This window comes from Anaeromyxobacter sp. SG17 (genome assembly GCF_022690695.1).
GTDB lineage: Bacteria > Myxococcota > Myxococcia > Myxococcales > Anaeromyxobacteraceae > Anaeromyxobacter > Anaeromyxobacter soli.
This window is the reverse complement of record NZ_JALCYX010000004.1, coordinates 118,668-173,718: the sequence shown is the minus strand read 5'-3', so window position 1 is coordinate 173,718 and position 55,051 is coordinate 118,668. Positions and strand designations below refer to the sequence as shown.

General features: G+C 74.2%; 53 protein-coding genes (1 of these 53 running past the window's edge). 16 read left to right on the top strand and 37 right to left on the bottom strand.

The features are described from left to right. Both MNY60_RS03655 and MNY60_RS03650 read left to right on the top strand, forming a co-directional pair. Positions 1-186: the 3' portion of a hypothetical protein gene (locus MNY60_RS03655; protein ID WP_242340791.1), read on the top strand. The gene continues 18 nt to the left of window position 1, outside the view; the window shows 186 of its 204 coding nt (coding positions 19-204); its start codon lies off the left edge, out of view; its stop codon occupies positions 184-186. Positions 187-191: 5 nt separating this feature from the next. Then, the gene (locus tag MNY60_RS03650) at positions 192-2,024 is read left to right on the top strand and encodes a ThiF family adenylyltransferase (RefSeq protein WP_242355909.1); all 1,833 of its coding nucleotides are present in this window, start codon (positions 192-194) and stop codon (positions 2,022-2,024) included. A gap of 17 nt (positions 2,025-2,041) precedes the next feature. On the opposite strand, the gene MNY60_RS03645 is transcribed toward MNY60_RS03650, so the two are convergent. The 8 genes from MNY60_RS03645 to MNY60_RS03610 all read right to left on the bottom strand — a co-directional run bounded on the left by MNY60_RS03645 (position 2,042) and on the right by MNY60_RS03610 (position 11,209). Further along, positions 2,042-2,692 (bottom strand): NADPH-dependent FMN reductase, encoded by a 651-nt coding sequence (locus MNY60_RS03645; RefSeq protein WP_242355911.1) that lies wholly within the window; start codon positions 2,690-2,692, stop codon positions 2,042-2,044. A 59-nt stretch (positions 2,693-2,751) separates the two neighbouring features. Then, entirely contained in the window at positions 2,752-4,239 is a 1,488-nt protein-coding gene (locus MNY60_RS03640) for a CoA-acylating methylmalonate-semialdehyde dehydrogenase (protein ID WP_242360042.1), read from the bottom strand. A gap of 21 nt (positions 4,240-4,260) precedes the next feature. Next, on the bottom strand, positions 4,261-5,106 hold the full coding sequence (locus MNY60_RS03635; protein WP_242340787.1) for a carbohydrate ABC transporter permease: 846 nt from the start codon (positions 5,104-5,106) through the stop codon (positions 4,261-4,263). Positions 5,107-5,108: 2 nt separating this feature from the next. Next, positions 5,109-6,041: a carbohydrate ABC transporter permease gene (locus MNY60_RS03630; protein ID WP_242355915.1), complete on the bottom strand. Its 933-nt coding sequence runs from the start codon at positions 6,039-6,041 to the stop codon at positions 5,109-5,111. Continuing rightward, positions 6,032-7,075: an ABC transporter ATP-binding protein gene (locus tag MNY60_RS03625; protein WP_308197066.1), complete on the bottom strand. Its 1,044-nt coding sequence runs from the start codon at positions 7,073-7,075 to the stop codon at positions 6,032-6,034. The genes MNY60_RS03630 and MNY60_RS03625 overlap by 10 nt, the downstream gene beginning before the upstream one ends. A 273-nt stretch (positions 7,076-7,348) precedes the next feature. After that, complete coding sequence (locus tag MNY60_RS03620; protein ID WP_242355917.1) at positions 7,349-8,680, bottom strand: ABC transporter substrate-binding protein; 1,332 nt, start codon at positions 8,678-8,680, stop codon at positions 7,349-7,351. Between the two features lie 137 nt (positions 8,681-8,817). After that, positions 8,818-9,300 (bottom strand): adenosine-specific kinase, encoded by a 483-nt coding sequence (locus MNY60_RS03615; protein ID WP_242355919.1) that lies wholly within the window; start codon positions 9,298-9,300, stop codon positions 8,818-8,820. Between the two features lie 139 nt (positions 9,301-9,439). Further along, entirely contained in the window at positions 9,440-11,209 is a 1,770-nt protein-coding gene (locus MNY60_RS03610) for a hypothetical protein (protein ID WP_242355921.1), read from the bottom strand. Between the two features lie 197 nt (positions 11,210-11,406). Between MNY60_RS03610 and MNY60_RS03605 the strand changes: the two genes are divergently transcribed. After that, on the top strand, positions 11,407-11,799 hold the full coding sequence (locus tag MNY60_RS03605; RefSeq protein WP_242355923.1) for a hypothetical protein: 393 nt from the start codon (positions 11,407-11,409) through the stop codon (positions 11,797-11,799). 17 nt (positions 11,800-11,816) lie between these two features. On the opposite strand, the gene cydB is transcribed toward MNY60_RS03605, so the two are convergent. The 4 genes from cydB to MNY60_RS03585 form a co-directional block, all read right to left on the bottom strand. After that, on the bottom strand, positions 11,817-12,845 hold the full coding sequence (gene cydB, locus MNY60_RS03600) for a cytochrome d ubiquinol oxidase subunit II (RefSeq protein ID WP_242355924.1): 1,029 nt from the start codon (positions 12,843-12,845) through the stop codon (positions 11,817-11,819). Further along, positions 12,845-14,263, bottom strand: coding sequence for a cytochrome ubiquinol oxidase subunit I (locus MNY60_RS03595; RefSeq protein WP_242333472.1), 1,419 nt, complete (start codon positions 14,261-14,263; stop codon positions 12,845-12,847). Before MNY60_RS03595 ends, cydB begins: the two co-directional genes overlap by 1 nt. Positions 14,264-14,425: 162 nt before the next feature. Then, positions 14,426-15,115 carry an alpha-ketoglutarate-dependent dioxygenase AlkB gene (locus tag MNY60_RS03590; RefSeq protein WP_242360041.1) on the bottom strand — a complete coding sequence of 230 codons (690 nt, stop codon included), beginning with the start codon at positions 15,113-15,115 and terminating at the stop codon, positions 14,426-14,428. Between the two features lie 42 nt (positions 15,116-15,157). Further along, positions 15,158-16,111, bottom strand: coding sequence for a zinc-dependent alcohol dehydrogenase family protein (locus MNY60_RS03585; protein WP_242333477.1), 954 nt, complete (start codon positions 16,109-16,111; stop codon positions 15,158-15,160). A 115-nt stretch (positions 16,112-16,226) separates the two neighbouring features. Here MNY60_RS03585 and MNY60_RS24150 point away from each other — a divergent pair, with 115 nt between their 5' ends. The 3 genes from MNY60_RS24150 (at position 16,227) to MNY60_RS03570 (ending at position 18,566) form a co-directional block, all read left to right on the top strand. Next, a complete protein-coding gene (locus MNY60_RS24150; protein ID WP_242333479.1) occupies positions 16,227-16,730 on the top strand; it encodes a GreA/GreB family elongation factor in 504 nt (167 codons plus the stop codon). 173 nt (positions 16,731-16,903) lie between these two features. Beyond that, positions 16,904-17,671 carry an SGNH/GDSL hydrolase family protein gene (locus MNY60_RS03575; RefSeq protein ID WP_242360040.1) on the top strand — a complete coding sequence of 256 codons (768 nt, stop codon included), beginning with the start codon at positions 16,904-16,906 and terminating at the stop codon, positions 17,669-17,671. Between the two features lie 214 nt (positions 17,672-17,885). Next, positions 17,886-18,566 carry a YsnF/AvaK domain-containing protein gene (locus MNY60_RS03570; protein WP_242360039.1) on the top strand — a complete coding sequence of 227 codons (681 nt, stop codon included), beginning with the start codon at positions 17,886-17,888 and terminating at the stop codon, positions 18,564-18,566. A 91-nt stretch (positions 18,567-18,657) separates the two neighbouring features. On the opposite strand, the gene MNY60_RS03565 is transcribed toward MNY60_RS03570, so the two are convergent. The 3 genes from MNY60_RS03565 to MNY60_RS03555 form a co-directional block, all read right to left on the bottom strand. Then, positions 18,658-19,857, bottom strand: a complete 1,200-nt coding sequence (locus MNY60_RS03565) for a hypothetical protein (RefSeq protein ID WP_242360038.1) — start codon at positions 19,855-19,857, stop codon at positions 18,658-18,660. A gap of 92 nt (positions 19,858-19,949) precedes the next feature. Beyond that, entirely contained in the window at positions 19,950-21,653 is a 1,704-nt protein-coding gene (locus MNY60_RS03560) for a class I adenylate-forming enzyme family protein (protein ID WP_242360037.1), read from the bottom strand. Positions 21,654-21,774: 121 nt separating this feature from the next. Beyond that, positions 21,775-22,326 carry a YceI family protein gene (locus MNY60_RS03555; protein ID WP_242333486.1) on the bottom strand — a complete coding sequence of 184 codons (552 nt, stop codon included), beginning with the start codon at positions 22,324-22,326 and terminating at the stop codon, positions 21,775-21,777. A gap of 119 nt (positions 22,327-22,445) precedes the next feature. On the opposite strand from MNY60_RS03555, the gene MNY60_RS03550 reads away from it, so the two are divergent. Further along, positions 22,446-23,348 carry a LysR family transcriptional regulator gene (locus MNY60_RS03550; RefSeq protein WP_242333488.1) on the top strand — a complete coding sequence of 301 codons (903 nt, stop codon included), beginning with the start codon at positions 22,446-22,448 and terminating at the stop codon, positions 23,346-23,348. Between the two features lie 52 nt (positions 23,349-23,400). Here the strand turns inward: MNY60_RS03550 and MNY60_RS03545 are convergent, their stop codons facing one another. Both MNY60_RS03545 and MNY60_RS03540 read right to left on the bottom strand, forming a co-directional pair. Further along, entirely contained in the window at positions 23,401-23,913 is a 513-nt protein-coding gene (locus MNY60_RS03545) for a hemerythrin domain-containing protein (RefSeq protein WP_242333490.1), read from the bottom strand. Next, entirely contained in the window at positions 23,913-24,374 is a 462-nt protein-coding gene (locus tag MNY60_RS03540) for a hypothetical protein (RefSeq protein WP_242333492.1), read from the bottom strand. Before MNY60_RS03540 ends, MNY60_RS03545 begins: the two co-directional genes overlap by 1 nt. Before the next feature lie 233 nt (positions 24,375-24,607). Here MNY60_RS03540 and MNY60_RS03535 point away from each other — a divergent pair, with 233 nt between their 5' ends. The 4 genes from MNY60_RS03535 (at position 24,608) to MNY60_RS03520 (ending at position 28,610) form a co-directional block, all read left to right on the top strand. Then, a complete protein-coding gene (locus MNY60_RS03535) occupies positions 24,608-25,588 on the top strand; it encodes an NADP-dependent phosphogluconate dehydrogenase (RefSeq protein WP_242333494.1) in 981 nt (326 codons plus the stop codon). Between the two features lie 230 nt (positions 25,589-25,818). Then, a complete protein-coding gene (locus MNY60_RS03530; protein ID WP_242333496.1) occupies positions 25,819-27,189 on the top strand; it encodes a metallophosphoesterase in 1,371 nt (456 codons plus the stop codon). 54 nt (positions 27,190-27,243) lie between these two features. Next, a complete protein-coding gene (locus tag MNY60_RS03525; RefSeq protein WP_242333498.1) occupies positions 27,244-27,855 on the top strand; it encodes a YitT family protein in 612 nt (203 codons plus the stop codon). Positions 27,856-28,199: 344 nt separating this feature from the next. Beyond that, entirely contained in the window at positions 28,200-28,610 is a 411-nt protein-coding gene (locus MNY60_RS03520; RefSeq protein WP_242333500.1) for a cupin domain-containing protein, read from the top strand. A 52-nt stretch (positions 28,611-28,662) separates the two neighbouring features. Here MNY60_RS03520 and MNY60_RS03515 read toward each other — a convergent pair whose 3' ends face one another. The 6 genes from MNY60_RS03515 to MNY60_RS03490 form a co-directional block, all read right to left on the bottom strand. Further along, positions 28,663-29,166: an SRPBCC family protein gene (locus MNY60_RS03515; RefSeq protein ID WP_242333502.1), complete on the bottom strand. Its 504-nt coding sequence runs from the start codon at positions 29,164-29,166 to the stop codon at positions 28,663-28,665. A gap of 143 nt (positions 29,167-29,309) precedes the next feature. Beyond that, positions 29,310-30,566, bottom strand: a complete 1,257-nt coding sequence (locus MNY60_RS03510; protein ID WP_242333504.1) for an MFS transporter — start codon at positions 30,564-30,566, stop codon at positions 29,310-29,312. After that, the gene (locus MNY60_RS03505; protein WP_242333506.1) at positions 30,563-30,967 is read right to left on the bottom strand and encodes a DUF3037 domain-containing protein; all 405 of its coding nucleotides are present in this window, start codon (positions 30,965-30,967) and stop codon (positions 30,563-30,565) included. The genes MNY60_RS03510 and MNY60_RS03505 overlap by 4 nt, the downstream gene beginning before the upstream one ends. Beyond that, a complete protein-coding gene (locus MNY60_RS03500; RefSeq protein ID WP_242333508.1) occupies positions 30,945-31,724 on the bottom strand; it encodes a phosphatidylinositol 4-kinase in 780 nt (259 codons plus the stop codon). The genes MNY60_RS03505 and MNY60_RS03500 overlap by 23 nt, the downstream gene beginning before the upstream one ends. A 117-nt stretch (positions 31,725-31,841) precedes the next feature. Further along, positions 31,842-33,479, bottom strand: coding sequence for an ABC-F family ATP-binding cassette domain-containing protein (locus MNY60_RS03495; RefSeq protein WP_242333509.1), 1,638 nt, complete (start codon positions 33,477-33,479; stop codon positions 31,842-31,844). A 58-nt stretch (positions 33,480-33,537) separates the two neighbouring features. Beyond that, on the bottom strand, positions 33,538-34,494 hold the full coding sequence (locus tag MNY60_RS03490; RefSeq protein ID WP_242333511.1) for a YeiH family protein: 957 nt from the start codon (positions 34,492-34,494) through the stop codon (positions 33,538-33,540). 97 nt (positions 34,495-34,591) lie between these two features. On the opposite strand from MNY60_RS03490, the gene MNY60_RS03485 reads away from it, so the two are divergent. Beyond that, complete coding sequence (locus MNY60_RS03485; RefSeq protein ID WP_242333514.1) at positions 34,592-34,972, top strand: DUF309 domain-containing protein; 381 nt, start codon at positions 34,592-34,594, stop codon at positions 34,970-34,972. 34 nt (positions 34,973-35,006) lie between these two features. Here the strand turns inward: MNY60_RS03485 and pabB are convergent, their stop codons facing one another. Next, positions 35,007-36,734 (bottom strand): aminodeoxychorismate synthase component I, encoded by a 1,728-nt coding sequence (gene pabB, locus MNY60_RS03480; RefSeq protein WP_242333517.1) that lies wholly within the window; start codon positions 36,732-36,734, stop codon positions 35,007-35,009. A 177-nt stretch (positions 36,735-36,911) separates the two neighbouring features. On the opposite strand from pabB, the gene MNY60_RS03475 reads away from it, so the two are divergent. Next, entirely contained in the window at positions 36,912-37,754 is an 843-nt protein-coding gene (locus tag MNY60_RS03475) for a hypothetical protein (RefSeq protein ID WP_242360036.1), read from the top strand. Here MNY60_RS03475 and MNY60_RS03470 read toward each other — a convergent pair. From MNY60_RS03470 to MNY60_RS03460, 3 genes are all read right to left on the bottom strand, one after another. Then, the gene (locus MNY60_RS03470; RefSeq protein ID WP_242333523.1) at positions 37,726-39,351 is read right to left on the bottom strand and encodes an SDR family NAD(P)-dependent oxidoreductase; all 1,626 of its coding nucleotides are present in this window, start codon (positions 39,349-39,351) and stop codon (positions 37,726-37,728) included. The two genes, MNY60_RS03475 and MNY60_RS03470, sit on opposite strands and share 29 nt — an antisense overlap. A gap of 98 nt (positions 39,352-39,449) precedes the next feature. Further along, entirely contained in the window at positions 39,450-40,808 is a 1,359-nt protein-coding gene (locus tag MNY60_RS03465; protein WP_242333526.1) for an NAD(P)/FAD-dependent oxidoreductase, read from the bottom strand. 114 nt (positions 40,809-40,922) lie between these two features. Continuing rightward, positions 40,923-41,597, bottom strand: coding sequence for a YceI family protein (locus MNY60_RS03460; protein WP_242360035.1), 675 nt, complete (start codon positions 41,595-41,597; stop codon positions 40,923-40,925). A gap of 161 nt (positions 41,598-41,758) precedes the next feature. On the opposite strand from MNY60_RS03460, the gene MNY60_RS03455 reads away from it, so the two are divergent. Next, positions 41,759-42,478 (top strand): hypothetical protein, encoded by a 720-nt coding sequence (locus MNY60_RS03455; protein ID WP_242333532.1) that lies wholly within the window; start codon positions 41,759-41,761, stop codon positions 42,476-42,478. Positions 42,479-42,490: 12 nt separating this feature from the next. Here the strand turns inward: MNY60_RS03455 and MNY60_RS03450 are convergent, their stop codons facing one another. Continuing rightward, positions 42,491-42,937 (bottom strand): plastocyanin/azurin family copper-binding protein, encoded by a 447-nt coding sequence (locus MNY60_RS03450; protein WP_242333535.1) that lies wholly within the window; start codon positions 42,935-42,937, stop codon positions 42,491-42,493. Between the two features lie 286 nt (positions 42,938-43,223). Here MNY60_RS03450 and MNY60_RS03445 point away from each other — a divergent pair, with 286 nt between their 5' ends. Then, a complete protein-coding gene (locus MNY60_RS03445; RefSeq protein WP_242333538.1) occupies positions 43,224-44,126 on the top strand; it encodes an alpha/beta hydrolase in 903 nt (300 codons plus the stop codon). Here the strand turns inward: MNY60_RS03445 and MNY60_RS03440 are convergent. After that, entirely contained in the window at positions 44,097-45,293 is a 1,197-nt protein-coding gene (locus MNY60_RS03440; protein ID WP_242333541.1) for an acyltransferase, read from the bottom strand. The genes MNY60_RS03445 and MNY60_RS03440 overlap by 30 nt on opposite strands. 234 nt (positions 45,294-45,527) lie before the next feature. On the opposite strand from MNY60_RS03440, the gene MNY60_RS03435 reads away from it, so the two are divergent. Beyond that, the gene (locus MNY60_RS03435) at positions 45,528-46,622 is read left to right on the top strand and encodes a metallophosphoesterase (protein ID WP_242333543.1); all 1,095 of its coding nucleotides are present in this window, start codon (positions 45,528-45,530) and stop codon (positions 46,620-46,622) included. 51 nt (positions 46,623-46,673) lie between these two features. Here the strand turns inward: MNY60_RS03435 and MNY60_RS03430 are convergent, their stop codons facing one another. The 8 genes from MNY60_RS03430 to MNY60_RS03395 all read right to left on the bottom strand — a co-directional run. After that, on the bottom strand, positions 46,674-47,438 hold the full coding sequence (locus MNY60_RS03430) for a transglycosylase SLT domain-containing protein (RefSeq protein WP_242333546.1): 765 nt from the start codon (positions 47,436-47,438) through the stop codon (positions 46,674-46,676). A gap of 71 nt (positions 47,439-47,509) precedes the next feature. Then, positions 47,510-47,656 carry a hypothetical protein gene (locus MNY60_RS03425; RefSeq protein ID WP_242333549.1) on the bottom strand — a complete coding sequence of 49 codons (147 nt, stop codon included), beginning with the start codon at positions 47,654-47,656 and terminating at the stop codon, positions 47,510-47,512. A gap of 233 nt (positions 47,657-47,889) precedes the next feature. After that, complete coding sequence (locus tag MNY60_RS03420; RefSeq protein ID WP_242333552.1) at positions 47,890-49,575, bottom strand: glycoside hydrolase domain-containing protein; 1,686 nt, start codon at positions 49,573-49,575, stop codon at positions 47,890-47,892. Positions 49,576-49,897: 322 nt separating this feature from the next. After that, positions 49,898-50,707 (bottom strand): ABC transporter permease, encoded by an 810-nt coding sequence (locus tag MNY60_RS03415; protein ID WP_242333556.1) that lies wholly within the window; start codon positions 50,705-50,707, stop codon positions 49,898-49,900. Between the two features lie 2 nt (positions 50,708-50,709). Continuing rightward, complete coding sequence (locus MNY60_RS03410; RefSeq protein ID WP_242333914.1) at positions 50,710-51,486, bottom strand: ABC transporter ATP-binding protein; 777 nt, start codon at positions 51,484-51,486, stop codon at positions 50,710-50,712. Then, a complete protein-coding gene (locus MNY60_RS03405) occupies positions 51,486-52,277 on the bottom strand; it encodes a dienelactone hydrolase family protein (protein WP_242333559.1) in 792 nt (263 codons plus the stop codon). The genes MNY60_RS03410 and MNY60_RS03405 overlap by 1 nt, the downstream gene beginning before the upstream one ends. A gap of 115 nt (positions 52,278-52,392) precedes the next feature. Continuing rightward, entirely contained in the window at positions 52,393-53,223 is an 831-nt protein-coding gene (locus MNY60_RS03400) for a 1,4-dihydroxy-6-naphthoate synthase (protein ID WP_242333561.1), read from the bottom strand. A gap of 118 nt (positions 53,224-53,341) precedes the next feature. Further along, a partial coding sequence (locus tag MNY60_RS03395; RefSeq protein ID WP_242360034.1) for a hypothetical protein occupies positions 53,342-55,051 on the bottom strand: 1,710 nt, incomplete at its 5' end.

Sequence of the window (55,051 nt, the reverse complement as noted above, 5' to 3'; positions counted from 1 at the left end):
GCAGACCTACGCGAGCTGTTCCTCGACGATCGCCGCACGGCCGACACGCCGCCGCGCGAGCGGCGACGCAGAGTGTTCGTCGATCCTGCGGGCCGCATCGTGATCGGGGATCGGGTCCCGCGCGGCGACGAGGGCCAGTCGCTCTCCGAGATCCACCCGGCCGTCTTCGCCGCCCCACTGCGCTGATCCACGTGCGCGTCCTCGACGCGGTGCTCCGCGCCATCGGGGAGGAGCTCGCGGTGCACCCCGCGGAGCGCGGCGGGGCGCTCGTCGGCCCCCGAGGCGTGTCCCTCGTCACGCAGCTCGTCCCCGATCCGGAGGGGGCGGCCACCGAGGCGAGCTACCGCCCCTCGCGCGCGCTCGACGCGCGCGTGAAGGCGCTCGAGCGCGAGGACGGGCTCGAGCTGAAGGGCATCGTCCACTCCCACCCTCCCCTCCTCGACGCGCCGTCCGCGCAGGACGCGGCGGAGCTCGCGGAGGGGCTGCGCCGGAACGGGCACCTCGCGACGTACCTCGCCCCGATCGTCACGCGCTGCGATCCCGGAAGTCGCCTGGCGCCCCACGAGCTCGCGCTCTCCCCGCCCGGCAGCAAGGTCTCCTTCTTCGGGGCCTGGCGCGCTGGCGAGGACCACGCTGCCGTCCGCCCGCTGCAGGTGACCGTGGTGCCGCTCCTGCGCGACGCAGAGCGGCTCGCCCGCGCGATCGGGGGGGAGGTGGGCGGCGTCGGGCTGGTGGACGTGGCGGCCGCGGGCGACGCGGCGCTCCCCGCGGCCCGGCTGCTCGCGGGCGGGCTCGAGCTCCTCGTGGTCGTCGGGGACGGCTACCCGGCGCTGCCGCCGCTCGTGCTCGCCACGAACGCTGAGGGCGAGACCGAGCAGCTCGAGCTCGGCTGGTCGCTCGCCCTCGCCGAGGAGGACCGGCTCGCCGCGGCGGTGCGCACGATCCTCCTGCCGCCCGGCCCGTACCGCGCCGCCTTCGGGCCGCGCGGCGGACCGGCGCTCACCGCCGACCGCGAGCGCGCGCGGCTCGCGGGGTGGGGACGGCTCCTCACGCGCGGCGACCCCGCGGAGGGGGCGGCGCGGCTCCGGGACGCGCTCTTCGCGCGCAGCGCGGGGCTCGTCTCGGCGGCGCTGCGCGAGCGGACGGTCCTCGTCGCCGGCTGCGGGTCGGTGGGGTCGTACCTCGCCGAGGCGCTCGCGCGGAGCGGCGTCGGCGCGTTCGCGCTCGTGGATCCCGAGTCGGTGGAGGCGCCGAACCTCTCGCGCACCGGGTACGAGGTCGGCGATCTCGGCCGGGCCAAGGTCGAGGCGCTCGCCCGGCGTCTCCTCGCCGTCCAGCCCGCGGTCGGCCTCTCGCTCCACGCCGCCGCGCTCGACGCGCTCGGGCCTGCCCCGCTCGACGCGCTGGTCCGGGCGGCCGACCTGGTCGTCGCGGCCACCGACGATCCCGCCGGCCAGCGCCTGCTCGACCGGTTCGCATACGCGCGCGGGCGGCCCGCGCTCTTCGTGGGCCTGTACGCGGGGGCGCAGGGCGGCGAGGTGGTGATGACGGTCCCCGGCCGGACACCCTGCTACCTGTGCGCGACGCGCACGCGCGGCGCGCTCGCACGGGAAGGCGGCGGCGCGCGCGAGATCGACTACGGCACGGCGCGGCTCCGCGGCGAGCTCGCGATCGGGCCGGACGTGCACCACGTGGCGAGCGCCGCGGCGAAGCTCGGCCTCTCGCTGCTCCTCGCCGGGAGCGGCGCGCCGCTCGCCGCGCTCGCGGAGACCGCGCTCTCCGACGGGACGCCTTACCTCACGACCTCCACCGTCCCCGGCTACTGGTTCTACCCGCAGGTGTTCGGAGACACCCCGGGGCAGCACGCCTACCAGAGCGTGTGGCTCACCCCGGCGCCGCGGCAGGACTGCCCCGTGTGCGGGGATCCGTCGGGCCGGGTCGACCCGCTCGACGTCCCGCTGCGCGGCCCGCGCGCGGCGTCCTTCGCGGCCGTGCTCCGCGACGGCGAGCCGGCCGGCTCGTAGCGTCGCCCTCGACGCGCTCAGCGCGCCGGCGGCTGGATGTGCGACTCGTCCTCGAGGGCGGGGACGATCTTCTCCTGACGCGCCTTCGTCTCGCGCGTCGCGGCGACGCTGCAGATCGGCGCGAGCGTCTCCGCGAGCCGGACGAACCCCGCGATCTCGCGCTCGAGCCGCCCCGCGAGCCCGGCGTCCCGGAGCCGGCCGTCGGCGTCGAACGCCTCGCCCGCGTGGGCGAGCGCGAACATGTCGGGGAAGACGAGCGCGCCGCACCCCTCGAGCGGGATGCGGGTCTGCCACAGGCCGCGGATCCCGCCCATCGGCGAGGGCGACGCCGAGAGGAGGTACACGCTCCTGCCGCGCCAGGGCATCGGGCGGGCCCGGGACACCCAGTCGATCGCGTTCTTGAGCGGCCCGGCGATCGAGTAGTTGTACTCGGGCGCCGCGATGAGGAGCGCCTGCGCGGCCTCGACCCGGCGCTTCAGCTCGAGCGCCCCCGCGGGGAGGCCGCTCGTCCGGTCGAGATCACCGTCGTAGAGCGGCATCTCGAACTCCGAGAAGCGGGCGAGATCCACGTCCGCCCCCTCGCGCCGCGCGATCTCGCATGCGAGCGCGACGAGCTGGTGGTTCAAGGACTCCTTCCGCAGCGACGCGGCGAACGCGAGCAGCCTCATGGTGACGCCTCCCGGGCGCGCCCCCCTGGGCGCCCGGGGGCTACGCCGCGAACTGTCGTTCAGGCCCAGCGCTCCATCACCACTCGCGTCTCCGTGTAGAAGCGGACCGCGTCCTCGCCGGTCGCGTGCAGGTCACCGAAGAACGAGCTCTTCCATCCGGCGAAGGGGAAGAACGCCATCGGCGCGGCCACGCCCACGTTCACGCCGATCATCCCGGCCTCGACGTTGCGCCGGAAGTACGCCGCCGCCTTGCCGCTCGTGGTGAAGATGCTCGCGGCGTTGCCGTAGCGGGAGCGGTTCGCGAGGGCGACCGCCTCCTCCACGCTCCCGGCCCGCACGGTCGCGAGCAGGGGCCCGAAGATCTCGTCCCGGGCGAGCGTCGAGTCCGCCGCGACGCGATCGAGGATGGTGGGGCCGATGAAGAACCCGTTTCCGCCGGCGGTCGCCTCGCGCCCGTCCACGACGAGCGCGGCCCCCTCGGCGAGCCCGGCCTCGATGTAGCGGCGCACGCGGGCGCGGCTGTCCTCGCGGATCACCGGGCCCATCGCCGAGTCGGAGGCGAAGGGATCGCCGACGCGCGTCGCCCGCGCCTCGGAGGCGAGCCGCTCGAGGAGCGGCTCCGCCGCGCCGCCCACCGGCACGAGCACGCTCCCGGCGAGGCAGCGCTGGCCCGCGGCGCCGAACGCGGAGCCCATCACGGCCGAGACGGTCAGGTCGAGGTCCGCGTCAGGCAGCACGAGGAGGTGGTTCTTCGCTCCCGCCATCGCCTGGACGCGCTTGCCGCTCGCCGCCGCCCGCGCGTAGACGTGGCGAGCGACCCCCTCCGATCCCACGAACGACACCGCCCGCACGAGCGGGTGGTCGAGCAGCGCGTCCACGGCGTCGCGGCCGCCGTGCACGACGTTCATCACGCCGGGCGGGAGCCCCGCCTCCTGGAAGAGCTCGGCCAGCCGGAGCCCGGTCGAGGGCGTCCGCTCCGAAGGCTTCAGGACGAACGTGTTCCCCGCCGCGACGGCGATGGGGAACATCCAGAGCGGGATCATCGCCGGGAAGTTGAAGGGGCAGATCCCCGCCACGACGCCCACCGGGACGCGCCAGGTGTGCGAGTCCATGCCGCGGGCGATCCCCTCCACCGTCCGCCCCTGCGCGAGCGTCGGCATGCCGCAGGCGAAGTCCACGACCTCGATCCCGCGCCGGACCTCGGCGCGGGCGTCCGGGAGGAGCTTGCCGTTCTCCCGCGAGACCGAGGCGGCGAGCGAGTCCTGCTCGCGCTCGAGGAGCGCCTTGTAGCGGAAGAGCACCTGGACGCGGTCCGGGACCGGGATCGTGCGCCAGCCCGGGAACGCGGCCGCCGCGGCGCGCACCGCGGCGTCCACGTCGGCCGGGCCGCAGAGGGGGACCCGCGCGACGGTGCGGCCGGTCGCCGGCTCGAGCACGGGCGCGGTCTCGGTGGCCGCCGCCGGGCGCGCCGCGCCGTCGACGAGGAGCGGGAGCGGAGCGGGCTCGGGGCCCGCGCGGCCGGGAGACGACGAGACGTTCGGGGCCATGACCTTCGACCTCCAGCCTCCTCACTTCACCGCGCCGACGGTGAAGCCGGCGATGAAGCGATCGAGGAACAGGTTGTAGACGACGGCGATCGGCAGGCTCGTGATCAGGCAGGCCGCCATGAGCGAGCCCCAGTAGTAGACGTCGCCGCGCACGAGGTAGATGGGCACGCCCACGCCGACCGTCTGGTGCTCCGCCGAGGAGATGAACGTGAGGGCGTAGACGAACTCCTGGGTCACGAGGGTGAAGGAGAAGATGACCACCGTGAGGATCCCGGACACCGAGATGGGGATGACGAGCTTCACGAACGCGCCGAAGCGCGTGAGCCCGTCCACGAGCGCCGCGTCCTCGAGGTCGCGCGGGATCGCCTTGAAGAAGCCCATGAGCAGCCAGATCGAGAACGGGACGGTGAAGGTCGGGTAGGTGACGATGATCGCCCAGAGCGTGTCCTGCAGCCCGAGCCAGGAGACCACGCGCGACATGGGGATGAAGAGCAGCGTCGGCGGGACGAGGTAGGTGAGGAAGATCCCGATCCCGAGCTGCTGCCCCCACTGGCCGGTGAGCCGCGCGAGCGCCCAGGCGGCGGGGACCGCCAGCACGAGCGTGATCGCCACGACCGCCGCGCCGGCCACGGTGGTGTTCCAGAACCAGCGCAGGAAGAGCGTCTCGCCGAAGAGGAGCCGCAGGTGATCGAGCGTGGGCGCCGCGTTGAAGACGAACGGGTCGTGCTCGACGTTGTACAGGTCGCTCGTCTGCTTGAACGTCGTGATCGCCATCCAGTAGAACGGGAACGCGAGCAGCACCGCGAACCCGATCACGATGAGCCAGCGCCCGAGGCGCGTGAGCGGCGATCTCCGAGGGCCCGCCATCGCTACACCACCTCCGCGCGGTGGGCCACGCGCAGCATGAGCGCGGCGACCGCCACGAGGATGGGGACGAGGAACATCGAGATCGCCGCGCCCTCCGCCAGGTCGGAGCCGAGCACGCCGGTCTGGAACGCGAGCGAGGGCAGGACCTGCGTCGAGTCGTACGGCCCGCCCCGGGTGAGGATGTAGACGACCGTCATGTCGGTGAAGGTGAAGACCACGCCGAAGAGGAGGGCCACGTTGATGATCGGGCGCATCATCGGGAGCGTGATCTCGAAGTGCGTCCGCCAGAAGCCGGCGCCGTCCACGGCCGCCGCCTCCGGGAGCTCCTTCGGGATCGAGGTGAGCCCGGCGAGCAGGATCACCGTCGAGAACGGGATCATCCGCCACGAGTGCACCGCGATGACCGACGCCATCGCCAGCGCCGGCCGACCGAGCCACATCGGCGGGTCGAAGAGGTTCACGAGGTGCATCTTCGCGAGGACCCAGTTCACGACCGAGTAGATCGAGTCCAGGATCCACTTCCAGCCGATGGCGCCCAGGCTGATCGGCGCGACCCAGGGCAGCAGGATGAGGAACCGGACGAGCCCGCGCCCGCGGAACCGCTCCCGCAGCGCGAGGGCGAGCGCGTTCGCGCAGACGATGACGATCACCTGCGAGGCGATCGTGAACACGAACGAGTTCACGAGCGCCCGCCGGAAGCTCGGGCTCTCGACCACGCTCCGGAAGTTCTCGAGGCCGACGAACTCGTAGCCCACCGACCCCACCGTCACGTCGCCGACGCTGTAGAGGAAGGCGAGCACGAGCGGCAGCCCGAGGAGCGCCAGGATGTACACGAGCGCGGGCGAGAAGAGGGCGACGCCGAGCCGGGTCGCGCCGCTCACCCGGCGGCGCCGGCGGGGCGCCTCCCGCTCGAGCGCGGCCCCCGTCACCGCCACGACAGCTCCCGCGGGGCGGCGCGCTTGCCGGTCGCCCGGTCGAAGAACTTCACCTCGCTCGCCGGGACCGCGAAGTCGTGAGCCTCCCCCTCCCCGAGGCCTCCGCTGGCGGCGGTGGCGACGCGCGAGACGACCTTCCGGCCGTCGAAGCGGCCGCCGTCGATGACGCCGTGCAGGACCCGCTCCGAGCCGAGGAACTCGACGAGCCGGATCCGGAGGCGGATCGGCGCGCTGGGGCCGCGGACCATCGCCGCGGGGACGACGCTCTCGGGCCGGAACCCGGCGATGAAGTCGGTGTCCTCGACCAGGTTCATCGGCGGCGAGCCGAGGAACGTCGCGACGAAGGTGTCGGCGGGCTCGTCGTAGACCTCGTGCGGCGTCCCGATCTGCCGGACGATGCCCTTGTTCAGCACCACGATCCGGTCCCCCATCGCCATCGCCTCGACCTGGTCGTGCGTGACGTAGATGGTCGTGGTGCGCACGCGCTTGTGGAAGGAGGTGAGCTCCTCGCGCGCGGACGCGCGCAGCTTCGCGTCGAGGTTCGAGAGCGGCTCGTCGAGCAGGAACACCGTCGGCTCTCGCACGAGCGCGCGCGCGAGCGCCACCCGCTGCCGCTCGCCGCCGGAGAGCTCGCGCGGCTTCCGGCCGAGGAGGTGGCCGATGCCGAGCAGGCCCGCGGCCCACTCGACCCGCTCGCGGCGCTTCGGCTTCGGCACGCCGTGCGCCTTGAGCGGGAAGCCGATGTTCTGCTCGACCGAGAGGTGCGGGTAGAGCGCGTAGCTCTGGAACACCATGGCGATGCCGCGCGCCCGCGGCGGCAGGTCGGTGACCACGTCGCCGCCGATGAGCACGTCGCCGCGCGTGGGCTCCTCGAGCCCGGCGATCATCCGGAGGAGCGTCGACTTGCCCGAGCCGGAGGGGCCGAGGAAGACGAGGAACTCTCCGTCGCGGGTGACGAGGTCGACGTCGTTGACGGCGCCTTCCTCGGCCTTCTTGAACACCTTCGTGAGCCTGCGCGTCTCGACCACCGCCACCGGGCCCTCCGATCTCACGGGGGGGGCCGCCCCCCCCGCCCCCCCCCCCCCCCCCCGGCGGGGCCCCCCCCCCCCCCCCCCGCCCCCCCCCCCCCCCCCGCGGGGGCCCCCCCCCCGGCCCGCGGGGTCCCCGGCCCCCCGGGGGGCGGCTTCGCCGCTTCCGCGGCGCCGCCCCGGCGGGCTCGCTTCGCTCGCCTCATCTCCGGCCGCCGCTAGAGGCGGTCTTCCACGTTCACGACGGGGTGCTACCCGCGCTCGCCGGGTCCCTGCGCCTCAGGCGGTCTTCCACTTGTCCCAGATCCGCTTCAGCTCCTTCTCCGCGGCCTTCGCCGAGTCCTCGGGCGAGAGCTCGTCGCGCGCGACCTTCGCGAACATGGTCGGGAGCACGAAGGTGTTGAACGCCTCGTCCACCGCGGCGGTGGCGTAGCCGGGGTACCCGACGTTCGTCGCCCACTCCAGCACGTTGCCGAGCACGGCGTACTTGTCCGGCGGCGAGCCCTTGGGGTCGTTCGCGATCTGCTGCTTCAGGTCGGGCACTGTCTTCGGGAAGCACGGGAAGTTGTAGAACTCGCTCGCCTTGAAGGCCTCCGCGAACGCGTCGATGTAGTCGACGAGGAACTGCTTCGCGCCCTCCGGGTTCTCGGCGAACCGCCAGATCGCGTAGCAGTCCATCACGTGCTCGGCGGCCATGCGGCGCACCGGCCCCTTGAGCGCGGGGACGATCTGGATCTTCTTCGACATCTCCGGGTTCTCCTTCTCCGCGGTGCGCGTGACGGAGATGGCGTTCGCGACGAAGGAGAGCTTTCCGGCGAGGATGCCGCGGTTGTTGGACGAGGGATCCCAGGTGAAAATCTCGCCCGTCTCGGCCTCCTTGTAGAGCGCGCGCATGTACTTGAGCGCCTCGATGGTCTGGGGGGAGTTGATGACGACGCGCCCCTCGGCGTCCTGCTCGGACGCGCCGAACGACCACATGACCGCACGCACGGCCATGTTGGTGTCGAGCTCCTGCGACAGCCCGATGCCCACCGGGTTCCCGAACTTGTCCTTGATGGCCTTGCCGCCCTTGCGCAGGTCGTCCCAGGTGTCGGGGCCCTTCGGGAACCCGACCTGCGACCAGAGATCCTGGCGGTAGTTGCCCGGGTCGGGGACGTAGCTGTCGGAGAAGGCGAAGTACTTCTTCGTCTTCGGGTTGAAGGTGGACTTGTGGCCGAGGTCGATCGGCTTGCCCCACTTCTTCTCCACCGACTGGTAGATCTCGGTGTGGTCGATGACCTGCTTCTCGTAGGCCGCGGGCGGCGAGAGGAACATGAAGAGGTCGTGGCCGCGCTGCGCCGAGACCTCCGCCGCTGCGCGCGCGTTGATCTCGCCGATGGCGATGTGATCGACCACCACCTGCGTGCCGTGCTTCGCGCCCCACTGCTTGCAGAACACCCCGTCGAACCACTTGTCGTAGCCGGGGACGAAGTGGCTCCACTGCACGATCTTGAGCGTCTTCTGCTGCGCGCGTGCGCGCCGCGGAGCTCCCGCCGCCGCCGCGAGCGCGCCGACGCCCGCCGCCTTGAGGATCTCCCTGCGCGTCAGGCCGCGCCTTCCATCGCTCGCCATGCCCGCCTCCCTCCGTCACACGATGGGTGACGTACGGAGAGGGCCCTAACGGCGGCGCCGGAGGCGGCACGCGCCGGACGGGGCCCCTGCGGCGCGTCAACGGCGGTCCGGCCGAGCGCCGCCTCGGCCGCCGCGCTTCACAGCTTGTAGCCGAACCGCCGGAGGAGCCCCTTGCGCTCGGCGACGTCCGCGTCGCTCTCCACGCCCGCCGGCGCGCCGCCGTCCACCACGCCGAGGATCCCTCGCCCGGCGTCGGTGCCGGCGACCACCACCTCGACCGGGTTCGCCGTCGCGCAGAAGATCGTGCACACCTCCGGCACGAGCTTGACCGCGTTGAGCACGTTCACGGGGAAGCCCTCGCGCAGGAACACCACGAAGGAGTGACCGGCGCCGATCGCCTCCGCGTTCCTCACCGCGAGCGCCACGAGCGCCGGGTCGTTGCCGGAGCGGCGGACGAGGCGCGGCCCGGACGACTCGCAGAACGCGAGCCCGAACTTGAGGTGCGGCGAGGAGCCGGCGAGCACCTCGTGCAGGTCCTCCACCGTCTTGATGAAGTGCGCCTGGCCGACGATCACGTTCACGTCGTCGGGCTTCTCGATTCGGACGGACGAGAGCTCCATCGCTGCCTCCGCGGGCGGACGGCGCGATCATGGCCGCGCCCGCGGCGCGCGGGCGGCGCGAGGTGGGTTGCCTCCCTCGGACGGCGAGCCCGGCGCGCCTGCCGGCGGCCGGGCCCCGTGGAGCGCGCGGGCGAGCCGGTCAGCCGAGCTCGAGCCAGGAGAACCACACCGGGTGGTTCGTCTTGTACCACTCCAGCACCCGGCGGATGGCGGCCTGCTTCTCCCGCGGCATGACCCGCTCGTCCACCCGGTCGAGGTGCACGCGGATCCTCTCGCCGTCGTGCTCGAGCGCCTGGGAGAGCATCGTCTGCAGCTCGTTCCGGATGCGGCCGGAGTCGGAGATCTTCACCGCGCGGCTCGCGGGATCCACGCCGGAGAGGAAGCGCGAGAGGAGCGGGCTGAAGATGAGCCGCGTCTCGTCGAACGACTCCATGAGCCGGAAGGTGAAGGTCATCTTCGCGGAGGCCTGCCGGGTGGCGAGCCGGGTCGTCACCTTGTAGACGCCCTCGCGCACCTGGGTGACGCCGGGCGCGCCGGAGTACGGGTCGTCGCACATGTAGCCGAGGCTCGCGAGGACGCCCCACTTCTTCTCGGGCAGGAAGTCGTCGGCCCGGATGACGCGCTGCTTGAGCGGCATCGCGGCGGCCTCCGCCTCCTCGATGGCCTCGGCGTAGGACTTCACCTCCCCCGCCTCGAGCACCCTCCCGCCGAACAGCTCGCCGAGCCGGCGCGCGAAGTCGGCGGCCCGCGGGTCGAGCTGCATGAGCTTGCCCTCGGCGTCGCAGGGCAGCGTGAACGCCGGCGAGAACGTGGCCATGGTCGTGTCCACGTCGAGCACGGACGAGAGGCTCGCGGCCTGCATGGCCTCGGCGGTGGCGGCGTAGCCGTCGCAGAGGAAGACGTGCGTCGCGCCCGCGCCGTCCGCCCAGCTCCCCACGAGGAAGGTCGGCGCGTAGGTGCCGGAGTCGGTGAAGACCTCGAGGCCGGACGGCGCCTTCCACCCGTCCTCCACGAGGTGGGCGCCGAGCGCCTTCCACTCCTCCCAGAGCTTCCCGAGCCGGCCCACGCGGCTCTTCCCGCGCAGCGTCCAGACGTGGACGTTCTCACGCCGGATGCCGGGGTAGGTCGCCTCGATGGCCTCCATCACCTGCTTGCGGGGCGTGCGGTAGTCGAGCAGGACCGAGTCGCGCTCCGCCGCGGCGGCGACCTTCCGCGGCAGCGTGAGGCAGCCCATGTACGACTCGTACGGCCGCGACACGGTGAGCGGCGAGTCGAACAGGTGGAACACCGCCATCGGGCCGGACGGCTTCCCCTCGGCGAAGCGGGAGGTGTTCTCGAGCGTGTCCACCGCGGCGCCCCACACCGTGATGCCGCGGTCCTGGAGCCAGCCGTAGAACTGCTCGAAGGTGTGACCCGGCTCGTTGAGCAGCCGGCGCACGCGGCGGTCCACGATGCGCGCCACCTCGGGCCGGGCGTAGACGCGGCCGAAGCCGAGCAGCGGGTTCGCGCCCATCTCCGGCGTCTCGCCGGCCTTGGGCATGAGCCCCTCGCCGAGGGAGACCATGATGGCGTGGTTCTCGGGGAGCGTGCGCGTGGTGGTCCAGAGGCCCTCGCTCATCACGTAGGCGCTGATGGCGTCGGCGTTCTTCTTCACCTGGTTGTAGGCCGCCTTGTCCTTGCCCGCGCCGGCGCCGTAGTCGCCGAAGAGCTTCGTGCCGAGCGCGGTCGCCGCCGAGGTCATGGCGAGGCAGCGGGCGATCCCGCGGGGCGTGAAGCTGTGGGCCGACACCGGATCGGCCTGGTAGCGCTCGACCTCGACGTCCTCCAGCCAGAGGTGGAAGCGCAGGAGCACCGGCCGGGTGTCGAAGGCCCACTGGGCGATGAGGTTGCGCTTTTCGATGTCTTGCACGGGGGTCTCCGGTGGGCGCGGTTCGGAAGGCTGGGGCATTTTATGAACTCGCGCCGGACCCGGAGCCACTTTGCGGCCTTCCGACCCCACGCGAGACGGAGCGAAGAAATCCAGGAAGCGACGCGGTCGCGTCAAGCGAAAGCGTTGCGCGCTGCGCCACGGGAGCGGCGCGCTCGCGAGCGCGTTAACCTCGCGCCGTGCACGACCTCCCGCCCCTCGCCGCGCTCCTCGCCCAGGATCCCCTCTGGTCGCCCTCCCCGGCCGACGCCGCCCGCCTCGAGCGGGACGCCGGGGCGAGCCCGCCGCCCGCGCTCGCGGCCGAGCTCCGCTGGTGGCGCGCCCTCGCGGCGGGCCGGGCGCAGCGCTGGGACGAGGTCTCGGTGCTCGCGGAGACGGGCCTCGGTGAGCCGGCCTCGGAGCGCGAGACGGTCCGGCTCGCGTTCCTGCACTGCCTCTCCGGGGACCTCGCCCAGGCCGAGCACCTCGTCGCGCAGGCGGTGCAGACCGGCAGCGACGAGGCCCTGCCACGGCGCTTCGCGGGCTGGTGCGAGCGGGAGGGGCTCTCCGCGGCCGCGGCACGGTTCCGCTGAAGGCGCGTCCGGACGGATCAGTACCCGTGCCCGCCGCGGTGCTCCCCCTCGCGGATCTTCCCGCGGAACACCCAGTAGATGAGGCCGGTGTAGCCGAGCACGAACGGCATCCCCATGGCGGCGATGATCGCCATGTTGCGCAAGGTCGGGCCGGTGGAGGAGCCGTTCCGGATCGTGATCGACAGGGCGGGATCGAGGCTCGAGGTGACGAGGTTCGGCCACTGGGCGAGCCCGAACAGCACCACGAGCCCGGCGACCGTCAGGGCGGAGGAGGCGAACGCCTGGAAGTAGCGGCGCAGGAACACGGCGCGCGGGACGTTCCCCGCCGCGAGGACGTTCAGGACGACGATGCCCCACGCCCACGGCAGGTGGGCGAAGTTCGCCGTCGCGCGCGGGATGGCCACGAGCGTGAAGATCGTCGTGAGCAGGTAGAGCACCGAGAACACGCCGGCGGCGCTCCAGGCCCAGCGGCGCACCTCCTCGTGTAGCTCCCCCTCGGTCTTGATGAGGAGCCACACCGCCCCGTGCAGCGCGAAGAGCGAGAGCGCGAAGACGCCGACGAGGAGCGCGTACGGCGAGAGGAGCCCGGAGAGCGCCACCTGCGCCTCGCCGTCGGCGCGCACCGGCAGCCCCATCATGACGTTACCGACCGCGGCGCCGAACAGGATGGGCGAGAGCGCGCTCGCGGCGAAGAAGGCGACGTCCCAGGTGTTGCGCCAGGCCCGCGACGGGCGGCGGCTGCGGAACTCGATCGCCACGGCCCGGAAGATGAGCGCGAGGATGAGCAGCATGAGCGGCGTGTAGAGCGCGCTGAACGCCGTCGCGTACGCCCGCGGGAACGCGGCGAAGAGCGCGCCGCCGAACGTGACGAGCCAGACCTCGTTCCCGTCCCAGACCGGCCCGATCGCGTTCAGCATCACGCGGCGCTGCTCGTCTCGCCGCGCGAGGAGGTAGAGCGTGCCGACGCCGAGGTCGAACCCGTCGAGCACCGCGTAGCCCGCGAGCAGCACGCCGAGGAGGACGAACCAGAGCACCTGCAGGTCCATCACCGCCTCCCCTCGCCTGCGAGGTGGGAGCGCCCCGGCTCCTCGTAGGTGGCCGCGACGTCCACGAGCTCCTTGCCCCTGGTCGGACCATGGGGCGGGACCGCCGGCGGCGGCCCGGCCTGGATCTTCGCGTTCATGACGTAGACCCAGACGAGGAACAGGCCCGCGTAGACGAGCCCGAACAGCACGAGGGACTGGAGCACCTGGCCGTCCGTCACGGACAGCGAGAACGAGTGCTCGGTGCGGAGCAGGTTCCACACCGTCCAGGGCTGCCGCCCCACCTCCGCGACGATCCAGCCGAGCTGGTTCGAGGCGTACGTCCCGAGCACCGCGAAGACGAAGATCCACAGGAGCCAGCGCGTGCGGAAGAGCGTCCCCCTCCGGCGGAGCCACAGGCCGAGGAGCGTGAGCGCGATGAACGCCGTGCCGAGCGCGACCATCAGGTGGAAGGCGTAGAACGGCACGGCGACCGGCGGGCGCGCGTCGGGCGGCACCGACGCGAGCCCCGGGATGGAGGCGTGGGGGTCGCGGTGCACGAGCAGCGAGAGACCGCCGGGGATGGCTACGCCGAGCGCGACCCGGCCCTCCTCGGGCCTCGGCACGCCGAACACGTGGAGGTCCGCCGGGCCGTCCTCGAAGTGCCCCTCCATGGCGGCGAGCTTCGGCGGCTGGTGCTCGGCGACGATGCGCGCGCTCTGGTCGCCCGTGACGAGGAGGAGCACGGAGAAGATCGCCCCGAACGAGAGGGCGACCGAGAAGCTCCGCCGCGCGAACTCCTCGTGCCTCCCGCGCAGGAGGTAGAAGGCCGAGATGCTGAGCACGAAGAACGCGCCGAGCACGTAGGCGCCGTTGAGGGTGTGCAGGAGCCGGCCTATCGTCGACGGGTTCAGGACCGCGTCCCAGAACCCGGTGATCTCGGCGCGGCGCGCCGCGCCCTCGCCGACGACCCGGAACCCGGCGGGCGTCTGCTGCCAGCTGTTCGCGACGATGATCCAGACCGCCGAGAAGACCGAGCCGAGCGCGACCAGCACCGCCGACACGAAGTGCATCCGCGGCGACACCCGGTCCCAGCCGAAGACCAGCACGGCGAGGAAGCCCGACTCCAGGAAGAACGCGAAGATGCCCTCCGCCGCGAGCGCCGAGCCGAAGATGTCGCCCACGAAGACCGAGTAGCGCGACCAGTTCGTGCCGAACTGGAACTCCATGACGACGCCGGTCGCGACGCCGATGGCGAAGTTCGCCGCGAAGAGCCCGGTCCAGAAGTGGGCGGCCGAGTGATAGACGGGATCCTTGGTCCGCAGGTACTTCCAGAGCAGCACCGCGATCACCGCCGCGAGCCCGATGGTGAGCGGCGGGAACAGATAGTGAAACATGATCGTCAGCGCGAACTGCACGCGCGAGAGCGTGAGGACGTCCATCGGGCGCTCCTTCGCGGGGGGCCCCTCGCCACGGGAGGGGCCGCTAGAATGTGCGCCCCTCGCGCAGGAGCGTGAAGGAGAACCGCGCGTTCCCGGGGGGCCCCGCCGAACGGGCGTGCGCGCGTGCGCGCGCCGCCGGCGCCCCCGGTCGGAGGTGATGCGTCAGCGAGCGGGTCCGCCGGGCTCCCGGTCCGGCGCCTCGCCCTCGCCGTCCTCCACCTCGACCCCGTAGCCGCGCGGATCGAGGCCGTGGCGGAAGGCGATGCTGATCCGCGGCCCCGCCCGCGCGACCTTGGGGACGGAGTGCTGCCACGTCCGCTGCGTCCGGCCGCCGGTGACGAGCAGGTCGCCGCGGCCGAGCGCGAACGCCAGGGGCCGTCCGGCGCCCTTCCGGCGCAGGAGGAACCGGCGCGGCTCCCCGAGCGACACCAGCGCGACGATCGGCTCCGCGACGCGCTTCTCGATCCGGTCGCCGTGCCAGGCCACCCCATCCGCGCCGTCGCGGTAGAGGTTGAACCCGGCGGAGTCGAGCTCGACGCCGTACCGGCGCGAGAGCGCCCGTCGCATCTCGTCCACGATCGCCGGCTCGAGCGGCACTCCGGACGCGGCGCTCCATGGCGCCGTGAGCCGGGGCTCCTCCACCTCGCGGTCGTACAGCCTGCGCTTGCGCCGGCCCCAGCGGCGCGTGCGGAGGAGCTCCTCGAACAGCGCGTCCGAGCCGGAGACCCACCCCGGCGCGACGTCGATCCAGGACTCCGCGTCGAGCTCGATGCGGCGCACGCCGCCGAACGAGCGGTCGAACGACGGCGCGGCCGAGTCGAACAGCGTGGGCTGGAAGCGGACCGACGTCATCCCAGAACCGATAACCGGGCCCGGCGCCGCCGCCACGCCGCGTCACCGTCCGATGGCGAGGACGAGCTTGCCGCGCCCGTGCCCGGACTCGAGCCGGCGGTGGGCCTCGGCCGCCGCCTCGAGCGGGAGCACCGCGTCCACGAGCGGCCGGAGCTTCCCCTGCTCCACGAGACGCGCGAGCTCCTCGAGCCGCCGCCCCTCGCGCGTGAGGAACACGCCGTGGAGCGTCTGGTTCTTGAGATAGAGCGAGGTGAGGTCGCCGTCGCAGCCGAGGATCGTGGCGATCCGGCCGAACGGGCGCGTCGCCTCGGTCGACCCGGGCACCGTGGCGCCTCCCACGGTGGTGAGCACCGCGTCCACCCCCTGCCCCCCCGTCTCGCGGAGCGCGGCCTTCACGACGCTCTCGCCGCGGTAGTCCACGCAGACGTCCGCGCCGAGCGCGCGCAGCGTCTCCTGGTTGTCCGGGCCGGCGGTCGCGATGACGCGCGCCCCGGCCGCCTTGGCGATCTGGACCGCGAACGAGCCTACGCCGCCCGCGCCGCCGTGGATGAGCACGGTCTCGCCGACCTGCACCGCGAGGCGCCGCACGAGCGCCTCGTACGCGGTCCCGCCCGCGAGCGGGATCGCCGCCGCCTCGGCGTGCGTGAGCCGCGCCGGCTTCCGCGCGGCGATCGCCGCCTGCACGACGGCGTACTCGGCGTACGTACCGTGCGGGTTGCCGAAGATCTCCGGGGTGTAGAACACCTCGTCGCCCTCGCGGAAGCGCGTGACACCCGGGCCGACCGCCTCGACCACGCCCGACGCGTCGTAGCCGATCACGGCGGGGACCTCGAGCTGCGCCCAGGTCCCGGAGTGCCGGATCTTCGCGTCGACCGGGTTCGTGCCCGAGGCGATGACGCGGACGAGGAGCTCGCCGGGGCCGGGCGTGGGCCTCGGGACGTCGCGGAGCTCGAGGACGTCGGGACCGCCGAACTTCGGGACCACCATGGCGCGCATGCGGGCGAAGTAGCCGGGCCGCGGCGCCGCCGCGGGCCGTCCTTGGGGCTGCGGCGACGCGCCCCGAGGGCCGTCCTCGCGCGCCGGCGCGCCCGGGAGGACCTAGGATTGACTCGTGTCCAAGGCGTTCACGAGCGAGGAGACGCCCGACCTCGGCCCCGTCGTGCGGGCGCCGCCCCGGGTCGCCCCCGGCGAGGTGAGGTACGTCACGCCGGAGGGGCAGGCGGCGCTGCGCCAGGAGCTCGAGCGGCTGCGCGAGGCCCGGGCGGACGCGGCGGCGCTGCCGGAGCACGCGCGCGCCGCGCGGCATGCCGAGCTCGACAGGCGGGCCGCGCTCGTCGAAGGGACGCTCGCGGCCCTGACGGTGCTCGGTCCCGAGAGCGCGCCCGAGGGCCGGGTCGGGTTCGGGACCTGGGTGCTCGTGGAGGACGAGGAAGGGCGCACTCACTCCTGGCGCATCGTCGGACCGGACGAGGCCGACGCGCGGCGCGGCCTCGTCAGCGTCAGCTCACCGGTGGCGCAAGCCCTCCTCGGTCACGAGGCCGGAGACACCGTGGAGGTGGATCTCCCCGCGGGCGTGCGCGAGTTCACGGTGCTCGAGGTCCGGCGCCGGAGCTGAGGCGGCACCGCTTCGGGGCGTCGCGCGCCCCTCACCCGTGGCGCCCGTCCCACGAACACGGGCCGGGGCCCCCCCTCGCGCCCTCGCTCGCATCCCGCTAGCATCGTTCCACCGTCCGGCGACCTTCCCGCTTCCTCGCGCTCGGGCGGCATCCGCCGGACCGTGGGCGTCACATGAGCGGAGCGAGGACGATCGCCGGCAGGTGGGCGCGGGGAGTGACCGCCGCGGCGGCGCTCCTCGCCGCGTGCATGGCGGGCCACGCCGCGCCTCCGCGAGACGCGGCGGCCACGGACGCGCCTCAGGTGATCTTCTTCGGCTCGAGCACGACCGCGGGCACCGGCGCGTCCCGCCCCGAGCGGCGCTGGACCACGCTCCTCGCGCGCCACGCCGGGTGGAGCGAGGTGAACGAGGGGCTCCCCGGCTCGACGCTCACCGACGTGACCGGCCGTCCCGCGCCGTCGGGAGAGCTCCGCTGGCGGGCGCTCGCGGGGAGCGGCCTCCGCCCCGGCGTGGTGGTCGTGATGTACGGCGCGAACGACGCGATCGCGGGGGTGCCGCTCGGCGAGGCCGATGCGCCGGGGACGTTCCGGCATGCCGCCGCGTCCGTGCTGCGCGGTCTCCGCGCCGCGTTCCCGCGGGCGGTGCTCGTCGTCTGCACGCCGCAGCCCGGGCGGCGGCTCGACCGCGCACGGCGCGCCCCGTACGACGCCGCGCTCGCGGACGAGGCGCGCGCCGTCGGCGCCGTCGTGGTGCGCGGCGACGAGGCGTTCGCGCCGGAGGCGCTGCCGCGCTTCGCGGCGGACACGATCCACCTCAACGACGCCGGACACGCCGCGCTCGCCGCGTACGTGGAGCGCGCGCTCCTCGACGCGCGCGTCATCTCCCGGCCGCACGTCGCGAAGGGCGCCGGCTTCGGCGTCGACGGCGCGATGATGCCCTGAAGGCTCCGCGAAGGCAGCCGTACGGCGAGGAAGCCCCACGCCCGTGCGGAGCTCCGGCGAGACTGAGCGCGCGCCGGGTCCCCGCGCGTGCGGCGGCGCGAGGGTCCGCCGGCGAGGGCGCGTGCCCGTGGCGCTCGCCCGCCGCCCTCTTGCCGCGTGGCCGCGCGCACCCCAACTCAATGGGGACACCGCACATCCAAGGAAGGGGATCCGCATGTTCGAGAAGCAGGCGGTACGGGAAGGGATGAAGGTTCGCGCGCGTGACGGAGAGGATCTCGGGAAGATCGTGAGCGTCTCGTCGACGGGGATCGTGATCGAGAAGGGCTTCTTCTTCCCCCGCGATTACGAGGTGCCGATGCATCTCCTGAGCGACGTCCGCGACGACGAGCTCTGGCTGTCGTGCACGAAGGAGGACCTGAAGGTCGAGGGGGCGCTGACGGGCGGCGCCGCGACGACCTATGAGCTGCGCTCGCCGGAGGCGGGCACGCGCGAGGAGGGGCGCATGCAGCTCTCCGAGGAGGAGCTCGAGGCGCGCAAGCACGTGCGGGACAGGGGTGAGGTCCGCGTGACGAAGGAGGTCGTCACCGAGCACAAGCAGCTCGACGTGCCGGTGATGCACGAGGAGGTCCGGGTGGAGCGCATTCCGGCCTCGGGGACCGAGCACACCGCGACGGGCGCGTTCGAGGAGAAGACGATCTCCGTCCCGGTGCGCGACGAGGAGGTCGAGGTGGTGAAGCGCCCGCGCGTCCGCGAGGAGGTCCGGGTGTCGAAGACCTCGCGGGTCCAGGAGCAGCGCGTCTCGGGCGACGTTCGCCGCGAGGAGGCGCGCATCGAGGGCGAGGGGGACCTCGAGCGCGACCCGCTCAGCCCGCGCCGCGATCCGGACGAGCGCTGACGGCCGGGGCCGGCCGTTGCCCGCGAGAGCGGGGAGCGGCCGGCCGCACCGCGCGAGGCGCGGCCGCCGCGACGGCGGCGGCCCGGCGCGGCTACCGGTGCTCGACCGCGAGCGGAGCGCCCCTCGGCGCCTCGCCGCGGGCGTGCGCCTCCGGCTCTGCGCCCTCCCCGGGCCTCGCCACGATCCACTCTCCGTCCGGACCGGGCCGGAAGATGGCGTGGACCTTGAGCGAGATGCGCGAGGAGCGCGGATCGATCTCGTGGTGCTGCGGCAGATTCAGGTAGTAGAGCCGCGTCGGGGTGCCGAAGCGCAGGCGGCAGACCGGCGCCCCGCCGAAGTCGTCCACCGAGAACTCCTCGTTGCGCACCGGCGCGAGCCGGTGGTGCGGACCGAGGACGACGGACGACACGCCGTGGGTGGCGCCCGGATCGCGCTCGCCCATGACGCTCTCGGCGGAGCAGTTGCCGAACACGGTCACGGTGTCGCGCACGCCGGGGGTGTCCTCGAGGTACTCGCCGTAGAAGCCGGAGAGGACGTCGCGGTAGACGCGGTGCTCGGGCTTGGGGTTGCTCTGCACGACGAAGAGCGCGTCGAGCGTCTGGCGCGACCGGAAGAAGAGCTGGTTCGCGTGGTCGATGATCGCGCGGATGTTGGACTCGTACAGGTTGCGGTACACGTAGTCGAGGCAGACGAGGACCATGAAGTTGAAGGGCGTCGCCTCGTTCCGGAACAGGTAGAAGTGCCGGCCGCGGTACTGGTCCTCGTACTTGTCGAGGAACTCCTCGGCGCGGAACGGGTGGGTCTTCGCCTCGAGGAACACCCGCAGCCGACCCTCCGCGTCCTTCACGGCCACGCACCCGACGTTCACCGGCACGCCGAGCACGTCGCCGGAGTCGATGTCGCGATCGACGAGCGGGATCGCCTCCGCGTTGTCGGCCTTGAAGCGCTCGAGCAGCCCGCGGTAGGTCCTGAGCCGCACGTGCTCGAGGCCGAACATCGTGACGGTGCTCGGGCGGAAGCGCTCCGCGACGAGATCGAGCAGGGCGTCCAGGCGCTCGATCGGAACGCAGCTCTCGGGGAGCATGAGGAAGTGGAGCTTCTTGAGATTCCCCGGGCCCTCGTCCACGAGGTCGAGGACGGAGCGGATGGTTCGCCACTGCCCCTCGGGATCGGCGATCCGCCACCCCTCCTGCGTCCGGCGGAGGTGGTTCGGGATCTGCGCGATGAGGCAGTGCAGGTGATGCCCGAGCGGGTACGCGAGCCTCAGCCGCTTGTCGATGATGCGGACCATCCGCTGACGCTACGGTCCGCCTCATCCCGCCGTGAACCACCCCCGGCGGGCCCGTGGCGGGGTGGGCTCACCGCGCGCGGGCACCGGCCCCGTCACGCGGAAGCTCGCTTGTCCCACTTGCCCTGCCTGCGCAGGCCCTCGACGATCTCCTGCGCCCGTTCGCGCAGCGCGAGGTAGTCGGTCTTCGCGACGCGGTTCAGGGGGAGCGTCCCCGCCTCCACCACCTCGACGTGGCTCGGCCGCGCGTAGGAAGCGATGCCCGCGCAGGCCTGGCTGACCTCCTCGGGCGTCACGTCCTCGCCGGCGGCGCGCTCGACGAACATCACGACGGCCTCCACCCAGACGGCGTGCTCGACGCCGACGCACGCGGCCGCGCTCGCCCTGCCTCCGAGCGCGCCGACGACGTGGTTCTCCACGTCGCCGGGGAACACCTGGAACCCCTTCGGCTTGATGGTCAGCTTGGCGCGCCCGGCGAGCCGGAGCCCCTTCTCCGTGTACGCGCCGAGGTCTCCCGTGTAGCAGACCCCGTCTCGCGAGACGGCCTTCGCGCTCGCCTCCGGATCGTTCAGGTAGCCGAGGAACACCTGCGGGCCGGAGAAGCAGATCTCGCCGATCTCGCCGGGCGCGAGCTCCGGCCCGGCAGCGCCCTCGGCGCTCATGGGGCCGCGGATGGTGAGCGGGCAGAGCGGCGAGTCGAACCCGATGCCCTCCGCGAGGTCGTCGGCGGTCGCCCCGAGCGCGGTGTACGTGCAGAACCCGGAGGTCTCGGTGAGCCCGAGCCCGGTCCCGATCTCGGCCGCCATCTCGCGGAGCCGGTCGAGGAACGCGCGCGGCACGCCCTGCCCGCCGTAGATGGCGGCGCGCAGGCTCGAGAGGTCGACCTCGCGGTAGCGCCGGTGGTTCCACTCGAGGTTGAAGAGTGCCGGGATCTGCCCGACCACGGTGACGCGGTGCTGGGCGATCGCCTCGAGGCTCTTCTCGGCGTCGAAGACGTGCAGGAGCACCGAGGTGAGCCCGGCGTAGATCCCCGTGCCGAGCAGCTCGGTCGTGCAGCCGACGTGCGACGGCGGCAGGTTCACGAGGAGCCGGTCGCCCTCCTTCAGGCCGAAGCCGACCGCGAGCCCGACGTTCTGCACGAGGATGCTCTCGTGGCACAGGAGCGCGGGCTTCGGGGAGCCCGTCGAGCCCGTCGTGAAGATGACGAGGCAGCCGTCGCGCCGGCCGACCTTCCGGCGCGCGCGCCGCACCGTGCCGAGGAGCCGCGCGCGGACGTAGCCCGCCTTGATCCCTTTCGTGAAGTCCTTCACCCAGGTCGCGCCGGGCAGGATCCCGTCCGGCTCCTTCTGGAACTGCACCCAGTGGCGCACGCTCGCGCAGCCGCCGACCACCTCGCGGAGCACGGGCAGGAGCGCCGGCGCGCCGGCGAAGAAGTAACCCTTCGGCTGGAGCTTCTCGAGGCAGGCGCGCAGCTCGCCCGCGCGGAGGCGCAGGTCGAGCGGAGCGGCGACCACGCCGATCCGGTAGCAGGCGAGGACGAGGAAGACGTGCTCCTTGAGGAGCGGCAGGCTCGTCGCGAGGACGTCGCCCTTGCGGAAGCCGCTCGCGAGGAGCTTCGCCGCGAACGCGTCCACCGCGGTGTCGAGGTCCTTCCACGTGACCGTCTCGCCGGTGTTGTGCTCGACGAGGGCGATCGCGCCGGGGGCCCGGCGCGCGTGCAGGGTCACGCAGTCGGCGATGTTGTCGGGAAGCGCGGCGGCGCGAGCGCGGCAGTCGGCGTCCTGGGCGGGCGTCTTCATCGGTCGGCTCCTCGTGCGAGCCGCGCGGCGAGGCGGGGCCCGGTCGAACGACCGGGGTTCTACCCCACCTCCGCCGCACGATGAAGCGCCGCGGCACGATCCCGAGCCTGCCCGGGCTCCCCTACGCCGCGACCGTCGCCCCGGCCGTCTTCCGCACCGCCTCGAGCTCGATCGCGATCTCCACCTTCTCGCCCACGAGCACGCCGCCGGTCTCGAGCGCCGCGTTCCAGACGAGCCCGTAGTCTCGCCGGTCGAGCGACGCCTTCGCCGAGAAGCCCGCGCGCTCGTTGCCCCACGGGTCCTTGCCGGTGCCCGCGAACTCGGCCTCGAGCGTCACCTCGCGCACGACGCCGTGGAGCGAGAGGTCGCCCACGATCCGGAGCGCGCCGCCCGCCTGCTCGACGCGCCTCGAGCGGAAGCTGATCTCCGGGTGCGCTGCGACGTCGAGGAAGTCCGGCGAGCGGAGGTGCGCGTCGCGGTCCGCGACGCCGGTGTCGATCGAGGCGGGGTCGATCGTGACCTCGACCGAGGAGCGGGCGAGGTCCTGCGGGTCGAGCTGCACGGTGCCCGTCCAGCGGCCGAACCGGCCGTGCACCTTGGAGATGACCATGTGGCGCACGGAGAAGTGCACCGCGGAGTGTCCGACGTCGATGTCCCAGGGGGTGGCTGCCATTTTCGGTTCCGTCCTTTCGTGGGGCGCGCCTGCCGCGCCCTTCGTGTCCGCAGTCTTGCTATCGTTCCTCGTCAGGCGCAATCTGGACGCCGGCACATGTCTGTTCCATGGAAGGAACGATGGATCTCAACCTCCTCACCGTCTTCGAGGCCGTGGCGCGGAGCCGCAGCTTCTCCGCCGCCGCGAAGGAGCTCGGACTGCCCAAGTCGTCCGTGAGCCGCGGCGTCGCGCGGCTCGAGGGGGAGCTCGGGGCGCAGCTCCTGCTCCGCACCACCCGCCAGGTGGCGCTCACGACGGCGGGCACCGCGCTCTACGACCGGGCGGCGCCGCTCTTGCGCTCGGTCCAGGCCGCCCTCGGCGAGGTGCCGGCCCAGGAGGAGGAGCCGAGGGGCCTCCTCCGCGTGACGGCACCCGTCGACCTCGGGGTCCTCTTCCTCGCGGAGGTCGTGACCCGCTACACGGCGCGCTATCCGTCGGTGTCGGTGGACCTGCACCTCACCGGACGCGTGGTGGACCTCGTCGCCGAGCGCTTCGACGTCGCGCTGCGGGTCGGCGCCAGGCTCCAGGACTCCACGCTCGTCGTCCGCAAGGTGGCGCCGATCGTGCTGCGGCTCTTCGCGTCGCCGCTGTACGTCGCCCGCCGCGGCTCGCCGCGCGCGGAGGCCGAGCTCGCGGCGCACGACCGCGTCGTGTTCCGCGGCGGGGCGGAGAAGCTGCGCATCGGGGGCGCGCGCGAGCCCGCGGACGCGAGCGGCCGGGCGCGGATCGTCTGCGACGATCTCCTCTTCGCGCGCGACGCCGTCCGCGCCGGCGCGGGGATCGGCCTCCTCCCCTCCTTCGTGGCCGAGCCCGACGTGGTGGCCGGCCGGCTCGTGCGGATCCTCCCGCGCCACGAGCGCCTCGCCGGCGCGCTCCACGTGGTGACGCCCGCGGCGAAGCACGTCCCGCGGAAGGTCAGCGCCTTCCGCGATCTCGTGGTGGAGCTGGCCGGCGCGCCGAGCGGCCTGCTCGGGGCGGGGTGAGCGGGGCGCTGAACGACGCCGGTCGGGGTTCGAGGCCGGAGCGCCGCCCCGATCACCTTCCCCCGTGGCTCAGGGCGGATTGCCGGAGCGCGGCCTCGGCGGTGCGCAGGACGCGCGGCCCGTCGGCGTAGGGGGCGACCCGCACCGGCGGGTAGGCCCGCATGCGCTGGACGAGCTCCTCCGCCTCGGCCGCGAGCAGCGCGTCGCACTGGTCGTACACGCCGCCCGGCTCCTCCTCGCGCGCGTCGTGCGGCACGAGGATGGACCGCAGCTCCGTCACGAGCTCCGCGGTCGGGGTCGGGACGAGCAGCGAGGCGAGCGCGCCGTGCTCGATGCGGAGCTGGCGCGCGGCGGGGAGCGGCTCGCCGCCGCGCGCCCGCCGGGCCGCGGGCAGCAGGATCTTCTCCTCGAGCGCGATGTGGCGGAGCAGCCCGGCGCGGAAGGCGTCGAACGCGGTCCGCTCCAGCGCGCCCGCCGAGCGGACGGCGCGGTCGAGCAGCGCGTCGAGCCGGGCGTGGTCGTCGGTGAGGTGCCGGGCGATCGGCGTGGCGGGGGTGAGCGGCATCAGTCCTCCTCGTCCTCGGCGGCGCCCATGAGCAGCCGGTGCTGGGCCTCGCGCACCATCCGGTCCACCACGCGGAAGACCGCGGCGGAGAGCTCCTCGTCTGGGCGGCCGGCGTCGCCCGCGTGCCCGGCGGCGAAGAGGGCGAGGAGGGTCCAGTCCTCGGCGGAGACGGCGAGGTGCGTGTCGGGGCGGTAGCCGTCCGCCGTGGCGCGGAACGGCTCGAGGTCGCCGTGGACCGGGCGGAGCACGAGGAACCGGCCGCGGCGGCGCTCCCGGTGCGCGTCGACGATCCACTCGCGCCGCGCGGAGTCGCGGGTCCGCGCCGAGCCGAGGAGACCCGCGTCCGAGCGCTGCAGCGCGCGGAAGGCGGCCTGCGCGTCCGGCGCGAGCGCCTTCCCGTTCGGATGGGCGGCGGCGCCGCTCTCGTAGCGCTCGAGGATCTCCGCGGGTTCGTAGGGCATCGGGCGCTCCTCTGGGGCGGCACCGGACCGGGCGAACGTCGTGCACGCCGTGCGAGGGTCTCTAGGCAGGCGGCCGCCCGCAGTCAACGCGAGCCGCGGGGCGGCGGCGGACCACGCGAAGGACGTGTCCGGCCGGGGAGCGACGGACAACGATGGGACGGTGGCCCGGAGCGACGTGAGCGATTTGTCCAGCGCGCGGACCCGTGCGGCCGGCGCGCCGAGGGAGGTCCCGGATGGCTTACGCGGCGGGTGAGCTGGGCGTGGTGGGGCTCGGGAGGATGGGCGGAGGGCTCGCGCTCCAGGCGCGCGAGGTCGGGCTCCGGGTCGTGGGCCTCGACGCGCACGGGCTGCGCGCGGAGCTCCTCGCGGCGGGCGTGGAGGAGGCACGAACGCTCGACGCGCTCGTCGCCGCGCTCGCGCCGCCGCGCGCGGTGTTCCTGTACGTCCCGGCAGGGCCCCCCGTGGACGCGCTCCTCGACGCGCTCGCGCCGCTCCTCGCCCGGGGGGACGTCGTGGTGGACGGCGGAAACTCGTACTGGGGCGACTCCATCCGTCGCCACGACCGGCTCGCGGGCCAGGGGATCGAGCTCGTCGATCTCGGCACGAGCGGCGGGGTCGAGGGCGCGCGGCGCGGCGCCTGCTTCATGGCGGGGGGTGAGGCCGCGGCGGTCGCGCGCGTCGAGCCGCTGCTCCGCGCGCTCGCGGTCGAGGACGGCTACGTCCACGCGGGCCCGCCCGGCGCCGGCCACTTCGTGAAGCTCGTCCACAACGGCATCGAGTTCGGGATGCTGCAGGCGATCGGCGAGGGCGTCGACCTCCTCGAGCGCTACCACGACCGGCTGGACGTCGCCGCCGTCCTCTCCGCGTGGCGGCACGGCTCGGTCATCCGCGGCTGGCTCATGGACCTCATGCACGCCGGGTACGAGTCGGAGGGCGGGCTCGACGCCGTGCCGCCGTACGTGGAGGACACGGGCGAGGTCTCCTGGCTCGTCGCCGACGCGCTGCGGCTCGAGGCGCCGATCCCGGTCATCGCCCAGGCCGTCCTGCAGCTCTTCGCCTCGCGCGACGGCGAGAAGCGCTGGGCGCGCGCCGTCGCGATGATGCGCCACGGGTTCGGCGGCCACCCCTACGGGCCGAGCGCCCCCGTCGCGGAGGAGCGGCGCACCGGCCAGGTGGGCGGGACCTGGCGCGACGAGCACGACCGCCCCCGGTAGAGAGGCGCGTGGCGCCACCTCGACGCGCTCGCAGGAGCCGATCGCTCTGGAGGTGAAGCTCGCGGGGCGATCCCGCGCGCGGCGCGCACCCACAACCGCGCACCCGTCCGCACCTCCGGGCGGCCTCCGGACGGAATGTGGCGCGCGCGCCCGGCTGTTCAACCGGGGTCACCAAGAACCCGTCGTGCCCGCCCCGGCGTCCGCGCATGCGGACGTGGAAGGAGACGTCCGTGCGCCTCACCTCGCGCCTCCCCGCGCTCGCCGCGGCCCTCGCGCTCCCGCAGCTCGCGCTCGCCACGAGCATCGTGCGCGGGCCCTTCCTGCAGCAGACCACGCCCACGTCCACGATCGTGGTCGTCTCGACCGACGCGGCGGCGCACGTCGAGGCGGTCGCGGACCTCCCCGGCGGCGGCACCGCCCAGGCGAAGAGCGACGGCACGCACCACCTGCTGCGCCTCTCCGGCCTCCCGGCCGCGGCGACCATCCCGTTCCACGTGACGCTGGACGGCGCGCCCGCCGGCGACGGCTCCGTGCGGACGCCCGCCGTGCCCGGCACCGAGGCCGCGCGCCACGCGGTGATCGGGGCGACCGCGGACACCGGCTCGGCCGGCCCGAACGCGCGCGCGAACGTCGCGCGCATGGAGCTCCGCGGCGTCGAGGCGGTGCTCACCATGGGTGACAACTCGTACCCCGACGGTGCGGCCGGCGAGTGGGACACGACGTTCTTCGGCGTGTGGAAGGACCTGATGCGGTCCGCGACGATGTGGACGGGCGTCGGCGACCACGAGTACCGGACGCCGTTCGCGCAGCCGTACCTCGACTCGGTCGAGCTGCCGCAGGGACCGCAGGGCGAGCGCTACTACTCGTTCGACTGGGGCGACCTCCACGTCGCCGCGCTCGACACGAACTGCATCGTCCCGATGGACGCGAGCCAGATGGGCTGCGACACGGCGACGATGGTCGCCTGGCTCGAGGCGGACCTCGCGGCGTCGAAGGCGCCCTGGAAGCTCGTCACGATGCATCGGCCCGCGCTCGCCACGGGCAAGTACGGCGTCTTCCCGGAGATCCCGCGGGCGCTCCTCGGCCCGTTCGAGAAGTACGGGGTGGACCTCGTCCTCCAGGCCCATAACCACCTCTACGAGCGCACCTGGCCGGCGCGGCAGGGTGCGGTCGTGAAGAAGGACTACGACCACCCGGGCGCCCCCGTGTACCTGACCGCCGGTGGCGGCAGCGACTACCTGTACGAGTCCGTCCTCCCGGCGGCGGAGTGGACGGCGTTCCGCGCGACGGAGTACCAGCACCTCATCCTTACGCTCGACGGCGGGACGCTCCTCGTGGAGTCGGTCCGGCCGGACGGCTCGCTCCTCGACAAGTTCCAGATCGTGAAGGACGTCCCGCCGCCGAGCGCCGACCCGCTCACGCCGCCGGCTCCCGGCGACACGACGACGCCGCCCCCCGTCCCGGAGCAGTCGGTCGCCGGCCCCAAGGGAGCGGGCGGAGGCGGCGGCTGCGGCTCGGGCCCCGGCGGCGCGCTCGCCCTCGGGATCGTCGGCGCGGTGCTCGCGTGGACGCGCCGCGGCGCCCGCGCCCGCCGGCCGTGAGCGGGCGCTCCCGGCGCGACAGCGCCGGGCCGTTCCGCTAATCTGCCGCGCCTCATGGACACCGTCCTCCCGGCGGAGAGCCACAGCGCGTTCGACGACGCCCAGGCCATCCTGACCGCCTCGGCGCTCGTCGCGCTCGGCTACGGCTTCCTCGCGCAGGCGAAGCTCCTGACGGGCGGCACCGCCGGCGTCGCCCTCCTGCTCGCCCGGGTGACGCCCTTCTCCTTCGGCCAGCTCTTCGTCGCGCTCAACCTGCCGTTCTTCTGGCTCGGCGTCCGGCGGATGGGGTGGCGGTTCACGGTGAAGACGTTCGTCGCGATCGCGCTCGTGTCCCTCGCGACCGATCACCTGCCGGCGGTGCTCCACCTCGACCGGCTGCACCCGCTCTACGGCGCGGTGATGGGCGGGGTCCTCGTGGGCGTGGGGCTCCTCGTGCTCTTCCGCCACCACGCCTGCCTCGGCGGGCTCAACATCCTCTCCATCCACCTGCAGGAGCGGCACGGCGTCCGCGCGGGCGCGTTCCAGATGGTCGTCGACGCCCTGGTCGTGCTCGCGTCGCTGTTCGTCGCGCCGCTCTCCACGATCGCCCTGTCGGTCGTCGGCGCGGTCGCGCTCAACCTGGTCCTGGCGGTGAACCACCGGCCGGGCCGCTACCTCGGGACCTGACCCCTCCCGACGCGGCTCGCAGGGCGCGCCGTACCGTCGGGCAGTTCCTCACCCCGGCCCTAACCCGGGCAGGCGCTCGAGCTCCGGCACGCGCTGGAGGGCCGCGCCTGGCGGCCGGGCGTCGTGCCGGACGGTGAGCCTGTCTCTGCGTCCGCGGAGCTCGCGATCGGACAGCCCCCCGGGCGCTAGAAGGCCGGGCCGGAGCCGCCATGCGCGAGCGGCGTGTCCCGCCCGCTCGGACATTTCGAGCGAACCCGAACGACCGCCGCCGGCCGTTGAATGCGACAAGGTCTCGGAGCACCGTCTCTTCCCCGGCCGCGTCGGCCGGATGGGAGGACATCGCGATGGCGCGCATCTCGATCAAGCGGTTCTCGTCTCCGGACGAGACCCGTCCGTTCAAGGGCAACGGGCACGCGGAGATCCTGAAGTTCGGCGACGGGGTGGTGGGAAGGGGCGTGTTCGAGCCGGGCTGGCGCTGGTCCACGCACGTGAAGCCGCTCGCGGGCACCCGGAGCTGCCAGGCCGCACACTCCGGCTACGTCGTCTCGGGCCGGATGCACCTCGTGATGGACGACGGCGAGGAGGCGGAGATCGGGGCCGGCGACTACGCCGTCATCCCGCCCGGCCACGACGCCTGGACGGTCGGCGACGAGGCGTGCGTCATCATCGACTTCGCCGGCATGGAGCACTACGCGGAAGGCCGGACCACCCGAGCCCAGCCCGGCGCGGAGTCCCAGGCCCCCGCCCATCACTGAGCGCTTCCGCTCGGGCGAGGCGCCGGGAGGCCGGCGCCTCCGCTCGAGCGCGCTAGGCGTGCGGCAACGTCGGCGGCGGCTGCCTCGAGGGCGGAGCCATCTCTGGCGCCCTCGGGGACGCCCCCGCGGACTCGAGCCGCTCCTTCAGGTTCTCGAGCAGCGTCTCGGCCTCGCGCTCGTTGGAATGGCGGAGGAACAGCTCCGCGACGTGCCCGAGCAGCGGCAGCGGGAGCTCGTACTGGATCTTCAGGACCACCTCCGTCCCGGCGTCGCGCTGCTCGAGGGTCCAGGTGAACGTGCTCGGGATCCCCTTCTCGTTCTTCGTCACGAAGCGGCGGGGCCGCACCGCCTCGACGGTCTCCGACCGTCCGTGAAAGCGCAGGCCAGCCATCTTGTAGGTCCAGTCCCAGTCCGCCCCGCCGCCCTCCTTGAGCTGGACGTTCGTGACCTCGACCAGGCTCGGCCAGATCTCGAGCAGGTTCCTCGGATCGTGCAGGTAGTCGAACACCCGCGCTGCCTCCACCTCGACGAGGATCTTCTTCTCGATCCTTTCCATGACACACCCCCACCCAACCCGACTTCGGTCCGGGCGGTGAACGTAGCCACTCCACCCCCCGCTGCTCGCCTTCTCGGCGGGAGCAATCGCGGGTACGGGCGCGCGGGGGAGGCGGCGGCGCGTGAGTCGCGCGCGCGGCCGCGTCAGCGCTCCGCAGACCGCGCGCTCCCTGCGCGCTCCTCGTCCGGCACCACGTTGCGGAAGCTGCGCCACAGCGCGAGGTCGTAGAGGATCTTGAGGCCGCCCGACAGGAAGAACGGAACGGACGAGAGCGCCGCGATCGCGTAGAGCGGTCCGGCGGCGAGCGGCGCGAGGGCCGCGCCGACCGTCCGGGCGATGCCGGTCACCCCGGCCGCCGCCGAGCGCTCGTCGGGGTCGACGACCGCCATCGTGTAGGACTGGCGCGTCGGCACGTCCATCTGCGAGATGGAGAACCGCACGAGGAGCACCGCGATCGCGAGCGGCAGCGTCGGCATGAGCGGGACGAGCACGAGGAGCACGTTCGAGGGCAGGTGCGTCGCCACCATCGTGTTCACGAGCCCCACGCGGCGGGCGATCCACGCGGCCGACAGCGCCGAGATCCCGGCGAGCACGTTCGCGCCGAAGAAGATCGCGCCGAGCCTCGCCGGCCCCACGCCGAAGCGCGCGTGGAACCACCAGGCGACGAAGCTCTGCACCACGAGCCCGCCGGCGAAGGCGTCGACGGAGAACAGCGCGGAGAGGCGGAGGATCGTGCCCCGCGAGCGGTGCAGGCCGAGGCGCGAGCGGCGGGAGGCGGCCGGCGCCGAGGGCGCCTCCACCGCGGGCGACAGCCGCGTGAACACCGCCGCGAGCGCGAGCCCCGCCGCGCCGTAGCCCGCCATCACGGCGCGGTAGCTCGCGAGCGGCGCGACGCCGCGCGACTGGAGCGCGCCGGCGAGGCCGCCGCCGGCGAGCGCGCCGAGGGCCGTCGCCGCGGATCCCGCGAGCTGGTACCAGGCGAACGCGGCGGTCCGCCGCTCCGCGGGGAGCTCCTGCGAGAGCGCCGCCTGCTCGACGGCGAGGAACGGGCCGACCTCGTTCCCCGAGGGGCTGATCACCCCGACGGTGGCCGCGAGGAGGAGGAGCGCGAACGAGGTCGTGGCGGCGAAGGCGGCGCCCGCGAGCGCCATGAGGGCCGCGCCGGCGAGGAGCATGCGCCTCCGCCCCCAGCGGTCGGCGTGGGTGGTGATCACGAGCGAGAGCGCGGTGTCGCCGAGGAGCGTGAGCGTGAGGAGCGCCCCGATCCGCCGCTCGCCGTAGCCCGCCGCGGAGAGGTGGAGCACGAGCACCACCGAGACGAGCCCGTACGCGAAGAGCCTCAGGGCACGCGACGCGAAGAGGACCGGGACGTCGCGGAGGGGCGCGGGCCCGGGCGTCATGGCGCAGGGGCCCGGGGCTGCCGCACCATGCGCTCGAGGAGCTTCTCGAGCGCCCGCGCCGGGTCCTCGCACACGCCGGAGTGCACCGGCCCGACCTGGATGACGGTGCTGCGCGGCGCGACGAGCCAGTGGAAGCGCTCCCGGAGCGAGAGCCGGCCGATGGGCCCGCTCCCCTCCCCGCCCGCCGCGACGCGCGAGAGCGCGGCGAGGTGCTCCTCGACGAGCGGCAGGTCCACCCCGGGGAAGAGCGCGCGGAGGCGCTCCCGATCGAGCTCCACGCGCGCGGCCAGGAAGTCCCGCTCGAGGCAGAAGAGGATGACGCCCGCGTTCAGGAACTCCTCGCGCTCGACGCGCGGGACGACGCGGACGACGGCGTAGTCAAACGAGCAGTGCGCGGGCACGTTCGGCCTCCTCCACGAAGAGCGGCGCCGCCGCGAGGCGGCGCTCGAGGAGCCGCACGTACGCCGCGCGGTGCTCCGCGACCGAGGCGAAGCGCGGCTCGCCCTCGAGCCACGCGTCCGGCACCTCGCCCACCGCGCGCGCGACGGCCCCGCCCTCGAGCCGCGCGGCGAGGCGCGCGCCGGCGGCGGGGAGCTCGGCCGCCCACTGCAGGAGCACGTGGTCCTTCACCGCGCGAAACGGGGTGAGCGCGGGGTCCGGCGCGTCCGGCCAGGCGTGGTGGAAGTAGAGGGACGCGCCGTGGTCGATGAGCCAGAGCCGCCGGTGCCAGCAGAGCAGGTTCGAGTTCCGCGCCGTGCGGTCGACGTTCGTCACGAGCGCGTCGAAGAACACGATCTCCGAGGCCTCCGCGGCGGAGGGCGGCGGCCCGGCCACCGGATCGAAGGTGGCGCTGCCCGGCAGGTAGTCGAGGCCGACGTTCGCCCCGACGCTCGCCTTGAGGAGATCGCGGATCTCCCCGTCCGGCTCGTTGCGCCCGAGCTCCGCGCCGACCTCGAGCCGGACGAGCTCGGGGACCGGCAGGCCCGCCGCGCGGGCGAGCTCGCCGGCGATCACCTCCGCGACGAGCGCCTTCGGCCCCTGCCCCGCGCCCCGGAACTTCGCGACGTACAGGCCGTCGTCGTCGCCCTCGACGATGGCCGGCAGCGAGCCGCCCTCGCGCAGCGCGGTGACGTAGCGGGTCGCGGTGACGGTCCTCATCCGGACAGGTTACCGCGCCGGCGACGCGCCCGCGATCACGCCGCGCCCGCGGCCTCCGGGCAGGACTCCCGCGCCGCGGGCGGCTCGCGCGGGGCGGCCGCGGGGCCCGCGCCTCGACTAGCGCGCCGCCCCGAGGTGCCGGAGCCCCGGCCCCTCGCGGCCGGTGCGCGCCACGTACTCCCCGTAGCCGCCGCCGTAGGCGATCGGGCCCTCGGCCGTGAGCTCCAGGACGCGGTTCGTGAGCGCGGAGAGGAAGCGCCGGTCGTGGGACACGAGCAGCATCGTCCCCTCGTACCCCGCGAGCGCCCGCACCAGCATCTCCTTGGTCGAGACGTCGAGGTGGTTCGTGGGCTCGTCGAGCACGAGGAAGTTCGGCGGATCGTAGAGGAGCTTCGCGAGGACGAGCCGCGCCTTCTCGCCGCCGGAGAGCACCTTGCAGCGCTTCTCGATCTCGTCGCCGGAGAAGCCGAAGCAGCCCGCGAGCGTGCGCAGGGAGCCTATCGAGGCGCGCGGGAAGGCGTCCTGGAGCGTCTCCCAGACCGTCCGGTGGGGGGCGAGCAGCTCCATCGCGTGCTGGGCGAAGTAGCCCATCTTCACGCTCCCGCCCACCGCGACGGTGCCCGCGTCCGGCGCCGTCTCGCCGGCGACCATCTTGAGCAGGGTCGACTTGCCCGCGCCGTTCGCGCCGAGCACGCACCAGCGCTCGCCGCGGCGCACGAGGAAGTCGAGGCCGCCGTGGACGACGCGCGCCCCGTACCGCTTGACGACCCCGGCGAGCTTCGCCACGTCCTCGCCGGAGCGGGGCGCGGCGCGGAACTCGAAGTCGACGGTCTTGCGGACGCGCGGCGGCTCGACCTTCTCGATCTTGTCGAGCTTCTTCACGCGCGACTGCACCTGCGCCGCGTGGGACGCCCGCGCCTTGAACCGCTCGATGAACGCGAGCTCCTTCTTGAGCATCGCCTGCTGGCGGTCGAACTGCGCCTGCTGGTGCGCGTCCGCGATGGCGCGCTCGCGCTCGTAGAGGTCGTAGTTGCCGGAGTACGTGGTGAGCTCGCCGCCGTCGATCTCGACGATCTTGGAGACGACCCGGTTCATGAACTCCCGATCGTGGGAGGTCATGAGGATCGCGCCGTCGTAGGCCTGGAGGAACTCCTCGAGCCAGATGATCGACTCGAGGTCGAGGTGGTTCGAGGGCTCGTCGAGGAGCATCGCGTCGGGCCGCATGAGGAGGATGCGCGCGAGGGCGACGCGCATCTTCCAGCCGCCGGAGAGCGCCCCGACGTCGCCGTCCATCATCTCCGGCGTGAAGCCGAGGCCGCCCAGGATCTCCCGCGCGCGCGCCTCGAGCGCGTAGCCGCCGAGCTCGTCGAAGCGGGCCTGCACGTTCCCGAACCGCTCGACGAGCTCCTCCAGCTCGTCGGCGCGGGCGGGATCGGCGAGGGCGTGCTCGAGCGCGTGCAGCTCGGCCGCGACCGCCGACACCGGGCCGGCGCCGTCCATCGTCTCCTCGACGGCGCTCCGCCCGGACATCTCCCCCACGTCCTGGGAGAAGTGGCCCACGGTGACGCCGCGGTCGATCGAGACGTTGCCCTCGTCCGGCTCCTCCTCGCGGGTCACGAGCCGGAACAGGGTGGACTTCCCGGCGCCGTTCGGCCCGACGAGGCCGATCTTCTCGCCGCGGTGGAGGACGGCCGACGCCTCGACGAAGAGGAGCTGCCGGCCGTGCTGCTTGGAGATGCCGTCGAAGCGGATCACGGGACGGGCGTTTTCGCACGCCGCGGGCCCCGCTTCAACCCGCCCGGGCGCGGGCGCGTCAGGAGATCCAGCCCTCCCGCACGGCGAGGAGCGTGGCGCCTCCCATGGCGAGCCACAGGAGGACCCCGTGCGCGAGCGGGCGCGCCCCGACCTCGCGGAGCGCCTCGCGCGAGAGGTTCGCGCCGACGAGGAAGAGCGTGAGGACGAGCGCCCGCCGGGCGGCGAGCGCCAGGGCGCCCGCCACGGGGGCGGCGGCGGGGACGAACGTCGCGATCGCCGCGGCGACGACGAAGCCCGCGATGAACCCGGGGAAGGAAGCGCGGCCCGCCGCCGCCCGCCCCGCGCGCCGCTCCAGCGCCGCGAGGCCGACCGTGACGGGGAGGATCCAGAGGGCGCGCGCGAGCTTCACCGCCGTGGCCACCTCCAGCGCGCGCGGCCCGTACTGCAGGGCGGCGCCGACCACCGAGCTCGTGTCGTGGATGGCGAGCGCCGCCCAGACGCCGAAGGGCGCCTCGGCGAGCCCCGCGGCGTGCCCGAGCGGCGGCGCGACCACGAGGGCCACCGCGTTCAGGAGGAACACCGTCCCGAGCGCGACCGTGACCTCGCGGTCGTCCGCCTGGATGGCCGGCGCCGCGGCGGCGATCGCGCTGCCGCCGCAGATCGCCGTGCCGACCGTGATGAGGAGGCCGGTCTTGCCGCGCACCCGGAGCGCCCGGACCATGAGCGTGCCGAGCGCGAAGGCGGCGGCGATGGTGACCACGGTGTACCCGAAGCCGCGCGCCCCGGCCCGGGCGACGGCGCCGAGGTCCATCCCGAAGCCGAGCCCGACGACCGCGAGCGGCAGCAGCTTCTTCGAGAGGCGGTGCGTGAGCGCCTGGGCGGGGTTCCCGACCGCGAGCGCGATCGCCGCGCCCGCGAGGAGCGCGCCGGCGGACGAGGCGGCGAGGGCGGCCCACGCGGCGCCGGCGAGGAGGAGCGCGTGCCCGAGCCCCGGGCGACTCGCGTCGTCGGTCATGGCGCGCAGCCATACCTCCGATCCGCACCTGGACGGGAGCGAAAAACCTCGGCGCCACCGCGTCGCGCCGCCGCGAAGCGCGCGCTAGACGAGGAGGATGGCACGGCCTCCGGACACGCTCTCCGCGGACACGCGCGCCGCGCTCGACGCGGGCGTGCGCCTCTTCGACGATGGGCGGTTCTTCGACGCGCACGAGGTGTGGGAGGACGCGTGGCGCGACGAGGCCGGGGCGCCGAGGCTCGCGCTCCAGGGGCTCATCCAGATCGCCGCGGGCTTCCACAAGGGCCTCGTGCAGGGCCGGCCGGCGGGGATGGTGCGGCTCCTCGGCGCCGGGCTCGGGAAGCTCGAGGCGAGCGGCGGGGTGGGCGGGCTCGCGCTCTCCACGTTCGTGGTCGAGGTGGAGCGCTGGCGAGCCGCCGCGAGGCGGTGGGCCGAGGGAGGGGAGCAGCCGCGAATGCGGGTCCCCAGGCTGCGGTGAAGCTCGGTGCCCGGCGCAGGGGCTCGGGACGCCGTCACGGCACGTACCGGATCGGCACCCATCCGCGCACCGAGTTCACGAGCCACAGCCGCGCGGCGCGGGCGAGGTCCTCGGGGCGGAGCACCGCCTCGCGCACCTCGCCGCGCTCGAGGAGCTCGGCGCGCATGGTCCCGGCGAGGAGCCCGGCGTCGACGGGCGGCGTGAGCCGCTCGCCGCCGACCTCGACGACCAGGTTTCCGATGGTGAGCTCGGTCAGCTCGCCCTCCGCGTTCTGCAGGATCACGTCGAACGCCTCCGGCCGCTCGGCGCGGCGGGACGCGTACACCTCGCGCCGGGTCGTCTTGTGGAAGAGGAGCCGATCGGCGCGATCCACCGGGGCGCGCGCCAGCGTCACGGGGAGCGGGGCCTGCGCGGGCGGCGGCAGCGGCGCCGCCTCGGTGCGGGGGCGGCCGTCGAGCCCCACGAGGAGGCGAATTCGTGCCCCCTCCGCCGGCGCGCGCGACGCCTCCGCCTCGAGCGCCGCTCGCACCGCCGCGAGCTCCAGCGGGATGCCGAGGTAGCGCGCCGAGCCCGCGAGCCGGGCGAGGTGCCGCTCGAGGCGCGCGTACGCGCCGCCGAAGAGCCGGAGCGTCTCGAGGAGCTGGAGGTCGTCCGCGGGCTCCGAGAGCACCGCCGCCTTCGCCATCGCCTCGTCCCACTCGCGCTCCGGGTCCGAGCCCCAGGTGATCCCGCCGCCGACGCCGTACGTCGCGGCGCCGGACTCGAGGTCGAGGTCCAGCGTGCGGATGGCGACGTCGAACACCGCGTCGCCGCCCGGCGCGACCACGCCGACGGCGCCGCAGTACGGGCCGCGCGGGCTCCGCTCCAGGTCCGCGATGAGCTTCGTGGCGGCGATCTTGGGCGCGCCGGTCACCGAGCCGCACGGGAACAGCGCGGCGAACAGCTCGGCGAGGCCGGCCGAGGGTCGAAGCCGAGCCTCGACGGTCGAGGTGAGCTGCAGCACGGTGGGGTAGCGCTCGACCGTGAAGAGCTCCCCCACCCGCACCGAGCCGACCCGCGCCACCCGGCCGAGATCGTTCCGGAGCAGATCCACGATCATGACGTTCTCGGCGCGCTCCTTCGGCGAGGCCGCGAGCGCGGCGGCGGCCCGCTCGTCCTCGGCGAGGTCGCGCCCGCGCCGGGCGGTCCCCTTCATCGGCCGGACCTCCACCCGATCCCCCTGCCGATAGAAGAACAGCTCCGGCGAGGCGGAGAGGATCGCCCGCCCGTCCACGACGAGACAGCCAGTGAAGCCGCCTCCCTGGGCGCGGCGGAGGCGCTCGTACAGCGCGAAGGGATCGCCCGTGAACCGGCCCCGCATCCGGAAGGTGAGGTTCACCTGGTAGGCGTCGCCGCGGCCGAGCGCGGCGCGCACGGCCTCCACGTCCGCGACGTGCTGCGCGCGCGTGACCTCCGGCGCGAGGTCATCCACGCGGGCCGCCGCGACCTCCGCCGCGGAAGGAGCCGCTGCGGTCGCGGGCGCGTCGTGGATCCCGAACCAGACGAGGGGGCCGGAGCCGCGGCGCACCGCGATCGCGGGATCGAGGCCGGGCGCCGCCTCGTACGACACGAACCCCGCCGCCCAGCGGCCGCGCCGCGCCTCCGCCTCCACCTCGACGAGCGCGGCGCGGACGCGCCGGACGTCGTCGGTCGCGATCACGCGCGCGGGTTCCCCGAAGTCGAGGCGGCCGAACGGGGCGAGATCGAGGCGGGCGCTACGCACCCCCGCCATCCTAGCGGCGGCGACCTCCGCCGTTCGCAGTTCCTCGCGCCGCCTCGGCGATCGGTGAACATGCCATGACGCGGAGCGGCATCGCCATCGCCCCCGGCGGCGCCGCGCCACTCGGATTGCGGACCCTGCGTCGCGGCCCCAGGTTGGGGATAGGACGAGGGGGGAGCCATGAAAACGTGGAAGAGGTATGCGCTGCCGGGCGCGGCACTCCTGGCAGTGGCGGCGAGCGGGTGCGCGACCGGCCGCCAGGCGAAGGGTGAGAACCCGGCTGCGGAGCGGGTCTCGGAGTCGCAGCGCCAGTCGAAGGAGGCGCTGAGCGCGGCGCAGAAGGCGCAGGAGAAGGCCACCGACCAGCAGAAGCGCGCCGCGACCGCGCAGGCGGACGTGAGGGAAGCGCAGCGCAGGCTGAACGAGGCGCAGCAGCGTGCCCAGCAGGAGACGATGAAGGCCGAGCAGGCGCAGCGGGAGGCGAACCTCGCGATCCAGCAGTCGACGCAGCAGGCGCAGCAGGCGCAGCAGGAGGCCTCACGGCAGCTCTCCCAGCAGCAGCGGCTCGTGAGCCGCGGTGAGCAGATCCTGGGTGGCCAGGTGAAGCAGGCGACCGCCAACCAGGTCGTGGTGCAGCCGCCCGGCGGCGACCCGATGACCTTCCAGATCACGAACCGGACGCGCGTCCAGATCGACGGCCAGCAGGCCTCCGCGGCTCAGATCACCCCGGGTGAAGATGCGCGCGTCGCGTACGAGATGACCGGCACCCAGCCGACCGCCGTGCTCGTGCAGGTCGTGACCGGCAACCCGGCGGCGCCCGGCGCGTCGCCGCCCGCGAGCCAGACGGGCACCGGGGGCACGGGCAGCGGCACGACCCCGCCGGCGCCTCCGGGTTGCGCCGGCGACCCCCGTTGGGCGGGCGGGGGGGGGCGTGCGGCCGCCCCCCGCGCGGACCTCGCCGCTGCGCCGAGCTCGCGTGGGGCATCGTCCCCCGTCACCACGGCGTCGGGCGATAGTCCTTGAAGAACAGGCCGGCCTCGTGCCGGCCGGTGCGGAAGCCGTCGAAGATGGGCGCCACGATCCGGGCCGCCCCGTCGACGATGTCGAGCGGCGGCGAGAAGGCGTGCTCCTCGACCTTGCGCGCGGCGAGGTGGGCGGGGTCCTCGTCCGTCACCCACCCCGTGTCGACCGCGTTGAGGTGGATGCCGTCCCGCGCGTAGTCGCCCGCGCTCGTGCGCACGATCATGTTGAGCGCGGCCTTGGCCATGTTTGTGTGGGGGTGCTTGTCGGTCTTGTGCTCGCGGTAGAACTGCCCCTCCATCGCCGACACGAGCACGACGTGCTTCGCCGGGTCGCCGCTCGTCGCGGTCTCGGGCGGCGCCGCGCGCGCGCGGAGCATGAGGGCCTTCAGCCGCGCGGTCATCACGAACGGCGCGGTCGCGTTCACGAGCAGCACCTCGAGCAGCTCGAGCGTGGGGACCTCGTGCAGCGTGAGCCGCCAGGAGTTGTGGCTGCGGAGATCGACCTGCTGGAGATCCTGGTCGAGGACCCCGCGCGGGAAGAGCTCGAGCGCGCTCTTGCCGGAGAGCAGCGGGCCTTCGTCGCCGGGCGCCTGCGAGAGGAGCGCCGGCCGCGTCACCCCCGCCGCCCGGCGGTGATCCGCGAGCGCCGCCTTGAGCGCCTCGTGCTCGCGCAGCAGCGCGCGCTCGCCCTCGGGCAGCGCCGCGAGCGGGGCCTCCTCGCGCTCGAGGAGGTGCGCATAGAAGCCCGGCGGGCGGCGCACGGTCTGGCAGGCGTTGTGGAGCTGGAAGTCGAGCCGCGGGAGGGTCGCGTCCAGCCGCTGGCAGAGCAGCTCGACGCTCGGGGTGTGGCGGAGGTCGACGCCGTGGATCGTGAGCCGATCCCTCCAGGCCTCGAAGTCCGGCTCGCGCGCGTAGCGCGCGGCGGCGTCCCGCGGGAAGCGCGTGCAGGCGACCACGCTGCAGCCGGCGCGCAGCAGGAGGATGGCGGCCTGGTAGCCGATCTTCACGCGCGCGCCGGTGACGAGGGCGACCCGCCCGCGCAGGTCCACCGTCGCCGTGCGCCGCGCGAGGTTCTCGTCGCCGCAGGCGCGGCACAGCTGGTCGTAGAACGGGTGGAGCCGGTGATACGGCGCCTTGCAGACGTAGCACTTGCGCGGCTCGGAGAGCTCCGGGCCGTCGCCCTCGCCGGCGTCCGCGGGCGCCCCGGCGGCCGGGCGGACCGCCCCCGCCTCCTCGGCGCCCGGGAGCCGCGGCCACCAGCCCGAGGCGTCGGCGCCCGCGGGCGGGAGCTCGGGGAGCGGCGTCTCGAACACCGGCGCTGCCCGCAGCTGCTGGATGCCGGTCCCCCTGCGCAGCGCCTCGTCGCGCGCCCTGCGCTCCACCCGCTCGTTCCGCAGGAGCGCCCGCTGGAGCTTCTTCCGCTGCTTGAGGTCCGGCCGCGCCACCTCGCCCGCGAGCTTCTGCAGCGTCGTCCGGGTCTCGGCGTCGAGCTCCGCGAGCACCGTCCGGTCGGCGGCGACGCGCGCGAGGACCCTCAGCGCGATCGCGAGGTCCTCGCCGGTGAGGGGCCGCCCGCCCTCTTCTCTCCGATCCGACATGGGGCCGGGTTCTAACCCGCGAGGGCCTCCCATCCAAAGCGCTGGGCTCGGGTCGCGGGGCGTGCGGTCGCCAGGCCGCGCGCCGCCACGACGGCCGCCTAGGTGTCCGGCCGTTCCGGATCGCTCTCGTTGGGCGGCCAGGCGTCCACGTCCGGCGGCGCCACCCCCGCGACGGCCCGGAACCGCTCCTCCTCCGGCGTCTCCAGGATGAGGCGCGTGCCGCGCTTGAAGGTCAGGTAGTGCCAGATCCACTGGAACATGACCGCCACCCGGTTCCGGAAGTCGATGAGGAACCAGATGTGGATGAAGAGCCAGGCGAACCAGGCGAGGACCCCGGTCAGGCGGAACCTCCAGAACCCGGCCACGGCGCGCCCGCGCCCGACCGTGGCCATGACGCCCTTGTCGAAGTAGGCGAACGGCCGGCGCGGCTTCCCCGCGAGCGTCGCGCGGAGGTTCCTCGCGGCGTGCTTGCCCTGCTGGATCGCGGCCGGCGCGACGCCGGGGATCGGCGTGCCGTCCTTCTTCCGCGCCGCCGCGAGGTCGCCGACGACGTAGATCTCCTCGTGCCCCGGGACCGTCAGGTCGGGGTTCACGACGACGCGCCCCGCGCCGTCGAGCGGCACCCCCAGCGTTCGCGCCAGCGGTGCACCGGCGACGCCGGCGGCCCAGAGCACGGTGCGGGCGGCCACGCGCTCCTCTCCGATCTGCACGCCGCGCGGGTCCACGCCGGTGACGCGCTTGCCCGTCCAGACGTGCACCCCGAGCCGCTCGAGCTCGCGCTGCGCCGCCGCCGAGAGCTCCGGCGGCAGCGCCGGGAGGATGCGCTCGGTGCCCTCGACCAGGATCACGCGCGCACGCTCGGTGGACACCGTCCGGAAGTCGCGCGGGATCGTGAAGCGGGCGATCTCCGCGAGCGCGCCCGCGAGCTCGACGCCGGTGGGGCCGCCGCCGACGACGACGAAGGTTAGGAGCGCCTCGCGGCGCTGGCGGTCCGGGTCCGCCTCCGCGCGCTCGAAGGCGGTGAGCACGCGGCGGCGGATCTCCTCCGCGTCCTCCAGCGTCTTCAGCCCCGGCGCGAACCGGGCCCACTCGTCGTGGCCGAAGTAGGAGTGCGTCGCGCCGGCCGCCACGACGAGGTAGTCGTAGTCGAGCGCGAGGCCGTTCACGAGCCGCAGCCGCCTCGCGTCCGGCTCGATCGCCGCCGCCTCCGCGAGCAGCACGCGCGCGTTCCGCTGCCGCGACAGGACGTGCCGGATCGGCTCGGCGATGTCGCCGGGGTTCAGGGCCGCGGTCGCCACCTGGTAGAGCAGCGGCTGGAAGAGGTGGTGGTTGCGCCGGTCCACGAGCGTCACCTGCACCGGCGCGCGCGCGAGCCCCCGCGCCGCGTAGATCCCGGCGAAACCGCCCCCGACGATGACGACCCGTGGCGCTCGAGACTCGACCTGCTGCCCTTCCACCGCCGCTCCTCGCCCGGCGCTGCGGCGTTTCGCCGCGCGCCCAGAGCTCGCGAGCCGGCCAATTCGCGGGCCGGCGTGAAGGGGACTGCTTTACTCCACTATCGCGCCTGGGCGCTACGGCTCTCTTGCCGCGGCGCCCGGGCGCGGCTTCGCGGACGCCCCCCGGGGACCGGCCCGGTGCAGCGAGAGGGCGATCTCGACGACGAGCTCGTCCTTGACGCCGACGGTCCCGCCGAACCCGCTGAACGGCTTGATCCCGAACGCCGTCTGCTTCACGTGCGCGTTCCCGCGGACGCTCCAGGCGTCCGCGCCCCGCTCCGCCTCGAAGTCGACGTCGGCGGGCGCGCTCCGGCCGCGGAGCGCGAGCGTGCCGTGCAGCGTGCCGCGGAGGTGCGCCCCGTCGGTCGAGCCGCGCTCGAGCTCGAGGCGCTGCGATCGGAACTCGATCCGCGGGTGATGCTCGGCGTCGAGGACGTCCGGCCCGCTCGCCTGCGCGTCCACCTTCCGGCGGTCGCCCTCGGACAGGCGCGGCTGCCGGTCGTGCAGCGAGCCGGCCGAGAGGATGACCTCGACCGAGGTGGACGCCGGGTCTCCGTCGGGGATGACCGCGCTCGCGCGCCACTCCGTGACCTCGAACGCGTGGTCGTGGGCGAAGCCGGAGAAGAGGCCCTTCTTCTGGACGTGCACGACGATGTAGCCGCTCGGCGGGAGCGCTTCCCACTCCCCCGCCGACGCCGCCGGAGCGACCGCCGCGAGACCGACCGCGAGCGCGAGCGAGAGGAACCTCACGGGCAGCTCCTCGTCACGGGAGGATCCCTTTCAAAGGGTGAGCGCGCGGGCGCACGATCCTTCGACGGGCCGGCGACGGGGCCGCTCCGGGCGAGACCTCGCGACCGGGACCGAACGTGGATACACAGCATGCCGGCAGGTGACGCGGCGAGGAGGACGACATGTTCCACGCGCTGGTGATGTCGGTGGTCTGCGCGACGGCGGGGAGCCTCTCCACGGCCCCCGCTCCCGCTCGGACGGTGCAGGCGGCGCTCCACCTCGAGCTCCTCGCGCCCGCCGGGGTGACCGCGAGCGCACCCGGCGACCTCGCGCTCCACCGTCCCGGGCTCGGCGAAGGCGAGCGAGCGCACCAGGATGCCGGCGAGCTCGCGCCGCCGGACGACGCCCGCGTGAGGAGCCTTCGCCGCTGGGAGCGCGCCCTCAAGTGGAGCACCGCCGGCGCGCTCCTCGCGACGAGCACCCTCGGGACGCTGGCCGCAATCAACCAGCCCACGGCGTTCGGGGACGGGCGCTGCCAGACCGGCCACCCCGTCCTCGGCACGTACGGCTGCGATCGCGGGCTGTCGACCCTCCACGGCACGAGCGGCGTCCTCTCCGCGACGCTCTACACCGCGAACGGCGTGCTCGCGCTCTCGGTCCCCGGCCCGGTGGGCCACGTCAGGCCGGCGGCCCGGCCGTGGCATCGCGCGCTCACCTACGTCCACCTCGGCGGGATCACCCTGCAGCCGATCCTCGGCCTCGTCTCGGCGTTTCCCCAGGTGATCGGGGTGCGCAACACCGCGCCCGGCGATCGGTTCCCGAAGAACACGCGCACCATCCACGTCGGGCTGGGCTACCTCACGGCCGCCGCCTACCTCGCGACGCTCGCGCTCGAGCAGTGACCGGCGGGCCACTCAGTAGCCTCCGCCGCCGCTGCCGCCCGGCGGCGCGGCGGGCTGCGCGGCCGCGTCGACGGTGATCGTGCCGTTCGGCGGCTTCATGGTCGCCGCGTGGACCGTGCAGTAGAAGGGGATCCTCGTCCCGTTGGGCGCGCTCGCGGGGATCGTGAAGGTCTTCTGACCGTCGAAGGTGCCGGTGTCGAACGACACCCCCGCGACCGCGCCGGGAGTGAAGGCGTTCGCGGTCGCCTCGCTCGTCACCGAGTGCGGGACCGCGTCCTTGTTGAGGACCGTCACCGTCCCGCCGGGCGGCACCGACAGGCTCGCCGGGGAGAAGGTCATGTTGGAGATGGTGATGTAGAAGCCGGGCGTGGAGGGCGTGCTCGACGAGCTCGATCCTCCGCAGCCGGCCAGGACGCCCATCGCCACGGCGACGAGCCCGGCCCTCGTTCCAGCCTGCATACGCCCCTCCCTCTCCTCGCGCTTCGGCCCGCGCCTCCGGACCGCGCTCTCAGTGTTCGACGCGCGACGGGCCGGTCCGGTTTCGCGGCCCGGTTGAGGCGAGCCGGTCGTACCCCCCGCGAAGCGAGCGAGCGTGGCACGGCGCGTAGGCGCCCAGGAGGACGTGCCCGGCTGGCGCGGCCTCCCGGGCGCGGGCGGGAGGGAGCTTCGTCCTCGCGGCGGCGACCGGGCATCCGGGCGCTCCCGCGCTGTGGCCGTGACGACGCGCCGTTATCAAACGTCGCTCATGACGGAGCGCGTCGGGAGATCGATCGAGCGGCGGAGCGGCGCGGTGCGCGTCGCGCTCCTCGCGCTCGCCGCGCTGACCGTGCAGTGCGCGGGCGCGGCCGTGCGGCCGCCGCCGAAGGACCTCGACGCCGAGCCCGTCGCGTTCCCCAGCGCCTCCGGCAGCGACATCCACGGCTGGTTCGTGCGCGGCCGGCCCCGGGCCGGAGCGGTGGTGCTCCTGCACGGCATGGGCGCGAACCGGCTGACGATGGTGGACCGGGCGCGGTTCCTCAGCGCCGCCGGCTACTCCGTGCTGCTCATCGACTTCCGCGCGCACGGCGAGAGCCCGGGCGAGGAGTCCACCTACGGCGCGCTCGAGAGCCGCGACGCGCGCGCCGCGGTCGAGTTCGTGCGGAGCGCCCTCCCCGGCGAGCGGGTGGGCGTCATCGGGATCTCGATGGGAGGCGCCGCGGCGCTGCTCGGGGAGACGCCGCTCCCGGTGGAGGCGCTCGTGCTCGAGTCGGTCTACCCCACCATCCGGGACGCCGTGCGCGACCGGCTGCGCGCCTGGCTCGGGCCCATCGGCCCGCCCCTCACCTCGCTCGTGCTGCACTCGATCTTCCCGCGCGACGGCGTGCGGGCCGCGGACCTTCGGCCGATCGACCGGATCGGCGAGCAGACGGCGCCGGTGCTCGTCGCCGCCGGCACCGCCGACCGGTACACGACCCCGAGCGAGTCGCGGGCGCTCTTCGAGCGCGCCCGGTCGCCGAAGGAGCTCTGGGAGGTCGACAGGGCGGCGCACGTCGACCTGCACGCGTTCGCGCCCGCCGAGTACGAGCGACGCGTCGGCGCCTTCCTCGCGCGGCATCTGCGCGAGGCGGGGATGGCCGCGTCACGCCTGGCTGGCGCGCACGGCGGCTGAGCGCCGCTTGAGCCCGAAGATCGGCCGGAGGAGGTCGCTCGAGGCGACGAGCGCGCAGAGGGCGAGCGTGGTCGCGAGCGAGGCCACGAAGATGAACGCGAACGCGGGCAGGATCCCGAGCCCCGCCCGCACGGCGAGGTACGCGAAGCCGACGACGATCGGCTGGTGCAGCACGTAGAACGGGAAGACCAGCTCTCCTGCGCGCAACGCCACCGTACGCCGGACGTCGAGGTGGCGGCGCGCGCCGCCGAGCAGCGCGAGCAGCCAGCAGGCGGCGCCGAACGCGTAGCCGCCCCACAGGAGCGCGCCGGCCGGGGAGCGCGGCGCGGGCAGGCGGTCCAGGAGGTGGCCGGGCCAGGCCCACACCGCGAGCGTCGCGGACGTCGCGAGCGCCAGGACGAGGGCCGCCTGCCAGCACCGGTCCAGCGCGCGCTTGAAGCCGTCCTCTCCCGCCAGCGCGAACCCGAACACGAACCCGGGGAGGAGCAGCGCCCGGTCGGACCAGTCCGCGGAGAGCGGCGGGGTGCCGGGGAAGACGACCTCGATCGCGATCCGGATCGCCACGTACGGCAGGACGAGCCAGATGAGCCCACCCGGCGCGTCGCACGGCGCCGCGACGCGCGCCATCGTGCGCCGGCCGGCGGGCGTGCGCAGCCACTGGAGGAGCGGCAGCGTGGCGAGCGAGAACGCGAGCAGGAAGACGACGAACCACAGGTGGTGCCAGCCGAAGTTCCCCCGCGGATAGAGGCCGTCGAAGAAGTGCGGGTAGAAGTCGAGGAACGACCCGCCGAACTGACCCTTCAGGCGGCGCTCGAGATACACCTGCGGCGGGACGAGCACGAGGAGCCCCGCGGCGAGGGGGAGCGCGAGGCGCAGGAGCCTGTCTTTGACGTACGCGCGGGTCGAGCGGCGCGCGAGCGCGTACCAGGTGCTCTCCCCGGCGAGCATCATGAAGAGGGGCATGATCCAGGGAGCGAAAACCAGGATCACCTCCCCCAGCCACTTCGTCCGCTCCGGGCTCGTGACGTGCCAGCTGTCCCAGGGGTTGAAGGGCTCCGCCGCGTGGATGAGGAACACGAGGAGCGCGCCCGCGACCTTGAGCCACTCCACGTCGGCGCGCCGGCGCGTCACGGTCCGTGCTGCGTCGGGGAGCAGGCGAGCGGGCATCGCTGCGATCGCCACGACGAACACGGTACGCTCAGGACGCTCGAGCGCTCAACGCGGGCGCCGGGGCGTGCGCCACCTCGCCCGGGCCGGGCGCTCGTCCGGGGAGCCCCCAGCGCGAGCGCCGTCCGTCCTCCGGGTTCGGGCGAGACTCGCGCCACGGCGTCCGGGGGCCATGGAGCGGACCCGAGGGAGCGGCCCGCTCGGGCCCCCGAGCCACGCCGAGGGGATCCCACGATGAACGCGGCGCATCTGAGGAGTGGCTCGGTCGCGCTCGTGGCCGCCGCGTTGCTCGCCTGCGTCCACGACGTGTACCGGGCCGAGCCGCTCGGCCCGCGCCCGGCCTCGCGCTCCGAGACGGAGCGCGTCCTCGTCTTCGGAGACTTCGGCTTCCAGTCGATCCCTCAGCGGCTCGTGGCGGGCGCGATGCGCCGCGCCACCCGCGCGCGCCCGTTCGACCTCGCGCTGGAGCTCGGCGACAACATCTACCACTGCGGCCCGGAGCCCACCCGACCGGGAGCGGAGACCTGCCGCTTCGCCGAGGACGGCCTGACCGTCGCGCCCGGCGCCTCGCCGCCGGACGACCCGCTCTTCCGCGTGAACGAGGCGCCGCTCGCGGGGCTGCGCGGGCGCCACGGCGGTCCTCTGCCGATCTACCTCGCGCTCGGGAACCACGACGTCGGCCTCGGGGGCGGGAGCTGCGCGCGGCCGGCGCTGGGCGAGGTCGAGGCCATGCGGCGGCGCGCGTGCCTCGCGGTCGCGCGCCGCTCGCCCGAGTGGCTCCAGCCGGCGCGCCACTACGTGCTCGACCGGGGCGACGTCCGCTTCGTCGTGCTCGACACGAACGTCGTCGTCCGGGACTACGGCGGCTTCACGCTCGAGGAGGAGCTCGCCTTCGTCCGCGAGGCGACCGCGCCGTGCGGCGCCGGGCGGCTCTGCTTCCTCGTCGGCCACCACCCGCCGGCGGCGGTGCACTGGTACGGCACGCGCCGCCCGCTCCCCTACGGCGCGCGCATGGCGCGGCTCCTCGCCGCCGCCGGGGGCCGCGCCCGCGCGTTCTTCGCCGGCCACGTCCACGCCCTGGAGCACCTGACGCTCGACGGTCTCGAGGTGTTCGTCTCCGGCAGCACCGCGATGGGCAGCTTCGCGCACTTCACGACCCGCACGCCCGCCCGCGCCCAGGTCCGCTTCGCGACGACCGCCTGGGGCTACGCGGTGCTCGAGACGGACGGCCACGGCTACCGCGTCGACTTCTTCGACACGAGCGGGGTGGCGCTGCACTGCTGCCAGGCCGGCGCGGCGGGGGCCTGCCGGCCGGTCGCGTGCAAGTGACCCGCGCCAGGGAGTCCGAGCGCAGGGAGCCCGCCCGGGCGGGCGGCGCGATCAGAGGTCCACCGCCGCCATGCGCGCGAACGTCCGCGAGAGCGCCTCCACGCGATCCAGGTAGCCGCCGAGGTCGGTGTCTCCGCAGCGCTCGCCGGGCAGCGCCCGGAACCCGCGCGCCGCGAAGGCGGGGGCCCGCCCCCGGCCGCACAGATGGACGAGGGCGGCGAGGCGCGCGCCCTGCGCCACCGTCGCGCTGCGTCCTCCGAGCGCCTCCGCGATCGCCTCGTGCAGGAGCGCCGCCGTCATCTCGATGGCGTGGCTCGGGACGGTGCGGAAGTAGAGCGCGTTGAGCCAGCAGGCGCGCGGGTCGTACCAGGCGCCCTCGTGCGCCACCGCGTGGTCGTGAATGCAGAGGCGGCTCGCCTCCACGAACGTGCCGTCGGTGATCTGGAGGATCCCGACGGCGCTCGAGGCGGGCGCGTAGAGCTCGAGGGGGTTCCAGCTCCACCGCCAGCGCCAGTAGGTGCGCGCGAGCGGGTCTCCCGCGCTCTCGACCTGGACGAGCGCGGCGAGGAGCTCCGGACGGACGAGATCGGTCGAGTGCTCCTCGAAGAGCGCGCCGTACTCGGCCCAGGTCGCCTCGGGGGGCTTCGGGGAAGTCGGCGCGACGAGCCCGAGCAGCTCGGTCGGCTTGCGGATGACCTGGTAGGCGAAGTTGACCGCCGCGAGCGACGCGACGGCGAGGAGCACGACCACCGCGAGCGGCGGCGCCTCGCGCCGCCGGCTCCGGGCAGGCCTCCGCCTCGCGCGCCGTCTCGCCACGGCGCGAATGGTACCGCCACCCGACCCGGGCGCTACGATCTGGTGATCGCGGCGCGGGATCCAGCGACGGATCAGCGTCGATTGACGATGTTGAGGACGAGAGCCATCCGGCCCCCGGAGACCTTCAGCCTGGCGAAGCGACGGCGCGCGCGGATTCTCTGGCCCACGACGATGGCGGCAGCGGCGAGGACGAGCGCGGGCAACAGCGCGGACTGCATGGTCGGACCACTCCTGCAACGACGATCGCCGGTGTGAGCGCCGCGGGGCGCCTCTCGCGCTCCGCGACGCCCGGAGCCGGGCGACGCTCGGGTCGTTGTGATCGGGATCGTCCGCGGACGCGGCGCAGCACCCGCTGCGCTTCGTCCGAGGAACGTCGCGAGGCTAGTCCCGCGCGCCGCGTCGAGTCAAGCTACCGGCTGCTCGTCTGCCGGGGCGCGCGCGCATCCGTCCTTCACGGCAACGGGACGCCGCGAAGCTCCAAGATCCGGCGCGCGACGCGCTCGCGCGCGGCCATGAGCCGGGCGACGCCGGGGTCGGTCGAGGAGGCCGTCGGGAAGAGGTCGCTCGCGACGGCGGCCGCGAGGCCCGGGTCCCCGAGCCGCGAGAGCAGGCTCAGGTACTCGTAGTCCTCCATCCCCTCCCGGATCATCTTGAGGCGGATCGACGCGACGGGGACGTGGGTCGCGCCGCCGATCTTGGCCGGCGTGCCCGGGTAGAAGAGCGTCCCGTCGCCGTTGCCGTCGAACTCCCACTGGCTCGTCCAGGGATCGCCGGAGAGGTACGCGTAGGTCGTGTCCCAGTACAGCTCGCCCGTCGCCCGGTACACGAAGTCGAGCCACTGCATGGCCCGGTTCCGCACCGCCGACGCGTCGATCATGTAGCTCGGCCAGCCGGTGTCGTACGCGGAGCTGCTCCCGCAGCCGTGGCTCATGCAGCTCTGGTAGAGCCAGACCTCGTTCAGCGGATCGGCGGCGAGGAACGGGTCGTACTTGCTGCGCTGGTTCCCCGCGTAGGTGCCGGACTTGTCGTCCATGAAGTTCACCACCGGCACGAGGAGATCCAGCACCGGGGAGATCCCGTTCGCGTCCGCCTGCTGGATGGTGGTGGTGACGAGCGTCCGGAACTCCCGGTCGGCCGTCTTCGCCGCCCGGGCGCGGGTGAGCACGTCTGCGAAGGTGCAGCCCTGGTACGGCGGCTCGTCGCACGTGTACTGGAAGAGCCGCTCGAACCAGCCCGGCCGTGACCGGTAGCGCGTCGCCCAGCGCGCGAGGTTCGCCACGTCCTCGAGGTTGCCGAGGTACTCGACGGCGGTCAGCCGCGCGCCGGCGAGCCGCGTCGGGGCGGTCCCGTCCATCAGCGGACGGTAGTAGCGGTCGAAGTGGTCGAGGTCGTTCCACTGTCCGTCATCGTGACGCGAGAGGGAGAGGCGGTGGTCGAGCGCGAGCTGGCCGTAGCGAGCGCGCAGCGTCGCGAACGCGGCCACGTCCGACGCGCTGATGCCGTGGCCGGCGGGGAGCGTCCCCCACATGAGGCCGAAGGCCGTGCGGAGCGTCGAGGTCGAGGGCAGCTCGAAGTCCCACACCGTGAGCTCGACCGGCACGACCGTGGAGCGCCCCGAGGCGTCCACGCGGAGCTCCCCGCGGTAGAGCCCGGGGGCGGCGCCGCGCGGCACGAACACCTCCACCCAGATCGCCCGGCTCTCGCCGCCCCGGACGTCGAACGGGAACGCGTTCCGCCGCTCCCCGACGATCTCGTCCACGTCCGGGACGAGGGCGTCGGGGAAGCGCCCGGTGGCGCCGTCGGGCGCGGACGGTCGCGTCAGGTTGATGAGGGCCTCGCGGTAGAGACGGACGCCGGCGATGACGGCGCCGCCGGGGCCCGAGAGCGTGGACGCGCTCGCGCGCACGCCCCGGGCATTGCCGGTGACGACCACCTGGAAGGCCTCGAACTCGTTCCGGGCGGCGGAGATCCGTGCGACCGAGGTCGCGCGCGCGGGATCGCCCGGACGGATCTTCTCGGTCGCCGAAGCGACCCAGATCTTCGCGGCGGGCGCGGCGCGGGGTTGCGCGGGAAGCAGGGCGAGGATGAGGAGCGCGCACGAGGCCAGCGCGCGGGATCGACTGCCGTGACTCGTCATGGGGGCTCTCCTGCAGGCGAGTCGCCGTCTACCCGACCCATCTACCCTCGCTCGCCCGTCCCATGGCCTTCGCATGGACGGAGCGCGCGAAGCCTCCCCCGTTCGCCTCCCTGCCGACCCGGTTCGCTCTCCTCGAGCGCGGCTCGGAGCGGATGCGAGCTGTTTCAGCTCACGCCGGATGCCTCGTGGATCCCGGGCGCTCGCCGGCCGTGGCTGCGAGCGATGGCTCGCCCGGCCGTCCGTACCACGGGCGAGCGAGGAAGCGGCCAGGCGGCCGCGGCGAGTTGGGGCGGGATGGCGACCGGTCGCGTCGGCCGCTGGCTCAGCTCACGCTCTCGGCGCTGTAGCGCGCGATGAGCCCGGTCCGGACCGCGTGGCGGTGGACGCGCACGAAGACCCAGCTCGCGAGCAGGATGTAGAGGACCGCGAGGCCGCCGCCCCAGGCGAGCGCCGCGCCCGAGAAGGCGCGGCCGGCGACGATCGCGCGCATCGCCTCGAAGACGTGCGACGGCGGCAGCGCGCGCCCGACCGCGCGCATCCAGGGCGGGAGCGTGGCGAGCGGGTAGAACACCCCCGCGAACGGCGACAGCACCGCCGGGATGGGCCAGACGAACCACTCCGCGGCCGGCCCGAGCCGGAGGACGAGGGCCGAGCCGGTGATGCCGAGCGCGATGCCGAACAGGAACAGCACGAGCAGGAACGGGACGAGCAGGAGACCGTAGCCGAGGAGCGACAGCCCGAACACGCCCGTCGCGATGGAGAGCATCACGGCGAGGCCGAGCGTGCTCGTCGCCACGCTCGCGAGCACGAGCCCGGAGACGTACTCCGCGATCGAGATCGGGGTCGCGAAGACGTTGAGGAAGTTGCGCGACCAGACGTCCTCGAAGAACGCCATCGTCACGCCCTGCATGACGCGGGCGAGGAAGTCCCACAGGAGGACCGCCCCGAGCAGCGTGGGGACGAAGCTCCCGCCCGGCGCGGCGACGCTGTCGAGCCAGCGCGTGATGAAGCCCCACAGCACGACGTCCACCGCCACCCACGCGAAGAGCGGCACGATCCGCGAGAAGCTCCCGCGGACCAGGTACCACTGCCGGAGGACGACGGCGAAGACGCGCCCGGCCCGCAAGGTCATCATCAAGCCCCCTCGAGCGCGAGCGGCTCGCGCGCCACGGTGATGAACAGCTCCTCGAGCGTGGCCTTGCCGTGCTCCCCGGGCAGCGTCCGGGGGTCGCCCTCGAGCAGGATCCGCCCGCGCGAGAGGAAGAGGACGCGGTCGCAGACCTCCTCGACCTCGTACATGTTGTGCGACGTCCACAGCACGCCGCCGGTGCCCGCCGCCGCGCACGCCCGGATCTTGGCCCGCACGTCGCGTGCCGTGGCCGGGTCGAGCGACGCGGTCGGCTCGTCGAGCAGGAGGAGCTGCGGCTCGTTGAGGAGGGCCTTCGCGAGCGCGACGCGCGTCTGCTCTCCCGACGACAGCACGCCGCAGCGCGTGTCCCGGAAGCGCCGCAGGTCGAGCTGCGCGAGGAGCGCCTCGATCCGGTCGGAGAGCCGCCTCACGCCGTAGAGCAGCCCGAACACGCGGAGGTTCTGGGAGACCGTGAGGTTGCCGGGGAGCGGGGCGTACACCGCGGCGAAGTTGGTGCGCGCGAGGGCGCGCGATCGCTCGGCGGCGAGATCCACGCCCTCGATCCGGATGGTCCCCGCGCTCGGCTGGAGGACGCCGAGCAGCATGTTGATGGTGGTGGTCTTCCCCGCGCCGTTCGGACCGAGCAGGCCCACGATCTCGTTGCGGCCGACCTCGAACGACACCCCGTCCACCGCGACCGTCGCGCCGAAGCGCTTCTCGAGCCCGCTCACGGAGAGCACGTGCGCGGCCGGGCCGGCGGTCGCGGTGCGGGGTGCCGCGATCACCTCCCGAAGACCGCCTTCAGGTACTTCAGCAGCTCGTCCCAGGACCTGCGGTCGGCCTTCGCGTCGTAGGCGAGCCCGGCCATGCCCGCCTTGTCGGCGTCGGGGTTCGTGAACCCGTGCTTCGCGCCCGGATACGTGATGACGCGCGCCTTCACCCCGGCCGCCTTCATCTCCTTCTCGAGCGCCGCCACCTGCTCCTTCGGCACCATGGGATCGGCGCCGCCCGTCTGGACGAGGATGCTGCGCGGTCCGAACGACCCCTCCTTCGCGGGCTCGCTCGACCTCGCGAGGCTGCCGTGGAAGGTCGCGAGCGCCTTCAGGGGCTCGCCTTCCCGCGCCATGTCGAGCGCCACCCCGCCGCCGAAGCAGTAGCCGATGACCCCGATCTTCTCACGGTCCACCTGCGGCTGCGCCACGAGCTGCTCGAGCGCCGCCTCGAAGCGGGCCTTCTTCACGGCGGGGTCCTTCGTCGCCTCCGCCACGAACGCCTTCGCGTCCTCGGGGTGCGTCGTGGACTTGCCCTCTCCGAACATGTCGAGGGCGAACCCGACGTAGCCTGCCTTCGCGAGCTTCGTCGCCGCGTTCCGCGCGTGGGCGTTGTTCCCCCACCACTCGTGCACGACGAGGATGCCGGGCCGCTTCCCCTTGGCCGCGTCGTCGTACGCGAGGAACCCCTTCAGCACCGTGTCGCCCTGCCGGTACTCGATCTCCTGCGTCTTCACCTCGGCGCGCGCCGCGCCGGCGATCGCGAGCGCCGCGGCCACGATCGTCACCGTCGTTCGGGTCATGCCCACCTCCCGTGTGGTGCCCGGATCTGCGCGCCGCGGGCGGCCCGCGCACGGACGGATGGCGGAGGTACCCGACAGGCGCTCCCGACCGCGGGCCCCGGCCCGCTCCAGCGACTCACAGGAACACGTCGCGCCGCACCCCGGCGGACGCGGGGTTCATCCGCGCGTGCACGTCGAGCAGCGTCTCGACCGCTCTCCTCCCTGCGTCGCCGACGTCCACCGAGAAGTCGTTCACGTACAGGTCGATGTGCTGGCGCATCACCGCCTCGTCCATCTCCTGCGCGTGCCGCCTCACGTACTCGGTCACGAGCGGCCGCCGCGCCAGCGCGCGCAGGGTGCTCTCGCGGACGAGGCGCTCGAGCGCGCGGAGCACGTCGCGGTCGAGGGTCCTGCGCGCGACGATGCCGCCGAGCGGGATGGGCGCGCCCGTCTGGCGCTCCCAGTGCTCGCCGAGGTCGAGCAGCTTCACGAGCCCCTTCGCCGCGTAGGTGAAGCGACCCTCGTGGATGATGACGCCCGCGTCCACCGCGCCGCCGAGGACGGCGTCCTCGATGTCGGAGAACACCCGGAACTGCTTGTGCGCCGCCCCCGGGTAGGCGAGCGAGAAGAGGAGGTGGGCGGTGGTGTCTCGGCCTGGCACCGCCACCCGCATCGTCTCCGGCCGGAACGCGTCGACGCCGGGCCGCGCGACGAGCAGCGGCCCCACGCCGCGGCCGAGCGCGCCGCCCGACCGGAGGAGCGCGTAGTCGCCCGCGATGGCCGGCACGACGCCGTAGCTCACCTTGCTCACGTCGAGCCGGCCCGCCCTCGCCCACTCGTTCAGCGTCTGCACGTCCTCGTGGACGACGTCGAGGCGGAGCTCGCCCGTGTCGATCGCGCCGTTCACCAGCGCGTCGAAGATGAAGGTGTCGTTGGGACAGGGCGAGATGCCGAGCGTGAGTCTCATCGCGTGCCGGTCGATCGAGTGGAGCCGCACGGGCGCGGCCGGGCGCATCATATACGCGGCGGCGGCGGGGCGCGTCCGGAGCCGCTCGCGGCGCGCGCCCGGCCGGGCGAGCGCCCCGTCAGCGCAGCCCGACGGTGTAGGCGATCCCGAGCGACGGCGCGAGCTTCGTCCAGGAGAGCTCCGGGACGTTGGAGAGCTCCTTGCGCCCGGCGACGCCGAGCCGGAGCGACCAGCGATCGGCGAGATCGAGCTCGAGCGTCGCCCCGGCCGCGAGCGCCGTGTCGGCGCGGACGGCGCGCAGCCCCGGGTCGAGCGCGTCGTACGTGCGCCAAGCGAGGCTCGCGTCGAGGCCGGCGCGCGCCCGCGGCCCGAGCTCGAGGCGCAGCCCCACGCGCGGCCCCTGCTCGAAGGACGCCAGCGCGGGCTCGCGGGCACCGTCCCGGACGCCTCGCCAGGCGAGGGTCGCGCTGCCGCGCCCGCCGAGGAGCAGGGTGAGGTCGACCTCGCCGAGCTGGCGCAGGCCACCGTACGGCGCGGCGATCTCGGTGTGGAACGACTCCCACCGGGCGAGATAGGTCGCGCCCAGGGAGGTCTCGGTGGAGAGCGGGACCCGCGCCGCGCCGAGCGCGCGCGGCGCCGTGAGGTACGGTGCGCCGCCGAGGTCCTGGCGATCGTAGCCGCCCTCGGCGAGGAGGTAGCGGGCGCCCCTCCCCGCCTGCCACCCCGCGGCCACGCCGCCGCCGCGCAGGTCGAGCACGTCGTAGCGCGCCTGCTCGCGGAGCTGGGCGGTCGCGCGCAGGAACGGGCCGCTCTCGCCGAGCGGCGAGAAGCGTCCCACCGCGGTGATCCCGGTGTCGGCGTCGCCCGTCCCGCTGCGGACGCGGCTCGCGTCGGGCGTGAGATCGACGTTCGAGTCCCAGCCCGACTCGGCGAAGATCGACAGGCCGAGGCGGCCGCCGCGGCGGGCGAGTCGCGCGAGCCCGAGCGCGGTCTGGCCGAGCTCCGGGTCGGTGCTCGCGCGCTCGAGCAGCCGGGCCGCGTCGTCGGAGCGGCCGGCGCGCAGCGCCACGAGGCCGCGGTAGAACTCGGCCGCCTCGCGGTGCTCGGCGGAGCGCTCGGCGACGGCGAGGGACGCGTCGGCGCGCGAGTCCTCCCCGAGCTCGTACAGGCAGATGCCCTCGAGCAGCGCCGCCGCCCCGCCCCCGTCCCCGCGCGCCTCCGCAAACGCCGCGGCGGCCGCGCGCCGATCCCCGGCGCGCATGAGCCGGAGCCCGCGCTCGAAGGGCTCCTCCGGCCCGGCGTGCGCCACGCCGTAGCGGTCCGCGCGCCGCTCGCCGAGCACCCGCGCCTCCTCGCAGTAGGCGCGCGCAGAGGCCGCCCGGCCGCGACGGCCCTGCTCCTCGCAGCGCGCGAGGTACCAGGAGATCGCGTCGCGCGGCGGCTCGCCCGCGAGCAGGGCCGCGAGCTGGCCGCGCAGGCGCGTCGCGAGCTCGCGGAGGTGCGGCTCCCCGCGGGCCTCCACGCCGGCGAGCAGCCGGTCCGCGCGCGCGTAGAGGCGGGCGCCGTGGCACGCGAGCGCGTGGTAGTAGTCGAGCAGCGCGTCGCCGCCCGGGGCCGCTCCCCACGACTCGAACTGGTCCAGCGCCTCGCCGGCGCGGCCGAGCTTCACGAGCGCCGCGCCCGCGTAGCCGCGCGCGCGCTCCGAGCCGAGCTCCTCCGCGCGGCGGAACTCGGCGAGCGCCTCCTCGTAGCGGGACTCGCGAAAGAGCCGGGGGGGGCGGCGGGCCGGCGCGGCGGCGGCCCCCCCCCCCCGCCCCGGCCGCCCCCC

Coding starts and splice junctions, on each gene's coding strand:
- MNY60_RS03420 (WP_242333552.1), bottom strand. CDS start 49,575: ATGACGAGTCACGGCAGTCGATCCCGCGCGCTGGCCTCGTGCGCGCTC.
- MNY60_RS03415 (WP_242333556.1), bottom strand. CDS start 50,707: ATGACCTTGCGGGCCGGGCGCGTCTTCGCCGTCGTCCTCCGGCAGTGG.
- MNY60_RS03560 (WP_242360037.1), bottom strand. CDS start 21,653: ATGAAGACGCCCGCCCAGGACGCCGACTGCCGCGCTCGCGCCGCCGCG.
- MNY60_RS03525 (WP_242333498.1), top strand. CDS start 27,244: ATGGACACCGTCCTCCCGGCGGAGAGCCACAGCGCGTTCGACGACGCC.
- MNY60_RS03450 (WP_242333535.1), bottom strand. CDS start 42,937: ATGCAGGCTGGAACGAGGGCCGGGCTCGTCGCCGTGGCGATGGGCGTC.
- MNY60_RS03470 (WP_242333523.1), bottom strand. CDS start 39,351: ATGTCGGATCGGAGAGAAGAGGGCGGGCGGCCCCTCACCGGCGAGGAC.
- MNY60_RS03590 (WP_242360041.1), bottom strand. CDS start 15,115: ATGACGTCGGTCCGCTTCCAGCCCACGCTGTTCGACTCGGCCGCGCCG.
- MNY60_RS03475 (WP_242360036.1), top strand. CDS start 36,912: ATGAAAACGTGGAAGAGGTATGCGCTGCCGGGCGCGGCACTCCTGGCA.
- MNY60_RS03455 (WP_242333532.1), top strand. CDS start 41,759: ATGTTCCACGCGCTGGTGATGTCGGTGGTCTGCGCGACGGCGGGGAGC.
- MNY60_RS03570 (WP_242360039.1), top strand. CDS start 17,886: ATGTTCGAGAAGCAGGCGGTACGGGAAGGGATGAAGGTTCGCGCGCGT.
- MNY60_RS03565 (WP_242360038.1), bottom strand. CDS start 19,857: ATGGTCCGCATCATCGACAAGCGGCTGAGGCTCGCGTACCCGCTCGGG.
- MNY60_RS03575 (WP_242360040.1), top strand. CDS start 16,904: ATGAGCGGAGCGAGGACGATCGCCGGCAGGTGGGCGCGGGGAGTGACC.
- MNY60_RS03595 (WP_242333472.1), bottom strand. CDS start 14,263: ATGGACGTCCTCACGCTCTCGCGCGTGCAGTTCGCGCTGACGATCATG.
- MNY60_RS03445 (WP_242333538.1), top strand. CDS start 43,224: ATGACGGAGCGCGTCGGGAGATCGATCGAGCGGCGGAGCGGCGCGGTG.
- cydB (WP_242355924.1), bottom strand. CDS start 12,845: ATGGACCTGCAGGTGCTCTGGTTCGTCCTCCTCGGCGTGCTGCTCGCG.
- MNY60_RS03485 (WP_242333514.1), top strand. CDS start 34,592: ATGGCACGGCCTCCGGACACGCTCTCCGCGGACACGCGCGCCGCGCTC.
- MNY60_RS03515 (WP_242333502.1), bottom strand. CDS start 29,166: ATGGAAAGGATCGAGAAGAAGATCCTCGTCGAGGTGGAGGCAGCGCGG.
- MNY60_RS03490 (WP_242333511.1), bottom strand. CDS start 34,494: ATGACCGACGACGCGAGTCGCCCGGGGCTCGGGCACGCGCTCCTCCTC.
- MNY60_RS03635 (WP_242340787.1), bottom strand. CDS start 5,106: ATGGCGGGCCCTCGGAGATCGCCGCTCACGCGCCTCGGGCGCTGGCTC.
- MNY60_RS03425 (WP_242333549.1), bottom strand. CDS start 47,656: ATGCAGTCCGCGCTGTTGCCCGCGCTCGTCCTCGCCGCTGCCGCCATC.
- MNY60_RS03540 (WP_242333492.1), bottom strand. CDS start 24,374: ATGCCCTACGAACCCGCGGAGATCCTCGAGCGCTACGAGAGCGGCGCC.
- MNY60_RS03500 (WP_242333508.1), bottom strand. CDS start 31,724: ATGAGGACCGTCACCGCGACCCGCTACGTCACCGCGCTGCGCGAGGGC.
- MNY60_RS03550 (WP_242333488.1), top strand. CDS start 22,446: ATGGATCTCAACCTCCTCACCGTCTTCGAGGCCGTGGCGCGGAGCCGC.
- MNY60_RS03400 (WP_242333561.1), bottom strand. CDS start 53,223: ATGAGACTCACGCTCGGCATCTCGCCCTGTCCCAACGACACCTTCATC.
- MNY60_RS03615 (WP_242355919.1), bottom strand. CDS start 9,300: ATGGAGCTCTCGTCCGTCCGAATCGAGAAGCCCGACGACGTGAACGTG.
- MNY60_RS03640 (WP_242360042.1), bottom strand. CDS start 4,239: ATGGCCCCGAACGTCTCGTCGTCTCCCGGCCGCGCGGGCCCCGAGCCC.
- MNY60_RS03405 (WP_242333559.1), bottom strand. CDS start 52,277: ATGACCCGAACGACGGTGACGATCGTGGCCGCGGCGCTCGCGATCGCC.
- MNY60_RS03440 (WP_242333541.1), bottom strand. CDS start 45,293: ATGCCCGCTCGCCTGCTCCCCGACGCAGCACGGACCGTGACGCGCCGG.
- MNY60_RS03520 (WP_242333500.1), top strand. CDS start 28,200: ATGGCGCGCATCTCGATCAAGCGGTTCTCGTCTCCGGACGAGACCCGT.
- MNY60_RS03510 (WP_242333504.1), bottom strand. CDS start 30,566: ATGACGCCCGGGCCCGCGCCCCTCCGCGACGTCCCGGTCCTCTTCGCG.
- MNY60_RS03620 (WP_242355917.1), bottom strand. CDS start 8,680: ATGGCGAGCGATGGAAGGCGCGGCCTGACGCGCAGGGAGATCCTCAAG.
- MNY60_RS03435 (WP_242333543.1), top strand. CDS start 45,528: ATGAACGCGGCGCATCTGAGGAGTGGCTCGGTCGCGCTCGTGGCCGCC.
- MNY60_RS03585 (WP_242333477.1), bottom strand. CDS start 16,111: ATGCGCGCCATGGTGGTCCCGAAGTTCGGCGGTCCCGACGTCCTCGAG.
- MNY60_RS03555 (WP_242333486.1), bottom strand. CDS start 22,326: ATGGCAGCCACCCCCTGGGACATCGACGTCGGACACTCCGCGGTGCAC.
- MNY60_RS03545 (WP_242333490.1), bottom strand. CDS start 23,913: ATGCCGCTCACCCCCGCCACGCCGATCGCCCGGCACCTCACCGACGAC.
- MNY60_RS03645 (WP_242355911.1), bottom strand. CDS start 2,692: ATGAGGCTGCTCGCGTTCGCCGCGTCGCTGCGGAAGGAGTCCTTGAAC.
- MNY60_RS03535 (WP_242333494.1), top strand. CDS start 24,608: ATGGCTTACGCGGCGGGTGAGCTGGGCGTGGTGGGGCTCGGGAGGATG.